The following is a 54,712-nucleotide window of genomic DNA, read 5'->3' as shown; positions in this document are numbered from 1 at the left end:
CGAAGAAGCTGCTGCTGTCCGGCGCATTCAGGCGGCTTTGCTGACGCAGGCGTTGTGGCAGATCCGGATTGGCAATGAACAACCGGCCGAAGGCGATCAGATCGGCGCGACCTTCCGCCAGCGCGCGACGTGCGCTGTGCAGGTCGTAGCCGCCAGCCAGTATCAGCACGCCGTTCCAGCTGCGTCGCAGCTGACGGATGATGCGATCCCAGGCTGGATCGCTGTCTTCATCGAGCTGGGTGCCGACAATCGCCGGTTCCACCAGATGCAGATAGGCCAGGCGCCAGCGGTTCAGTTCGCTGACGATGTAGCCGAAGGTGGCTGCCGGGGTGTCGTCGCCCATGCCCATGAAGCGGCCCATGGGCGTCAGCCTTACGGCCACTTTCTGCTCGCCGATTTCCTCGCACACCGCTTTGACCACCTCGAGCAGGAAGCGCGCGCGGTTGCCGATACTCTGGCCGTAGCCGTCGCGGCGCTGGTTGCTGTTGGAATTGATGAACTGATCGAGCAGGTAGCCGTTGCCGGCATGTATTTCCACCCCGTCCATTCCCGCTTCCAGGGCGTTGCGCGCGGCCTGGCGGTAGTCGGCGACTATGTTGCAGATCTCATCGACGCTCAGCTCGTGTGGAACGGGAATGTCGCTCCACACACCCTGGCCGCTATCGTCTTCGATAAAGGTCTGGCCGGGCACCGGCATGGCGCTTGGGGCTACTGGCAGACGACCGCCGGGTTGCAGGCTCGGGTGGGAAACGCGGCCGACATGCCACAGCTGCAGAAACATGCGTCCGCCGGCCTGATGCACGGCGTCGCTGACCAGGCGCCAGCCTTCGATCTGCTCACGGCTGTGGATGCCTGGCGTCCAGGCATAGCCCTGGCCTTGGCGGGATATCTGCGTGGCTTCGCTGATGATCAGCGAGGCGCTGGCGCGTTGGCGGTAATACTCGGCATTCAGCGCGCCCGGTACGTTGCCGGGTTGCTCGGCACGTGAGCGGGTCAGCGGCGCCATCACCACCCGGTGGGGTAGTTGCAGGTCGCCGAGGCTGACGGGATCGAACAAGGAAGGGGCCATCTGAAGTCTCCGTGGTGGTTTGGCCTGGAGACTCAAGGTTAGGGACAGAGCGGAGTAAGGATAATCCAGCGCGCCGGCAACGCTGTATTGCGCGTTGCGCAATGAGTCACTCCAGTACCGTTTGCAGAAACGCCGTGAACGCGGCGATGCGTATAGAGCCGCGATGGTTGGGCAGGTACAGCAGGTGGATGGCACCGTCGTGTGGGCCTGTGGCGACCTCGTGCTCGGGCAGCAGACGCAGCAGCTGGCCGCTGGCGACGTCTTCGCGCACCAGCCAGTCGGCCAGCAGGGCCACGCCCTGACCGGCCAGCGCCGCCTGGCGCAAGATGTCGGCGTTGTTGCTCAGCAGGCGGCCGGTTACCGGAACCTGAAGCAGTTCGCCGTCCTGCTCGAAGCGCCAGTAGCGGGTCGGTTGGCCGTAATCGAACTGCAGGCAGGCATGGGTCTGCAGCGCCTCGGGATGCTCGATGGCAGGCGTGCGCGCGAGGTATTGCGGGCTCGCCACCAGCCAGCGGCGAAAGCTGCCGACCCGCTGGCTGACCACATCGTCGCTGGTGATCGACGAGCCCAGGCGTACGGCAACGTCAATGCGCTGGCTGAGCAGGTCGACCACCTCGTCGGTCACGCGCAGGGTCAGTTCCAGTTGCGGGTGTCGTTCGAGCAATTCGCCCAGGCGCGGTGCGATCAGTCGACGGGCGAACTCTACCGGCACGCTTACGGCCAGCCGACCGCGCACATCGCCGCCGCTATCGGCCACGGCAGCGTCGGCTTCGTCCAGCGCATCGAGGATGGCCAGGGCGCGCTCGAAGTAGTCTCGCCCGGCCTCGCTGACGCTGATCTGCCGCGTGTTGCGGTTGAGCAGCACGCAGCCCAGCTCCTGTTCCAAGGCGTTGACTGCGCGGGTCACCGACGAGGTGGCCAGCCCCAGTTGCCGCGCCGCGGCGGAAAAACCGCCGCAGCGAACGGTGGCAACGAAGGTGCGCAGAGCCAGCAGTTTGTCCATGGGAATGCCCGAAGTACCGATCAGCCTGAAGCTTGCGCGATTGGCCGGCTCGCTGCCAAGCACTGCGTGGCGCCCTGGGCCTTGCGCGTGTACCACAGCACCCGGCTTACGCCGCGGGTGATGGCCACGTAGGCCAGACGCCGGGTTTCGTCCTGCATGGCCTGGTCGTAGCTGCCGGCGAAGAAACCGCTCTGGGCGTACAGGGCGTTGCGCAGCGGGTGTTTGTCCACCGGCAGGCAGTCGTCGAGGATGATCGCCACCTCGGCCTGCAGGCCCTTGGCGCGGTGGATAGTCAGGGCCTTGACCGGCAGCGCCTTGTCCAGTTGCGCGCGCACCTGCTGCAGCGGCTCGTTGCGCCGGCTGAGCAGCAGCACGGCGGTGCGATCGGCGCCGGAGCGGCTGGCGACATGGGCGCATTGCGCGCGGATTTCTTCGAGCAGGCGCGGCAGGCCGTTGGCCAGGTCGAAGCGCTGGATCAGCTTGACGCCGTGGTCGCCCGGCTGCATTGCCCTGGCCGCGACGCAGGTCTTGGCCTGCTTGTTGTGCACTTCGGCCAGCACTTTTTCGCCATCGCGGATCACCGGCTCAATGCTGCGGTAGTTGGTGCCCAGCAGCAGAGTAGTGCTCTTGCCGCGTCCGCGGCTGGGGAAGTGCCGGTCGAAATCGATGAACAGCTCCGGCGAGCTGCCGCGCCAGCCGTAGATCGATTGCCAGTCGTCGCCGATGGCCATCAGGCTGATACGCTCGCCCGCGGCGTGCAGGCGACGATGCACGGCCTGCAACCACAGCACGATCTGCGGCGAGATGTCCTGGAATTCGTCGATCAGCAGGTGGCTCAGGGCGAGCAGGGCGGGGCCGGATTTGCCGCCGTCGCTGCTCAGGCGCTCGCTCAACTGCGCGAACGCGCCGTTGAAGCTGATCAGCCCCTGGCTGTGCAGCAGGGCGCTGAAGTGCTGGTGGAAACACTGCATGGCCTCGATGAAATCGCGCTCGCGCGTGGCGCAGCCCAGCGCTTTCACGTCCAGGCGGTCGAGGCGAATGCCCAGGCTCTCGGCGAAATCGATCTGCCCGTGCAGCAGCTCGAACAGCGGCAAGGCGGCGAATTCACCGGGCAGCTTGCAGGCATCCAGCGGTGCCTTGGCCTTGCCCTGTGGCGGCTCCTCGGGCGCTGGCAGCTTGAGCAGGCGGTGGGTCAGGGTGCGAAAGCGCGCGTCGTCCGCATAGGCGTTCTGGTAGGCCTGCTTGAGCAGGCGCTGCTGCGCGGGGCGCAGGCGTGTGCCTGCGAGCGGGTTGTCCGGTTCGTCGCCGGGCTCGTCCAGTTGCTCGAACCAGCGCGGGTTGCCCAGGCTTTCCTTGGCCAGCGTCGCCATGGCGGCGTGGAAGGAGCGTACGCACTGGCGCGCATCGTGTGGGTAGTGCCAGAAGTCGAGCAGGCGTTGCAGGCGCTCGCGCAGCTCGTGGCAGGAGGCGTTGGTGAAGGAGATTACCGTCAGGCGTTTCGGCTCGATGTCCAGATGGCAGAGCAGAAACACCACGCGCAGCACCAGGGTGCTCGACTTGCCCGAGCCGGCGCCAGCGAAGATGCGCGCCAGCGGTGCGCGGCAGAGGATCATCGCCCACTGCTCCTCCGACGGTGCGCCGATCAGCCCGGCGCTTACCGCCTCGGCCACGCGCTCGCGCATCGCCTGCACCTGCGCATCTTCGATCTTCAGCCGGGTGGCGGGGTAGATACCGGCGGGGCCCGGCTTGCCGCTGGCGGCCTTGCGAGCGCCGGCTTTCTTGTTGGTGGTGGACTTCTTCTTGCTCTGTTTGCGTACGGGCTTGCGCGGCTGCGCAGCTTCGCGCTCGGCGCGCAGGTAGGCGGTGGTGCGGGGGAAGTAGCGGGCGAGGGCGCTGGACAGCAGTTGTTTGTAGCGCGCGACGGCGGAAAGCATGCGGCGGTGATGACCTGGCTGGCAAAAGCGGAATGATAAGCCCTGGGGCGCGATGGCAGACAAGGGTGGCGCTTCGATAAATGCGCAACTTTGTGCAAGCGCTCGGTGCGTACGGGTTTCAGACTGGCCTCAGTTTTCGGAGGATGCCATGAACCTGTCGCTTTACCTGCTTACCGTACTGATCTGGGGCACCACCTGGATCGCCATCAAACTGCAGATGGGCGAGGTGGCCGTAGCCGCCTCCATCGCCTATCGCTTCGCATTGGCTTCGGCCGTGCTGTTCGCCATGCTCTGGTTCAGCGGCCGCCTGCAGCCTTTGGATCGCCGTGGCCAGGGCATCTGCCTGCTGCAGGGGCTGTGTCTGTTCTGCCTCAACTTTCTGTGCTTCTACACCGCCAGCCAATGGATACCCAGCGGCCTGATTGCGGTGATCTTCTCCACCGCTACCTTGTGGAATGCGATCAATGCGCGGCTGTTCTTCAAGCAGCGCATCGCTGCCAATGTGCTGCTCGGTGGCGGGCTGGGGCTGGCCGGTCTTGGCTTGCTGTTCTGGCCAGAGCTGGCCGGGCATGAAACCAGCCGCGAAAGCCTGCTGGGCATCGGCCTGGCGCTGTGCGGCACGCTGTTCTTCTCGGCCGGCAACATGCTCTCCAGCCTGCAGCAGAAGGCCGGGCTCAAGCCGCTGACCACCAATGCCTGGGGCATGCTCTATGGCGCGCTGATGCTGGTGGGCATCTGCCTGGTCAGCGGCACGCCGTTCGCCTTCGAATGGAACGCGCGCTATGTCGGCTCGCTGCTGTACCTGGCAATTCCAGGCTCGGTGATCGGCTTTACCGCCTACCTGACCCTAGTCGGGCGCATGGGCCCTGAGCGCGCCGCCTACTGCACTGTATTGTTCCCGGTGGTGGCACTGAACATCTCGGTATTTGCCGAGGGTTACCAGTGGACGGCTCCTGCGCTGCTTGGCCTGGGTCTGGTGATGCTGGGTAACGTGCTGGTGTTTCGCAAGCCCAAACCAGTGCTTACCGAGGCCAGGGCCTAAGCGCGGTCAACCCGGAAGAGTGCGTCGCGCGCACCGTCGATCAGCTTCCGCGAATCAGCTTGCGCAGCATAAAGCGATTGGGGTGGCTGGCCTCGGCAACGTCGCGTGGCGCCGGCAGCGGCTCGTCCTCCAGCCAGGCGGCGATCAGCTCGCCCGACAGCGGCGCGGTGATCAAACCGCGCGAGCCATGGCCGCTGTTGATGTACAGGCCATCCAGCCAGGGGCAGGGTGTTTCCGGCACCTGGCGGGCGTCCTTGGCTAGTACGGCGTAGGCCTCGTTGAAGGCCTGCTGCTCGGCCAGCGGGCCTACCAGCGGCAGGTAGTCCGGACTGGTGCAGCGAAACGCCGCGCGGCCTTGCAGCATTGTTGGGTCGAGCGATTGCGTATCGAGCCGCTCGGCCAGATCGAGAGAAATCTCCCGCAGCAGCTCGAGGTTGCCGGCGTGCTCGGCCACGCTGGGCTCCAGATCATCGCTATGGAAGTCGAAGCTCGCGCCTAGGGTGTGTTCGCCGCCGCGCGGTGGTGCAACGTAACCTTCGGCGCAGACCACCGTGCGTAGCTTGCTACTAGCTTCGCTGGCCGGGAGGCGGCTGATCTGCCCGCGAATACGCTTCAGCGGCAGGTTAGCCTCCGGCAGCAAGCGGCCAATCTCGGCGGCGCAGGCCAATACCAGCACGGGCGCCTCGGCCAGTACGCCGTTCTGCCCGTCGACGCACCAGCGATCATCCTGCCGACTCAGGCTCAGTGCCTCCTGATAGGGACGCAGCTCGATCAACGGATGTTGCACCAGTTGCCGGCACAGCGCGGGCGGGTGCACCCAGCCGGCATCCGGGTAGAACAGACCACCGGCTGGCAGGCCGATGCCGGCGTGTTGCTCGGCTTCATCCTTCGTCAGTGCATGCAGCAGGTCATTCGGGAAGGCCGCGGCCAGTTTGGCTTGGCGCTCGGCTTCCTTGGCGTCGAAGGCCAGCTGCAGCACGCCGCAGGCATCCCAATCGACGCCGCGCTGCAGGCGTTCGAGCACGCGGCGGGTATGGCCAAAACCGGCGACGATCAGCCGCGACAGCGCGGTGCCGTGGGCCGACAGTTTCAGGTAGAGCACGCCCTGGGGGTTGCCTGAAGCCTCGCGGGCGACATCGTCATGGCGCTCCAGCAGGCTGACGCGCCAGCCGCGTGCGGCCAGGCTAGCGGCGGTGGCGCAACCGGCCAGGCCGGCGCCGATCACCACCGCGTGGCGTGCGTCGGCTGTCTGCGTCGGGCGCGAGAACCAGGGCGCCGTGTGCTGCATCTGCTGCGGCTGGAAGGGGCCGGCCAGCATCTCGCGCTTGTGGCCGAAGCCCTTGACCCGCAGTACGGCAAAACCTGCAGCGATCAGCCCGCGTCGGACGAAACCGGCACTGGTGAAGGTGGCCAGCGTGGCACCGGGTGCCGACAGTCTTGCCAGTTCCGTGAACAGGGCGTCCGTCCACATCTCCGGGTTCTTCGCCGGGGCGAAACCGTCGAGGAACCAGGCATCGACCTTGGCATCGAGTTGCGGCAGGCATTCGAGCACATCGCCGATCATCAGCGTCAGCACCACGCGGCCGCCATCGAGCACCAGGCGCTGGAAACCAGGGTGGATGGCGCGGTACTGCGCCAGCAGTTGCTCGGCGTAGGGCGCAAGCTCCGGCCACAGAGCCAGGGCGCGTTGCAGATCCGCCAGGGCCAGCGGGAATTTCTCCACGCTGACGAAATGCAGCCGCGCGTCACTCGGGGCATGCTCGGCAAAGGCCTGCAAGGCGCACAGGAAGTTGAGCCCGGTACCGAAGCCGGTTTCGCCGATCACCAAACGCCCGCCGGCCGGCAGCGCCTGGCAGCGTTCGATGATCTGGTTGTGAGCGAGGAAAACGTGACGGGTTTCCTCCAGGCCGTTGGCGCGGGAGAAGTACACGTCGCCATAGCTGCGCGACAGTGGCTGGCCGTGTTCGTCCCAGTCGAGTTGGGCGTTGTGGACGTCGGACATGATTGCATCCCGATAAAACAGGCGGCGATTCTAACCGCTGTGCACGCGGTTTACCCGGCGCAGGTCAAACCGTGGCGAGCTGCCGCCAGGCAAAGTCGCGGCCGATCCATTACGCTTTAACGATCATTCCAGGGAGGTTTTCTGCATGTTCGAATCCGCCGAAATCGGCCGCAGTATCGACAAGGCCACGTTCGACGCCGAAGAGCCGGCGCTGCGCGAGGCGTTGCTGGAGGCGCAGTACGAGCTCAAGCAACAGGCGCGCTTCCCGGTGATCGTACTGATCAACGGGGTCGAGGGTGCCGGCAAGGGCGAGACGGTGAAGCTGCTCAACGAGTGGATGGACCCGCGGCTGATCCAGGTCAGCACCTTCGATCTGCAGACCGACGAGGAACTGGCGCGGCCACCGGCCTGGCGCTACTGGCGACAGCTGCCGCCGAAAGGGCGCATGGGCGTATTCTTCGGCAACTGGTACAGCCAGATGCTGCAGGGGCGGGTACACGGCAAATTCAAGGACGCCGTGCTGGATCAGGCCATCGACGGCGCCGAGCGCTTGGAGCGCATGCTTTGCGACGAGGGCGCGCTGATCTTCAAGTTCTGGTTCCATCTGTCCAAGCAGCAGATGAAGGCGCGCCTCGAAGCGCTCAAGGACGACCCGCTGCACAGCTGGCGCATCAGCCCGCTGGACTGGCAGCAATCGAAGACCTATGACAAGTTCGTGCGCCACGGCGAGCGCGTGCTGCGCCGTACCAGCCGCGACTACGCGCCCTGGTACGTGGTCGAGGGCGTCGATCACTACTACCGCAGCCTGACCGTCGGGCGCATTCTGCTCGAAGGCCTGCAGGCGGCCCTGGCCAATCCGCAGCGCTCGAAGCTGCAGCCGCATGCGGCGCCGCTGGCCTCCAGCCTGGACAACCGCGGGCTGCTGACCAGCCTGGACATGACCCAGGCCCTGAGCAAGGAGGAGTACAAGGAGCAGTTGGCCACCGAGCAGGCGCGACTATCCGGCCTGATGCGCGACAAGCTCATGCGCAAGCACGCGCTGATCGCCGTGTTCGAAGGCAACGATGCCGCCGGCAAGGGCGGCGCCATCCGCCGTGTGACCGGCGCGCTTGACCCGCGCCAGTACCGCATCGTGCCGGTGGCGGCGCCGACCGAAGAAGAGCGCGCCCAGCCCTACCTCTGGCGCTTCTGGCGGCACATTCCGGCGCGCGGGCATTTCACCATCTTCGACCGCAGCTGGTACGGCCGCGTGCTGGTGGAGCGGATCGAGAGCTTCTGCAGTCAGGCCGACTGGCTGCGCGCCTATGGCGAGATCAACGATTTCGAGGAGCAGTTGACCAACGCGGGGGTGATTCTGGTGAAGTTCTGGCTGGCCATCGACCAGCAGACGCAGCTGGAGCGCTTCAAGGAGCGCGAGCAGATCCCGTTCAAGCGCTTCAAGATCACCGAAGAAGACTGGCGCAACCGCGACAAGTGGGACGACTACGCCGATGCAGTGGGCGATATGGTCGACCGCACCAGCTCCGAGATCGCGCCCTGGACGATGATCGAAGCCAATGACAAGCGCTTCGCCCGGGTCAAGGTGTTGCGCACCATCAATGAGGCCATCGAGGCGGCGTTCGCCAGGGATTGAAGCGTTAATCGCGGCTTCAGCCGCGACCCCGATCTGTAGGAGCGAATTCATTCGCGAAAGCGTGGGTGACATGCACAACCGAGATCGCGAATGAATTCGCTCCTACACGGGCAGGGTGTTCGGTAAGGACGGGATAGCGCTCCGGATCGCTTCGTATACGCCAGATCAATGATGGTCGCGCCAAGCTATGAGCTGGATTTATCTTCACGCCATTCGCCATCCAATAACAACGAGGTACGTCATGCGTGAAGTGGTGATCGTCGATAGCGTGCGGACTGGCCTGGCCAAGTCCTTCCGTGGCAAGTTCAATATGACCCGGCCGGACGACATGGCCGCTCACTGCGTCGATGCGCTGCTGGCGCGCAACGGCATCGACCCGAAGCTGGTCGATGACTGCATCGTCGGCGCCGGCTCCAACGAGGGCGCGCAGGGCATGAACATCGGCCGCAACGTCGCCGTGCTCTCACGCCTGGGCAATCCGGTGGCGGGCATGACGCTGAACCGCTTCTGCTCCTCGGGCCTGCAGGCCATCGCCATCGCTGCCAACCAGGTGGCATCCGGCTGCAGCGACATCATCGTCGCCGGCGGCGTCGAGTCCATCACCATGACCCTGAAAAGCATGAACATGGACAACCTGTTCAACCCGCTGCTGCAGCAGGACAACCCCGGCATCTACTATCCCATGGGCAAGACCGCCGAGATCGTCGCCAACCGCTACGGCATCAGCCGCAAGGCCCAGGATGCCTATGCCCTGCAGAGCCAACAGCGCACCGCTCGGGCTCAGGCCGAGGGCCTGTTCGCCGACGAAATCGTACCGATGGCGGTGAAGTATCAGGTGGAAGACAAGGCCACCGGCGAGAAGAAGATCGTCGACGGCGTGGTCGAGGCGGATGACTGCAACCGCCTGGACAGCACCCTCGAATCCCTGGCCAAGCTGCAGCCTGCGTTCGACCCGGCTGGCAGCGTGACGGCCGGCAACGCCTCGCAGCTGTCCGACGGCGCCTCCATGACCCTGGTGATGAGCCTGGATAAGGCGCTGGAGCTGGGCCTCAAGCCCAAGGCCTATTTCCGCGGCTTCACCGTGGCCGGTTGCGAGCCGGACGAAATGGGCATCGGCCCGGTGTTCTCGGTGCCCAAGCTGCTCAAGGCCAAGGGCCTGAACGTGGCCGACATCGACCTGTGGGAACTCAACGAAGCCTTCGCCTCGCAGTGCCTGTACTGCCGCGACAAGCTCGAGATCGACAACGAAAAATACAACGTCAATGGCGGCTCCATCTCTATCGGCCACCCGTTCGGCATGACCGGCTCGCGTCAAGTCGGCCATCTGGTGCGCGAACTGCAGCGCCGCGAGCTGCGCTACGGCATCGTCACCATGTGCGTCGGTGGCGGCATGGGCGCCACGGGGCTGTTCGAGGCCTATCGCGGCTAAACCTGGGCTGCGCCGCGCACCACTGGCAACACGCATCGCACGAACGCACCGCGGTGCGCATGGTGCACCCTACGGGATCGCTGGCCCCACGACGGCCAGCGATGCGCTGTTTATACTCGCGCTCTGCCCTTCGACCGGAGCGCCCGACGATGCCCTTTGCCGAAAACCTGATCGCCTTCACCCTTGCCGCCACGCTGCTGACCCTGACACCGGGGATCGACACTGCGCTGGTGTTGCGTACCGCAGCGGTCGAGGGCCGGCAGCAGGCGTTTCGCGCAGCGCTGGGCATCAATGCCGGCTGCCTGATCTGGGGCGCGGCGGTAGCCTTCGGCCTGGGCGCGCTGCTGGCAGTTTCCGAGTTCGGTTACAACCTGCTCAAGTACTGCGGCGCGGCCTATCTGGCCTGGCTCGGGCTGAACATGCTGCTGCGCCCGCGTACCTCGCTCGCGCCGCAACAGGCCAGCGGCAAACCTGGCGCCAACTGGTTCGTGCGTGGCCTGCTGGGCAATGTGCTCAACCCCAAGGTGGGGATCTTCTACGTTTCATTCCTGCCGCAGTTCATTCCGCAGGCGCAGCCCCTGATCGCCTGGACCTTCGGTTTGGTGGGCATTCACGTGGTGCTCAGCCTGGCCTGGGCGCTGCTGCTGATCGGTGCTACCCAGCCACTCGGTCACTGGCTGCGGCGCGAAGCGGTGATCAAGTGGATGGATCGCAGCACCGGTCTGATCTTCATGCTGTTTGCCGCGCGCCTGGCATTGAGCCGGCGCTGAGTGTGCTTCGGCGTTATCGGCTTCTCGTGTTCAGGCGGTGACGATGGATCGGTTTCAGGAAATGAAGGTGCTGCTGGCGGTCACCGAAGCCGAGAGCTTCGCCGGCGGCGCCAAGCTGCTGGGTATTTCACCGCCCAGCGTGACCCGCGCCGTTGCTGCGCTGGAGGCACGCCTGGGCACGCTGTTGCTGGCGCGCAGCACGCGTAGCCTGCGCCTGACCGAGGCCGGCCAGCGCTATGTCGAGGATTGCCGACGCATCCTGCTGGAGCTGGAGGAGGCTGAGGAACTGGCCGCCGGTGGCAGCGTGCGGCCGCGTGGGCGGCTCACCGTGACGGCGCCAGTGATGTTCGGCGAACTGTTCCTGATCCCGCGTATCGCCCAGTACCTCGATACCTACCCGGATGTGGAAATCAACGCGCTGCTTGTCGATCGCGTGGTGAACATGATGGAGGAGGGCATCGACGTTGCCGTGCGCATCGGCTCGCTGCCCGAGGGCGATCACCCGGCATTGCAGGTCGGGCAGATTCGCCCGGTGGTGTGTGCATCGCCCGCCTTTCTCGACCGGGTAGGTCGGCCGCAGCATCCGGATGAGTTGCGCGATGCGCCCATCGTCATGTCCAGTGCCAGCGGTCTGCTGACGCACTGGAACTTCGTTGGCGCCGATGGCGGGTTCGGTTTCACCCCTGCGCCACGTTTCACCGTCAGCTCCAACCAGGCGGCAATCGGCGCCGCGCGCCTGGGCTGGGGCTATACACGCGTGCTGTCCTACCAGGTCGCCGATGCGGTAGCACGCGGTGAGATCGAACTGGTGCTTGAAACCTTCGAACCGCCGGCCTTGCCGGTGCACATCATTCACCAGGGCGGCCGGCAGGTGTCGGCCAAGGTGCGCACCTTCATCGACCAGTGCGCCGCGAGCTTTCGTGCCGACCCGGCGCTGCGTGCTGCCGGTGCTCCACCGGCAGCATGAATCATCATCGCGAGATGCAGGTGTTCCTCGCCGTGGCGCAGGCGGGCAGCCTGGCGGCAGCGGCCAGGGCGCTGCAGCTGTCGCAGGCCACGGTGATGCGCACCGTGACGGCGCTGGAAAGCCGCCTGGACGCTAGCCTGCTGCTGCGAGGGCCTCGCGGCGTGAGCCTGAGCCCGGCAGGTGCGGCGTTTGCCGACAGTTGCCAGCGCATTCTGCAACGGCTGGACGAGGCCGAGCGCTCCGTGACCGGCCTGCACGCCAACCCTGCCGGACAGTTGACCCTGGCCCTGCCACTGTTGATGACGCACCAGGTGCTGATGCCCATCGCCGTCGAGTATCTGGCGGCATTTCCCGAGGTGAGCCTGGCGACCCTGGCGCGCGAAGAACTGCCGAGGTTGCTGGAGGAGGGCATCGACCTATCCGTGGTAGTCGGGCACCTGCCCAATTCGTCCGGTTTCGCCGTACCGCTGGGACAGGTGCGCCCGCTGATCTGCGCGGCACCGGTCTATCTGCAGCGCTGGGGCCGACCGGCCAGCCCGGACGCTCTCGCGGCGCACCGCACCATCGCCACCTCCTCGACCGGCCACGTGGGTGAGTGGCGCTTTGCGCAGGAAACCGTGAAGGTCGCGCCACGGCTGACCTGCAGCACGCCGCAGGCCGCCATTCGTGCGGCGCTCGCGGGTTTCGGGCTGACTCGCTGCCTAAGTTACGAAGCCCATCATGAGTTACAGGCGGGGCAACTGCTGGCCGTGCTTGAGGATTTTGCCGCGCCGCCCTTGCCGGTGCAGCTGTATTACCGCGAGGGGCGCCGTGCTGCCGCGCGGGTGCGCAGTTTCCTCGACTTCGCTGTGCCGCGGCTGCGCACCCACCCAGCCTTTCAGGTTTGAGGTCATTGCAGAAAGTGAAATAGTGGATTGCCTTGAGTGGGGATTCTTCTCCAGGTTGGATGGGGCGAACATGACCCCATCGTCGCGAAGCCCGGTTATCTCGCGGAGACCAACCCCCTCTCAAGGAGTCATCGCCATGTCCCGTCCCGCCATCAAACTGTACAACTTTCCCCGCTCCGGTCACGCCCACCGTGCCGAGCTGATGCTGTTGCTGTTGCAGCTGCCCACCGAGCTGATCTTCGTCGACCTGGCCAAGGGCGAGCACAAGACCCCGGAGTTCCTCGCCCTCAACCCCTTCGGCCAGGTGCCGGTGATCGATGACGGCGGCACCGTCGTCGCCGACTCCAACGCCATCCTCCTCTACCTGGCCAAGCGCTACGGCAATGATGATTGGCTGCCGCAGGAGCCGGCCGCTGCGGCCCGTGTGCAGCGCTGGCTGTCCGTCGCCGCCGGTCCGGTGGCCTTCGGCCCCGCTGCAGCGCGCCTGGTCACCGTGTTCGGCTACTCGTTCAACGCCGAAGAAGTGATCAACCGCGCTCATGCGCTGTTCACCGTGATGGAAGGCGAGCTGAGCGAAACCCCATTTCTGACCGGCGATAAACCGAGCATTGCCGACGTCGCCAACTACTCGTATATCGCCCATGCGCCGGAGGGCAATGTGTCGCTGGAGCCCTACCCGAACATTCGCGCCTGGCTGGCACGCATCGAGGCGCTGCCGGGTTTCGTGCCGATGCCGCGTACCGCTGCCGGCCTGCAAGCCTGAGTCACTGACCGTCGCCGGGATCGCCCGGCGGCCGCTTTCGTGGAGGGCAGAACATGCAACAGCTTCCCAGCCATCGGCAGTCGCCCTGGCACGCCGGTGAAAGACAACTGCAGGAAAAGGTCGGCGTTGCCGAGCGCATGGAGGTGCTCGGGCAGAAGGTGATCCGCGACCATATGCCGGATCAGCATCGCGAGTTCTTCCACCAGTTGCCGTTCATGATCGCCGCTGCCGTCGATGGTTCGGGACAACCCTGGGCCACCCTGATCGAAGGCGAGGAGGGCTTCGTCACCTCGCCCGACTCGCGTCAGCTGTCGTTCGATCTGGCCGCCATGGCGCTCGATCCGCTCGACCCGGCCAGCAGTGGCCTGCATGCGGGCGAGGCCATTGGCCTGCTCGGCATCGAGCTGCACACACGGCGGCGCAATCGCATCAACGGGCAGATTCGCCAGGCTTCGGCACAACGCCTGGAGATCGCCGTGGAGCATTCCTACGGCAATTGCCCGCAGTACATCCAGCTGCGCCAGTACCGCCGTGTGTCCGAGCGGGGCGGCGAGCGCTTGGATTCAACGGAGCTGGATGCACGCACTCGTGCGCTGATCGAAGGCGCCGACACCTTCTTCGTCGCCAGTTACGTCGAACACGACGATGGTCGTCGTTCGGTGGATGTTTCCCACCGGGGCGGCCGAGCGGGTTTCGTACGAGTGGAGGGCAATCGCCTGACCATTCCCGATTACGCCGGCAACCTGTTCTTCAATACCCTGGGCAACCTCCGCGTTAACCCGCGCGCCGGCCTGTTGTTCGTCGATTTCGCCACGGGCGATGTGCTGCAGTTGGGTGGCCGCGCCGAGATCATCCTCGACAGCCCGTTGATCAAAGTCTTCGAGGGCGCCGAGCGGCTGTGGACGTTCGACGTCGAGCAGGTGGTGCTACGCCCCGCGGCGACCTCGTTGCGATGGGCCTTCGAGGAATATGCACCGACCAGCCTGATGACCGGCACTTGGGCGGAAACCGCCGCGCGCCTGCGCGAGCGTGAGCAGCGCAATCAGTGGCAGCGCTGGCGTGTGCAGAGCCTGCAGCAGGAGAGTGCCGATATTCGCTCGTTCGTGCTGGCGCCGGAAACGGGCGCCGCCCCGAATTTCGCTGCCGGTCAGCACCTGCCCATTCGCATCACCACCGCTGCGGGCGAAACCCTGCTGCGCACCTACAGCCTGTCCAGTGCGCCGTCGGACGGTCAGCTGCGCATCAGCGTCAAGGCGCAGGGCGTGGTGTCGCGGCATCTGCACGAACAGGTTCAGGTGGGTGATGTGCTGGACGTGCGCCCGCCATTGGGGAGCTTCATCCTGAACAGCGAAAGCCGCCGGCCGCTGGTGCTGATCGGCGCCGGTGTCGGTATCACGCCGCTATTGTCGATGCTGCGTGAACAGGTGGCGCTGGGGCAGGGCAGGCGCATTCATTTCTTTCAGGGTGCGCGCACGCTGCGTGATCTGCCCTTCCAGGCCGAGCTGCACGAGCTGGTGCAGCGCGCGGGCGGCCTGTTGCAGGTGCACCGCGCCCTCAGCGCGCCGGAGGCTGACGCTGTAGTGGGCCGCGACTACGAGCAGCAGGGACGTATCGGCCTGGCGCAGATCAAGGCGGCACTGTCGTTCGACGATTACGACTTCTACCTGTGCGGCCCCGCCGCCTTTACCCAGGCGATTTACGATGGCCTGCGCGATCTCAATGTCGCCGATGAGCGCATCCATGCCGAGGCGTTCGGCCCCTCGACGCTCACGCGCCGTACCGATGGCCAGGTGACGGCCCTCGAGCAGCCGCCCGCCGCGAGCGAACCGGTGCCGGTGCATTTCAGCGCTTCGAGCAAGGAGGCGCGCTGGACGCCGGACAGCGGCAGCCTGCTGGAGCTGGCTGAAAGCCGTGGTCTGACGCCCGAGTTCAGTTGCCGCGGCGGTTCCTGCGGCACCTGCAAGACGCGCCTGGTCAGCGGGCAGGTGCACTATCCCAACCCTCCGTCCGAATTGCCACAGGACGGCGGTGTGTTGATCTGCTGCGCGGTGCCGGCACAGGGCGAGGATGGTGTGCAACCTCTGGTGCTTGATCTGTAAGAGGGCTGGGAAATGAGCATTCGACCCTACGCCCGTTACGCCTGGCCTGATGCCGAATCGAGTGATTCGCGCATCGCCCTCAGGGCGCATGACTACGTGGAAATCGAGCCGGGCTATCTGACGTCGAAGCTGTTGCACGGATGTGAGGTGCCGGTGGGCAGTTCAGGCGGCGCCGGGCTCTGGCGGAGGCTTAGCGTTATTGCGGGGGAGGTTGGCGTGCTGGCGATATCGGTGTTCGGGCGCAGTGAGCAATGCGGTGAAGCTGTTGCCGTTTCGCGCGAAACGGCAACAGCCTCTGCTTACCCTTGCGCTTGCGCGTCTTCCAGCGCTTTGCGGTAGGCGTTGGCTTCGTCCTGCGACGGGAAGATGCCTACCAGCTCTCCATTCTGAAGCACATCCCAGACCACCGTCCCCATGGCGCGGGCCTCACGGGAAAGATGTTCGCTGTCACGTTCATGCACGATCACGTTCATGCTGTCTCCTCGAAATGCGGATGCGGCGTTATGTCGCACTTCGTTTATACGCCTCGTTAGCAAGCTAATTAAACCGCTGGTTTGGCAAAGGACTGTTCCTTTTATGCAACGAACAACGTGATTTTTGTTGTGTCGTTTCCTGTTCGGGACGTTTTGAATTATCTTGAAATATTTGGCGGTGATTAGGCACCGAAAACACCGTTTCCGGTCCCCCCGGATTACTGACGCCCATGCTGCTGGCGATATTGCGCAGGTGTCAGCCCGGTCAGTGCCTTGAACATGCGCCGCAGATTGGCCGGGCTGCTGAAACCCAGATCAGCGCTCAGCGTACCGAGAGGCGTCGAGGTCATGGCCAGGCGTTCACTGAGCTGATAGAGCTTGATGCGCCTGGCGTAGCTCGCCACGGCCTCGCCGGTTTCCGCCCGCACCTTGCGCGCCAGGGTGCGCTCGGACATCGCCAGCCTGTCGGCCAGGCTCTGCACGGTCAGCTGTTCGGCAGGCGTCTGCTCGATCAAGGTATGCAGGCGCCGCAACAGCCCCGCCGGTTGCTGCATCAGGCTGGCGCCCTGAAATGCACTGTGGGGCACAGCCGGGCGGGGTAGCACCATCAACTGGCTGAGGTCCTTGAACACGTCCTCGCTGACATGACGCTCGATGACTCCCTGAGCGATGGGCAGGTAACCGTTCACCCCGGAGGCGGTGGCCACGCGCTGGGCGAACACGCAACTGCTCTCGCTTTGCCAGCGAACCCGGGGGAAGCGCTCACGCATCACGTCCGCCAGCCACCAGGTTACCGTCGCTGCCTGACCGTTGAGTCGACCGCTGGCCGCGAGCAGGCCGACACCCGTGCAGTAACTCCATAGCTGGATGCGCTTGCCGGCGGCCGAAAGCGCCTTGATCAGCGTGGCATTGCGCGTCAGCAGCGTATCGACCTGCTCTGCCGACTCAGCCCAGAAACCGGGGACCAGCACGGCATCCAGCGTGCGTGGGTCGAGGCCAGTGTGCGCCTGCAGTACAGGGCCATGGGCGCACTGCACCGGCCCGGCCTGCTCGGCGATATAACGAACCTCGAACAGTGCTGTTGCGCTCCGGCGATTGGCGGCATGCAGCAAATCGGCAAAAGCCAGCAGCCCGGCAGGCATGCACTCGGGAAACAGCAGCAAACCAATGCGCATTGGATGGCCTGAAATGAATCAAAGATGTCCAATACTGCCATTATTGTTCCTGGGGCGGATAGGCAGCATGGAGCTCTCAGAACTCGAGGGCTTTTCATGAAAATCCGGCAACTGCGCAACGCCACCATCATCGTCGAATTCGGTCAGCATCGAGTGCTGGTCGACCCCATGCTGGCCCGGCGGGACGCGTTGCCGCCGCTGCGTCTGTTCGGCGCCCGCCAGCGCAACCCGCTGGTGGAGCTGCCAAACGGCGCCTGGGCCGAGCTTGAGTCGGTCACCCATTGCCTGATCACGCATTGCCAGAAAGGGCATTTCGACCATCTGGATCGTACCGGTACCCGCTGGCTACGCGAGCGACAGATTCCGGTGATCTGCACCCCGCATGATGCCGACCATCTGCGCCAGCGTGGCCTGAATGTCCAGCCATTGTTGCCGGAGCATGATCTCCCCGGTCCCTTTCTTGGCGGACGCATCCGTACCGTCCGCTGCACTCACGGTCGGGGAGTCGTCGGGCGCCTGATGGAGCACGGTGTCGGTTTTCTGATCGAGATTCCGGGTGAGCCGAGCCTCTACTTGGCCGGCGACACCCTGCTTACCGACGAGGTGCGCGCTTGTGTGCGCGAGCACCGGCCAGCCGTGTCTGTGGTGCCGGCAGGTGGCGCGCGTTTCGACCTGGGCGGCGACATCATCATGGGCATCGACGAGGTGATCGAGTTCACCCGGTTGAGCGGCGCGGCTGTGGTGGCCAATCATCTGGAAGCCATCAGTCACTGTCCGGTCAGCCGCGTGGCGCTGGCCGAAGCCGCTGCCCGCGCACAGGTCGAGCTGCTGATTCCGCAGGATGGTGAGGTGCTGGCTTTCTGAGTATCAGTGGCGTCGCTGCATCCAGCGCCGATATCGGCGAGCGCTGAATATGTCCTGCACTTGCTGGGTCAACAGTGCCCATGAGGGGGCTACGCCGGGCTGGGTGCCTTGGCCCTGGCTCAACTTGCGCAACTGATATTTGACCAGTGCCATGTTGGCCAGAGAGGCCAGCACCTTATTGTTCCAGGTGATCGGCGGCAGCTGGGGAGCGCTGCCGAGGCCGAGCTGCCAGTCACGCGGCAGGTTCGGGTCGATGGCCAGGGCCGTGCCGATGCCGACCATCTCGATGCCGCTGGTCAGCACTTCCTGCGCCACCGCTGCACGGCGGATGCCGCCGGTGACCATGATCGGCATGCTCGCCACGGCACGAATCTCGCGGGCGAACTCCAGGAAGTAGGCTTCGCGCGCCAGGGTACGGCCGTCGCGGGCCTGCCCCTGCATGGCTGGCGCTTCGTAGCTGCCACCGGACAACTCGACCAGGTCCACGCCCTGGCCGTCGAGCAGGCGCACCACCTGCTGTGCGTCGTCGGCGCTGAAGCCGCCACGCTGGAAGTCGGCCGAGTTGAGTTTGACCGCCACGGCGAAACCGGGCACCACCGCAGCACGCACCGCCTTGACGATTTCCAGCAGCAGGCGCGCGCGGTTCTCCAGCGAGCCGCCCCACTGGTCACTGCGCAGGTTGCTCAAGGGGGAGAGGAACTGGCTGAGCAGGTAGCCATGCGCGGCGTGGATTTGCACACCGTTGAAACCTGCGCGTTCGGCGAGCTGTGCCGTGTGGGCGAAGCGCTGGATCACTTCAGCGATCATTGTTTCGTTCATCGCCAGCGGCGTGGCGAAACGCTTGGACAGGTTGCCCAGCTCCAACGGCACCGCAGAGGGTGCCCAGGTCGGCTGGCCCAGGTTGGCTTGCATCTGCCGGCCGGGATGGTTGATCTGCAGCCAGAACTGCGCGCCTTTGGCACGGCCGACAGAAGCCCAGCGCTCGAACCTGGCCAGCTGCGCTTCGTCTTCCAGCACCACGCCACCGGGGCCGGTCATGGCGCGGCTGTCGACCATCACGTTGCCGGAAATCAGCAGGCCGGCGCCGCCCTCGGCCCAGCCTTGGTAAAGGCGCATCAGGTGCTCGGATGGCGCGTGCTCGCTATCCGCCATGTTCTCTTCCATCGCCGCCTTGGCGAGGCGGTTGGGGATGATCGAGCCATTGGGCAGGACAAGGGGATCGAACAGGGTCATGGGTGCTTCCTCGGCTGAAGACGCGCTGACCTTAACTTTAAAGTTCACTTTAATGTCAACGGGCGTTTGTTCTCGCTTCGGCATGTTACCGCTTTGAAACAATCTACTTGATTCGACTGCTTGACCTTGAAGTTCTATTTAACCTTAGGGTTGCCGCGTCTGCCCTTCGGAGACCTTCCGAGGAGCAGGGAGCCTATGAATTCCTCAACGCGGATAAGAACGATGAAGCAGATTGCCGAGCTTACTAAACGTCTAAGACGCCAGCGCACTGCGGTGCTGGCCGGGATGATCTTCAACCTCGTGGCCATGCCCGCTTGGGCACAGGAGGCCGATGCGCACGCTGCCACGGTCGATATCGCCGGCCATTCGGTGCCGGTGGAAGCGGGCGGGCTTTACCACCGTTTCCACTCCAATCCCCCGCTGTCTGTGATCGCGGACGAGGCGCCGGATATCGATCTCAGCTGGTTCCGCGGCCTGAAGAAAACCAAGGTGGACATGGGCTTTGAGTCTTACTCGCCGAACTTCTATTACCGCAACACACGCGTCACCGCGGTATTCACCGCCGACCTCGACAGGCTTCGCGAGCTGATGCCGGCGCAGGTGCTGGAGCAGGTGCAGCCGCTGCAGATCTGGCCTGGCCGCGGGCTGGTCGCCTTTACCGCCTACGCCTATCACTACTGCGACAATGACAGCTACAACGAAATTGCCCTGTCCATCGTGACCAACAGGCCCGGCAATGCCAACCTGGGCCCCATCAGTCTGGTCGGGCAGTCGCTGTCCAAGGACTTCTGGGGGTACGTGCTCAAGCTGCCGGTCAACACCGAGCTGGCGCGCGTGCGTGGTGTGGTCGGTTACAACCTGCCGAAGTGGCTGACGCCCATCGATTATCGCGAGACCGACAAGAGTCTCGTCTTCGAGATCGCCGACGGCGACACCGGCAAGCTTGACGTTACCTTCGAGGTGGAGAAACTCGCTGATGCATCTACCGAACCTGAGTTGGTGACCAACAGCTTCACCAATATCGGACACGATGGTGAGCTTGCTTTCGGCTACGCCGTTTCCCGGCAGATGCGCCATGCAGCGAGCTCGGACGGGCAGAAGGTGAGCCTGGCGCTCGGCGCGGGCAGCCTGTCGACCTACATCGAGTCGCTGAAGCTGGGCAAGATGATCAGGTATGAATACGTGCCGGACTTTCAGAGCGCGCTCTACGCGCCCAAGCCGTTGGCACAGATGTCGCGCTGAACCGGTGAGCAGCGGCCATTCGCTGGCTGAACAGGCCGCTCCTGCAAACGGCGGCCTTATCTGCGCTTGCTGCCCGTGCGCCTGGTTGGCTTGTTCGGCTCGCCCAGGTTCATCTTGGCCAGCACTCGCCTGGCGTTGGCCGCGCAATCGAGGTCGTCCGGTTTGCTCTCGATCTCGTCGATCAGCGCCAGCAGGTGGCCCTTGCTCTGCGCCAAGCGCTCCTCCAGCGCCTCGATGTCGTTCACCTTGGCGTGCAGGGTGTCGAGCAGCTTGCCATGCTGCCACTGCGCCAGATCCTGCGGCAGCAGTGTGCGCAGCTCGTCCAGGCTAAAGCCGGCCTGCTGCGCGGTAGTGATCAGGTTGAGCACCAGCACTGCCTGTTCTGGATAGCTGCGGTAACCGTTGGCCTGGCGCTCCGCCAGCCTGAGCAGGCCGATGCTTTCGTAGAAACGAATACGTGAGGCTGCCAGCCCGGTACGCTTTGCCAATTCACCAATTTTCATCGCTGTTGTCTTCGCCAAAGGCTGTAAACCTGTAGCTTAACTTTAAGCTTTGGGCCCGAGCCAGGCATGGTCGGCGCCGACGACAATTTATGGCGAATGCCTCCGGCAGCCCGTGCTTGTTGGCGTCTATGCTTGTCTGACTCATGGCCAGGCTCCACCGGCCAGCAATGACCCGTTCATCAGGCAGACCCTTTGAAGCGTTCGAGATTTACCGCGGCCCTGTTTTGCCTGCTACTCAGCCCTCTGGCTAGCGCTGAACGCTATCGAGTGATCACCGAAGAGTGGGCGCCTTACAACTATGCGGAAGGCGGCCAGCTCACCGGCATGTCCACGGAAATCGTGCGGGCGATCATGGCCTTGACCGGCGACGAGTTCGAAATCGTCTTGCAGCCAAGCATGCGCACTACCCGCACGCTGCGGACCCAACCTCGGACCATCATGTATTCGCTGTTTCGCACGCAGGAGCGCGAGCCGTTGTACAAGTGGGTGGGACCGATCGTGGAGGAGTCCATTCATCCCTATCAGTTGGCCAATGCGCCGCGGCCGATAACGTCTCTGGAACAGCTGCTGCGTGCTCCGCGCATCACCACGCGGCACGCAGGCCTGGTGCCGAGCATGCTGGAGTCGATGGGCTTCAACAACCTCGACAAGAGCGCAGTGGAAAGCCAGCAGCTCTACAGCATGCTGCTGGCCGGTCGTACCGAGGTGATAGTGGGCGATACCGATGCCGGCGTGGCCTACTACAGCCGCCAGCTCGGCATCGCGCCCGGTATGCTGCGTCCAATCCCCATCGAGCTGTATCGGTCCTCGCTGTACATCGCCTTCAGCCGTGACAGTGACGATGCGCTGGTTGCCGCCTGGAGCGAGGCGCTCGAACAACTGCGGCGCTCCGGCGAGTTGGCACGTATCCAGCAGCATTACGAGAGGCGATAGGCCCTGAGCGGCTCATTTGGCTCTGCTCGCAAAAGGCGATAAGAGCGTTATCGGCCAGAGCCACGCCGCTTCGCATCAACGCGCGATCGTCGCTCTGGCCCTGCACGTACAGACTCTTGCCGACAGGTCCTGCGTGACTGCATACAATGTGCACCTGATCATTTCCAGCCATGCACATGGCCACCCCTACGAGGAACCGCCCCATGGCCTCCGCAGACAAACAGAAGAAGCGTGCCCAGCGGGCCAAGACCAAGGCCAGGCAGAACCGCATGGGCAAGCCCAGGCCGGAGGCCAATGTCGTCCATCCGATCCTGGCCAACCCGCTGATCGACGAGCCGTTCGATGATGTCGAGATCGACCTCAGCACCTTCGATTTCAAGGACATCGAAGAGAACGGCTTCGACCCGGCGCATTTCGATGATCTGTTCCAGACGATGAAGGCTGCGGAGGGCATCAGCCTGCTCGCCCTGTGCCTGGTGTTCTTGCAATATCCGGTGCTGGAACTGGTGGTCGCCGAGGAATCCGAGGACGCCGCGACCGATTTCATGATGGGCCTGCTGATCGTCTATCGCGCCATCTTCCACGAGGACGACGAAGACGCGGCAGTGGCCTGGATCAGCAGCGAAGCCTTCCAGAGCGCCTACAACGAGGCCTCGGTGATCCTTCAGAAGAAGAACGCCCGCGCCTGAACGGTCGATCAGCCCTTCAGCGCTGCCTCGATCCTGGCGATGTCGATCTTGCCCATGGTCATCATTGCCTCGAAGGCGCGCCTGGCCGCTGCACGGTCCGGGCTCGCAATGGCAGCGCTGAGAATACGCGGCGTGATCTGCCATGAGATGCCCCATTTGTCCCTGCACCAGCCGCATTCACTGGCCTGGCCGCCGTTGTCGATGATCGCGTGCCAGAGGCGGTCCGTCTCGGCCTGATCGTCGGTGGCGACCTGGAAGGAGAACGCCTCGCTGTGCCGGAACGCCGGGCCGCCGTTGAGGCCGAGGCAGGGGATGCCCATCACCTTGAACTCGACCGTCAGCACATCGCCGCGCTGGCCGGATGGGTAGTCGCCGGGCGCATGATGCACGGCCAGCACGGCACTGTCGGGGAAGGTTTCGGCGTAGAAGGTTGCAGCCTCCAGCGCGTCGCGGTCGTACCAGAGGCATATGGTGTTCTTGCTGGTCATCCTCAATCTCCTCGCCGGGGTGATTCAGCAGTCTAGACCGGAGTCGCGGGGCAGGCCGCGTCAGCGACAGGTTCAGGCCCTGTCGCCGACTGGGCCTGGCATCTCAGCGAGAAGGGCGCTCGCCGATCACTGTGGTACGGAACATTTCACGTCGCATGCCGTGATAGTCCGATACGGGCATGTGCCATGTGCTGCGGTTGTCCCAGATCGCCAATGTGCCCTGGCGCCATTGCATGCGGCAGGTGAAGGCAGGGGACACCGCCAGGTTGAACAGATACTCGAGCAACGGTTGCGCCTCCGCTGCCCGCAGTCCTTCGATGCCGCAGGTATAGGCCGGGTTGATGAACAGGATCTTCTTGCCGGTTTCCGGATGGCGGATCACCAGCGGATGGTTGCGGGCCTCGCCGGAGGTGTCCTGGCCATAACGTATCTGCATGTTCTCCAGCAGTGCGTTGTGATTGGCGTTGGCACCATAGGCGCGTTCCGGGCTGTGCTGTGCGTCGAGCCTTTCGAGCAAGGCCTGCATGCCGGGGGAGAGCCACTCGTAGGCGAGTGCCATGTTCGCAAAGCAGGTATCGCCGCCATACTTTGGAACATCGTGTCCATAGAGCAGGGTGAAGGCCGGCGGCCGTTCCTGAAAGGTCCAGTCGGTATGCCAGGCCCCACCGAACACGAAGGGTGCCTTCTCACTCGCTTCCTTGACGACGTGTACCACATGCGGATGTTCCTGCATGCAGGTGACGTAAGGCTCGCGGCCAAACTCGCCGAACTGCGTGGTCACTCGCTCCAGATCGCTTACGCCCAGAGATTGCCCCTGAATGAACAGCACCTTGTGTCGCAGCAAGGCCTGGCGCAACTCGGCGTAGCCTTCCGCGCTCAGGGCGCGCAGATCGATGCCTTCGACATATGCGCCCAATGCGCCAGTGGCAGGTATGGCGCAAAAATGCTGGTAGTGAGTGTGCGGGTTGGCGCTGGGCAACGTGTAGATAAATTCGCTCATTTTGTTGTTGTCTCCGCGATCGAGGTGATAACAGCATGGGTTGAGCGATTGGCAGGCTCCATGATAATTACTGCCATTTCATGATCTCTGCTGCCACGATTCGCGCGGCGCCAGCGAGCTGAGGGCCTGCAAAATGGACTGGCGACAGAAACGTTCGGTGACTGGCGTTCGCTACTTGCTGGAGACGGCACAGGCAGAAGGCGTGGCGAAGGACGTCTGCTTGAAAGGCAGCGCCATCGCCTCGCTCGATCTGCAGGCCAGCGCCGCGCAGATCGAGGCCTGGCAGGAGCTTGCAGTCATTCGCAACCTGCTCGAGCACAGTCGCCGCCCTGGCTTGGGCTTCATCACCGGCAGCCGTTACCACCTGACATCCCTTGGCGTGCTCGGTTTCACCATGCTGGCGAGCCGAACGCTGATCGAGGCGTTCAACTCGTTCAGCCGATTCCAGTTGATGGCGTTGACCCTTTGCCCCACCCGCCTGGAACACGAACGGCGTGGTACCTGGCTGCTGTTCGACGCCAGCGTTCTGCCCAGAGACGCCTGCGCTTTCGTCGTCGAACGTGGTATTGCCGCTTGCCTGAGCATCAGTTCGGAGTTGCTGAAACGCCAGGTGATCCCGCTGGCCGTGGAAATGACCGCGCCTGAGGCATTTGGCGCTTGGCACCCATCGTTCCCCTGCGTGCCGACTCGTTCAGCCAGACGTGATGGCGTCCTGTTCTCCAGCGAGGACTTGCACAGCCCATTGCCGCAGGCGCATATCGATGCGCGGCTCGAAGGCGAGCAGTTGTGTGAATTGCAATGTCAGGAAATATCCCACCAGTTACATAAGTCGCCCACCGCGCGGCAGGTGCAACGGGTGTTGATCGGGCAGTCCGGCCAGTTGCTTCCATGCCGCATCGTGGCCGAACGCCTGGGCATTTCCGAGCGCACCCTGCACCGTCGGCTGGCAATCGAGGGACATGCGTTCCAGCAGTTGAACGAACAGATCAAGAAACAGCTCGCCAAGCGTTTGCTGGCTGATTCGCGCCTTGATCTGCACACCATCGCGCAGCGCCTGGGCTATGCCGAGGCGGCCAGCTTTTCCAGGGCGTTCAGCCGCTGGACCGGCTACCCGCCGAGTCGCTGGCAGCGCCACAGCGAGGAGCCATGAGCGCTTCACGAGCGATCAGCCGGGCCCTCCACGTCCAGGCGATTGGCATGATCCAACAGGCTTTTCAGATCACGCAGCTCGATGGTTCTGTAGCCCTGCACCACTAGCCCCAGGCCCTCCAGCCTGGCGAGCGCGGCATTGATGCTCTGGCGGGTAGTGCCCATCATCTGCGCGAGATGCTCCTGGGAAACATTGAGCTGCAAGGACGGGGTTTGCGTGCGCGATCCGAAACCCTGCGCCATCAGCCACAGCCGCCTGGCGAGCCGATGATGCAGTGCCCCGGGCTCGCCGATCACCTGATAGGCCACCCGAAGCTTGTTGATGCTCAGGCGGGCGATGTCTCGCCAATGCCTGGGATTGTGGTCCAGCCATTGGGTGAAGGGCTGCATGGGAACACAAAGAATCCGCGTATCCACGTCAGCGATTGCATCCCGAATGTAGGGCCGGCCATCGATCAGGGAAATGTCGCCGAACCAGTGGCAGGGCTCCAGATAGACCAACAGCGAAGGGGTGCCGTCATGCAGCGAGCTGCTGAGCCGCACAGCCCCTTCGATCACGCAGAAAAGGGCGTGTCGAGCGAATTCGCCTTCCCGGTAAAGGGCTTCTCCAGCGGCATAATCGTGCATCTTCGCATCGCGAATCAGTGCGCGCTTTAGCTCAATCGCGCAGGACGAAAACCACTCATCCTTCTCCAGTACAGCCAGCAGTGAATCGGTATCTGATGGTGTGTCCATGCTCGGATTCAAAATTCAAGTTTTTGACAGACTGCCATCTTCGCTGCTCCTAGCCTAGTGCTCGCCAATAACAAAAAGCGCCTCGCAGACGGGAGTGGCATCTATGTTGAATCACAGCGAGTTCACTGGAAAAACCGTATTCGTCGCCGGCGGTACCAGCGGTATCAACCTGGGAATAGCCAAGGCCTTCGCCGCGTCGGGTGCGCGTGTGGCGGTCTTCAGCCGCTCGCCCGAGCGAGTCGACAGCGCGCTTGCCAGCTTGCGTGCCCTGGGCGCCGAGGCGCTGGGCTTTAGCGGTGATGTCCGCGATAGCGGCAGCGTTCAGGAAGCGCTATCCGGAACCTGCGAAACCTGGGGCAGCATCGATGTGCTTTGCTCCGGCGCAGCCGGCAACTTCGTGGCGCCAGCGGCGGCCATGTCGGTGAACGGCTTCAAGAGCGTGATGGATATCGACCTGCTCGGCAGCTTTCACGTACTGCGCGCGGCTTATCCGTTCCTGACCCGTCCCGGCGCCTCGGTCATCAATATCTCTGCCCCTCAGGCCTCCATCGCCACGCCTTTGCAAGCGCACGTCTGTGCAGCGAAAGCCGGCCTCGACATGCTCACGCGCGTGCTGGCCATGGAGTGGGGGCCTGAGGGTATCCGCGTCAATTCCATCGTCCCCGGTCCTATCGACGGCACGGAAGGGATGGCGCGACTGACGCCGACGTCCGAGGCGCGGGATGCAGTCATTCGCAACCTTCCGCTGCGCCGCTACGGCGACATCGAATCGGTGGCCAAGGTCGCGGTCATGCTCAGTTCCTCGGTGTGCGACTACGTGACAGGCGTCGTGTTGCCTGTCGATGGCGGCGCATCGCTCGCTGGCCCTGGGTTGTTTGGCTCTCCTGCCTGAGCCTGCAGTCCGACTTCTGCTCCACCCAACCAGGAAAACAATAATGAAAACTGCAGCCGATTCCAGCTACAAACGCGCGCTCGCGCGCGGCGATCTCGCAGCGAAAATGGATGCCATCGTCATGGGTTCCGGCGCCGGAGGCCTGACGGCTGCCGCGCTGCTGGCTCTCGAGGGCAAGAAGGTGCTGGTGCTGGAGCGCCATGCGGTCATCGGCGGTTGCCTGCAGGTCTTCAGGCGCCCCGGATTCGAGTGGGATGTGGGGTTGCACTACGTCGGCGAAGTTCATCGCGCCGGCACCCTGCGCAACCTGTTCGACAAGGTCACCCGCGGTGAGCTCAAGTGGCAGAAGATGCCCGACCTCTATAACAAGATCGCGATAGGCGACGAAATATTCGAGTACTACGCAGGCAGCGCTGCCTTCAAGGAGCGGCTGAAGGAATACTTCCCCGAAGAAGCGCACGCCATCGATCGTTACATCGAGCTGGTCAACGAGGCCAGTCGCCCCGCAGGTGAGTTCCTGGCCGTACGGGCGATGCCAGGCTCCTTTGCGGACAAGGCGTTCGAGCAGGTCGCCCCGCGCTTCATGCCGCTGGCTGAGCAAACCACGCTGGAGGTCCTGCGTTCGATCACCCGCAACGAGAAGCTGATCGCCGTGCTTTGCGGCCATTTCGGTGACTACGCCAGTTTGCCGAGTGTCGCCTCGTTCTCGGTACATGCCGCCGTCATTCGCCACTACCTCGATGGAGCGAGTTATCCCATCGGCGGCTCGCAAGTCATCGCTGACCTGATATCGGAAACCATCCGCAGTGCCGGCGGCATGGTGCTGGCTGGGGCCGATGTGGTCGGTGTCGTCGAGCATGATGGCAAGGTGGTCGGTGTGCGCATGGCGGGTGGTGAAATACTCGAGGCGCCGCAGGTCATCAGCGGCATCGGTATCCGCCAGACGCTGAACATGCTCACCAGCGCGAACCCGGAGATCGAGCAGCTCAACGCCAGGGCGCAGGCCATGCCCAGCACGCTGCCAGCGATCGTGCTCAACGTGGGCCTCGATGCCAGCAATGCCGACCTGGATGTCGGCCCCGCCAACATCTGGATTCACCAGAGCGCGAGGCAGAGCGAGGACTGGCAGCACTACATTCAGGACACGGCTCGGCGTCCGATGCCGCTGCATTTCATCTCGCAGCCGTCAGCTAAAGATCCAAGCTGGCCGCTGCGCTATCCCGGCCGCAGCACGATGGATATCTGCAGCTTTACCGACTGGAACCTGTGGCAGCCGTTTACCGGTACGCAATGGAAGCACCGGGGTGACGAGTACGAGGACCTCAAGGCCCGCCTCTCCGAGGAAATGCTCCAGCAGGTCTATCGTTTCTACCCGAAGGCGCAGGGGCACGTCGTCCATGCGGAGCTGGCCACGCCGGTGAGTTTCAATGACTTTCTGGGCCGCACGCGTGGCGATTTCATGTCCTTCGCGCCGACGCCCGAGCGCTATCAACAGCGTTGGACCCGTGCCTTCAGCCCGGTCAAAGGTTTGCTTTTCACCGGGCAGGATGTCGCCATGGGCGGCGTCAGCGGTGCCATGGTCGGCGGCTTGCTGGCCGCATCGGCGGCACTTGGCCGTGACCTGTTCCGTGAGCTGCGAGAGCTCGCCTGATTCCTTCAACCGACTATCGCCATTTGGAGAATAACCATGATCAGAATGACCGTTTCCTACCCGCCCCACGAAGGCTTCCAGTTCGATCATCACTACTACCAGTCAACGCACGCGCAGTTGATCAGGGACCGGCTCGGCGCTCACGGCCTGGTAAAGCTGGAGATCGATCAAACCTTACCTGAGCCAGGCGGCAAGCTGCCTGCGAGCGTTGCGGCAGCGCACATGTTCTTCGCCGACGTCGACAGCTTCAAGGCGGCAATGGCCGCTGAAGGCAAGGTGCTCGGTGCCGACCGCACCAACTACACCGATATCGTCCCGGTTGTGGTCATCAGCCAAGTCATCCAGTGATTCGGGAGGCCGTGCCTTGAACGGATTGATGCAGGACAAGCCGCTGCTCATTTCATCGCTGCTGGAGCACGCGGAGCGTTACAGTGCAGGGGTCGAAGTGGTATCGCGCCGTGTCGAGGGCGACATTCATCGATACACCTGGGCGGATGTTGCCCAGCGTTCTCGGCAGCTGGCCATGGTGCTCGATGACTGGGATCTGCCTGCGGGCAGCCGGGTCGCGAGCATCGCCTGGAATGGCTATCGCCATCTGGAGCTGTACTACGGCATCAGCGGCTCGCAGCGTGTGCTGCATACCATCAATCCACGTCTGCATGCCTCGCAGGTGGCCTGGATGCTGGAGCATGCCGAAGACGAAGTGGTGTTCTTCGATGCCAGCTTCATTGACCTGGTCCGTACCCTGCAGCCGCTGGTCCGCCGTGTTCGTCACTGGGTGCTGTTGGGTGATCAGGCTGCGCTCGAACGCCTCGAAGACATGCCGGAGGTCGTCAGTTACGAGTCGTTGCTGGCGAAGCACAGTGGTCAATACGCTTGGCCGCAGTTCGATGAGTTGGCGGCTTCGAGCCTGTGTTACACCAGCGGCACTACCGGCAACCCGAAAGGCGCGCTCTATTCTCATCGCTCGACCGTGCTGCACAGCATGATTCTCAGCACGCCCAGTGCATTGGGTATCGGTCCTCAGGATGTGGTGATGCCGGTAGTGCCGATGTTCCATGTCAATGGCTGGGGCACGCCCTACTGTACGGCGATGGCCGGTTGCAAACTGGTGTTGCCCGGCCCGGCGCTGGACGGGCAATCGGTGTACGAGCTGATCGAGCAGGAGTCGGTGACGCTGGCGCTGGGCGTGCCAACGGTCTGGCAGATGCTGCTCGATCACGTCGATGCCCGGCAGGGGAGCTTTTCCTCATTGAGAAAAACCACCATCGGTGGAGCGGCCTGTTCTCCGAGCATGCAGAAGCACTTCGAGGACCGCTACGGCGTCGAAGTGATTCACGCCTGGGGCATGACCGAAATGTCGCCTCTGGGCACGGCCTCCGCGCTGATGGCGGAGCACTCGAGTCTGAGCCGTGAGGAGCAGCAACGGCTTCGTCTGAAGCAAGGTCGTCCGGTGTTCGGGATCGACCTGCGCATCGTCGATGACCAGGGCGTCGTACAGCCGTGGAACGGAACGAATTGCGGCCACCTGCAAGTCAAGGGGCACTGGGTTATCAGCGCCTATTTCAAGGACGACTGCGAGCAGCGTCTGGACGATGGCTGGTTCGCCACCGGCGACGTTGCCACGCTCGACGCCAACGCCTACCTGCAGCTCACCGACCGCAGCAAGGATGTGGTCAAGTCAGGCGGAGAATGGCTCTCGACCATCGATATCGAAAATATCGCCATGAACCACCCGGCGGTCGCGATGGCCGCGGCGTTGGGCTGCCGCACCCGAAATGGGGAGAGCGCCCCATCGTGCTCGTCGTCAGGCGCAAGGACGCAGTCGTCAGCAGAGAGGAGGTGCTTGGTCTTTATGAAGGAAAACTGGCGAAGTGGCAGACCCCGGATGACGTCGTGTTCGTCGATAACATCCCGCTTGGCGCGACCGGGAAAATGCTGAAAACCGAGCTGCGCAAGGTGCTGGAGGACTACGCGCTTCCCGACACCGCCAGTGACAACCGCTAGGCGCTCGCCTGGCTCCCCCTCAGTGGCGCTTCAGTACGCCAGCATTACTGGGCATTCCGAGAATAATTCATGCTTGATTTTTCGTACTCCAACCCAACGCGCATCCACTTCGGCAAGAGCAAGCTGTCGAAGCTGAATCAGGAAATACCCGCCGACGCCAGAGTCATGCTGCTCTACGGCGGCGGCAGCGTGATCAGGAATGGCACGCTGGCAGAGGTGCGGCAGACGTTGGGAGAGCGCTACCTCAGCGATTTTGGCGGTATCGAACCCAACCCGAGCTATGAGCGACTCAGCCTGGCCGTTGAACAGGCCAAGGCCGAGGATATTTCCTATGTCCTGGCCGTGGGCGGCGGGTCGGTGATCGACGCTGCCAAGTACATTGCGGCAGCCGCCTGCATGGCGGCGGACGGCTGGGCCATTCTCGAAAGCGGCGGCCGCTGCATCACCCGCACGCTCCCCGTAGGCGTGGTGCTGACCCTGGCGGCAACGGGCTCGGAAATGAACAACAGCGCCGTTGTCACGCGCTTGTCGACCCACGACAAGATTCCCTTTGCCAGTCGCCACTGTTTCCCGGCGTTCGCGATTCTCGACCCGACCCGGACCATCAGCGTACCTGCTCGTCAGGTCGGCAACGGCGTGGTCGATGCGTTCGTCCATGTCATCGAGCAGTACCTGACATACCCCGTCAATGCCCATGTCCAGGATCGTTTCGCCGAAGGCTTGCTGCTGACTCTGGTCGAGCTGGGACCGCTGGCCCTGAGCGAGCCGGAGAACTACGAGGTACGGGCCAACCTCATGTGGGCCGCCAGCCTCGCGCTGAACGGCCTGATCGGTGCAGGTGTACCGCAGGACTGGTCAACGCACATGATCGGCCATGAGCTCACCGCTGTGCATGGCCTCGACCATGCGCAGACCCTGGCCGTGGTCTTGCCCGCCATGCTCAGTGTGCGCCGCCAGGAAAAGTCGCAGAAACTGCTGCAGTACGCCGAGCGAGTTTGGGACCTTCGCGGAGGCTCGCGGGAGTAGCGAATCGAGCAGGCCATCGCCCTCACGCGCGATTTCTTCGAGCAGATGGGCGTTGCGACACGCCTGAGCAGTTATGGTATTGATGCCGGCGGTATACCCAAGCTGCTCGAACAGCTGGAACGCCACGGCATGGTCGCGTTGGGTGAGCGTCGGGAAATAACCTTGCCGATAAGTGCCAAAGTGCTGGAACAGTGCTTGTAGCACCTGGTGAGATCACCGCTCCTGGGGCGATCGACTGGTTGCAGCAACAGCCCCTGAGTCGACTTTCGGAGAGACAGACGCGTGCATACTGAATCAATCGTCTCCGGCATTCCGGTGTACATCGACGGTGAAAGCCCCGACATCATCGTGATGCTGCACGGCTGGCCGGATAGCCATGAAATATGGGCACGACAGGTTCAGCATTTCAAGCGCACGCATCGATGCGTGAGATTTACCTTGCCCGGCTTCGATGACCCGAAGACGCGGGGTTTTTCTATCAGCGAGATAACCGGGCTGATCCTGCGTGTCGTGAATCAGGTCAGTCCCAACGGCAGGGTCACGCTCATGCTGCATGACTGGGGGTGCCTGTTCGGGTTTCACTTCGCTGCCACTCACCCGCACAAAGTGGCGCGAATCGTTGCCGTCGATGTGGGGGATGCCAGCTCACCGGCATTCAAACGCGGGCTGAGCCTGCGAGCCAAATGGATGATTTTTGCCTATCAGATGCCCCTGGCGCTGACGTGGTACCTGCAGGGTCCGGTAGGCGATTACCTGGCACGTGCGACCGCGAAATATCTGCGTTGCAAGACCGACCCGGCCAGCATCCATGCGGGTATGAGCTATCCCTATGCCATGCGCTGGATGGGCGCGCGCGGAGGATTGAAAAACCTTATGGGTCCGACCCAATTGGCGTGTCCCATCTTTTACGCGTACGGAAGCTACAAGCCATTTCAGTTTCAATCCGAACAATGGCTGCAGACATTGAGCACGAGCCCAGGCTGCAAGGTCGTGCTCTTCAAATCCTCCCACTGGGTGATGGTGGATTGTGCGGAGGGCTTCAATCGGGCCGTATCCGATTGGCTTGCACCGCAGGAGTGCGAGGGGCCTAGCTCACCCAGCGCTGCCTGGCCCAGCCACTGAACGCATCGACTGCCAGCACCAGCAGGAGCATGGCCAGGATCACGGTGGCGGCCTGGGCTTCCTGGAACAGGCTGAGCGACATGTAGAGCATCTGCCCGAGGCCGCCGGCGCCGACGAAGCCGAGCACGCTGGCCATGCGGATGTTGTTCTCCCAGCGATACAGGGTGTAGGCCACCAGTTGCGGCCAGACGCCGGGCAGGGTGCCGTAGCAGAAAGCGAGCATGCGCCCGCCCCCGCTTTCGCGGATTGCGTCGGCTGGCTCGCGCGGAGTGTTCTCCAGGGCCTCGGCGAATAGCCGGCCAAGCACGCCGGCTGTGTGCAGGGCCAGTGCCAGGGTGCCGGCGTTGGGGCCGAGGCCGGCGGCCAGCACCATCAGCGCCGCCCAGACCAGTTCAGGAATGGCGCGCAGGGCATTGAGCAGCAGGCGTGTGAGGTGCAGGGCGACACCGCCGAAGCGCCCGGCGGCCGGTAGCGCCAGGGCCAGGCCTAGCAGGGCGGCGAGCAATGTGCCGATGGCGGACATGGCCAGGGTTTCCAGCGCGCCGCGGCCGATGGCGTGCAGGTGCATGGCGGAGAAATCCGGGTGCAGGAAACCGCTGGCGTACTGGCTCATCTGCGCCAGGCTGTCGCCAGCGACCAGGGCACCGAGGTCGATGCCCAGGTAGAGGAACGAGGCGATCACCGCGCCGAGGAGGGCGGCGAACAGGATCAGATTGCCGGCTCTCATGTCAGCCTCGCGCGCAGCAGGCGGCTGAACTGGTCGGCCAGCAGTACCAGCAGCAGGAAGGTGAGCAGCATGCTCGCCACTTCCCCGCCGGCGAACATGCGCAGTGACAGGTCGATCTGTTGGCCCAGCCCGCCGGCACCGACGAAGCCCATCACCACCGAGGCGCGGATGGCACATTCCCAGCGGTATACGGTGTAGGAGAGCATTTCCCCGGCGGCATTGGGCAGCACGCCGTAGGTGAAGGCCGCCAACCGGCTGCTACCGGCACCCAGTAGCGCGCGGGTGGGGCGAGCATCCACCGACTCGAAGATTTCCGCATACACCTTGCCGAGCATGCCGGCGTAGGTGATGGCGATGGCCAGCACGCCGGCAGTGGGGCCGAGGCCGACGGCGCGGACGAATAGCAGCGCCCAGACGATTTCCGGCACGCTGCGCAGGAAGATCAGTAGGCCACGTACCGGCCAACGCGCCAGTTGCGCCCACCAGGCCGGGCGGCCGCCACGGTGCACGGCCGACAACGACAGCGCGCGCGTCGCCAGCAGTGCGGCTGGAATGGCGATCAGCAGGGCCAGACTCATGCCGGCGGTGGCGATGGCCAGGGTTTCCAGGGTGGCGCGGCCGAGCAGGGCGAGGAATTCGCCATCATGCGCAGGCGGCCAGAAACCGGCGAGGAAGTTGCCCATGGCGCGGGTGTTGTCGCCATCGACCAGCACGGCCAGGTCCAGCTCGCTCAAGCTGATGCCCGGCCACAAAAACAGCAGCGCCAGCGCGGTGATCAGCAGGCGTGGCAGGGCGGCGGGGTCGCGTGGGGCGGTGGTCAGCATCGCGGGATGTGCGTCGGTTGCGGCTGTACGGGCGAGCTGGGCGTGGCCTGCAGCTGCTCGTTGGCGTACAGCGCGTGCAACTGCTCGGGCTGTACCTCAATGGCCGGCAGGTCGAAGGCGATACGCCCATCGCGAATGCCAACGATGCGGGGAAAGTGCGCTAGGGCCAGGTCGACGGCATGCAGGCTGGCCAGCAGGGTCATACCGCGTTCGGCAGCCTCGTTGTTGAGCACGGCCAGGGTATGGCCGGCCAGCACCGGGTCCATGGCCGAGACCGGTTCGTCGGCGAGGATCAGCTCCGGCGCCTGGTACAGCACTCGGGCGATGCCGACTCGCTGCAACTGACCGCCAGAGAGCTGGTCGCAGCGCTGGTAGAGCTTGTCGGCGATATCCAGGCGCGCCAGGGCTGCCTGGGCGCCGCCGGCATCCAGCGGGTGCAGCAGGTTGATCAGGCCCTTGGCCAATGACCACTGGCCGAGCTTGCCGGCCAGCACGGCGGTGACCACGCGCTGACGTGGTGGCAGCGGTGGCGCCTGGTGAATCAGGCCGATGCGTGCGCGCAGACGCTGGCGCTGGCGGGCAGGCAGGCGCCAGGGGTTGTGCTGCAGCAGGTCGATCTCGCCGCGGGTGGGTTGCAGGCTGGTAGCGAGCAGACGCAGCAGGGTCGTCTTGCCGGCGCCGGAGGGGCCGATAATGGCCACCCGTTCGCCGGGACTTACCTGCAGATCGATGTTTTCCAGCGCGACCTTGCCGTTGGCGTGGGCCAGGCCCACGCCACGCAGGGCGATGCTCACTTCAAGAGGCCAGCGGCGCGCGCGGCTTCTTCGATGCCTTCGTAGTTTTCAGGCTTGGTCTCGATGAAGCGGCTGGCGGCCTGCAGGTCGAGAATTGCCTTCTGCTCGGGCTTGGCCGGGTCGAGGGCGAGGAAGGCGGCCTTGATCTTCGCCTGCAGGTCGGCATCGAGGTTGCCGCGCACGGTCCAGTTGTAGTCGTAGTAAGTCGGGGTGGTGGCGAAGACCTTGACCTTGTCGGTATCGACTTTGCCGCCATCGACCAGCTTCTGCCATACGGATGCATTGAGCACGCCGGCGTCGGCCTTGCCGGCTTGCACCCAGGCTGCGGTGGCGTCGTGAGCGCCGGAATAGGCCACGCGGCTGAAGAAGTCTTCCGGCTTGATGCCGTCCTGCAGCATGAAGTAGCGCGGCATCAGGCTGCCGGAGGTGGAGGACACTGAGCCGAAGGCGAAGGTCTTGCCTTTCAGATCCTGCAGCGATTTCACTGCCGGGTCGGAGGTGATGAATTTGCTGGTGAACTCGGCGTCCTGTTCACGCTGTACCAGAGGCACGGCGTTGCCGGTCTTCAGGTGCGCCTGGACGAAGGTGAAGCCGCCCAGCCAGGCCATGTCGATACGGTCGGCCGCCAGCGCCTCGACCACGGCGGCGTAGTCGGCCACCGGCACGAACTCGACCTTCATGCCCAGTTCCTGCTCCAGGTAGGCACCCAGCGGCTTGAACTTGCGCAGCAGTTCGGTGGGGGCTTCGTCGGGGATGGCCGAGACCTTGAGGACGTCGGCGGCTTGCGCAAATACAGCGGATACGGACAGGGCGATGCCGGCGGCGAGCGCCAGGGTGTTCTTGAACATGTCGGATTCTCCGGTTCAATAGCGGGGAAGGCGCGCGGAGTATAGTGGCCGGACGCTGCGCTTGCAGCACGTACGCGCAGATGCCAGAGTTAATATGCGCGCTGGATACCAACTGCCTGGATTTGATCGATGACTGCAACGCTGCCCGCCCTGGCCTTCGCCGGGATCGGCCTGATGGGCCTGCCGATGACCCGCCGCCTGCTGGCCGCAGGCTATCCACTGACCCTCTGGAACCGCACGCCGGACAAGTGCGCGCCGCTGTTGGAGCAGGGGGCGCGTCGCGTGGAGAGCCCCGCCGAGCTGTGTCGCGATGCCGGCTTGGTGATGCTGTGCCTGGCCAATACCGAGGTGGTGCGTGAGGTGGTGTTCGGCCCTGGCGGGATCGTCGAAGGTGCTCGGCCCGGGCAGTTGTTGGTGGATTTTTCCAGTCTTGAACCGGCCGCCACACGTGAGATGGCCGCGGAGCTGGAAGCTCGCACCGGCATGCGCTGGATCGATGCACCGGTTTCCGGTGGCACGCCGGGCGCCGAGGCCGGCACGCTGGCGATCATGGCGGGTGGCCGCGAAGAGGACGTGGAGCGCGTGCGCCCGGTACTGGCGCACCTGGGCCAGCGTCTGACGCGCATGGGCGAGGTGGGCGCCGGGCAGGTGACCAAGGTGTGTAACCAGATGATCGTTGCCTGCAACGCGCTGGTGATTGCCGAGGTGGTGGCGTTGGCCGAGCGCGCGGGCGTCGATGCCAGCCTGATCGCCCCGGCGCTGGCCGGTGGTTTCGCCGATTCCAAACCGCTGCAGATCCTCGCGCCGCAAATGGCCGCCAGCCAGTTCGAGCCGGTCAAGTGGCATGTGCGCACCCTGCTCAAGGATCTCGACACAGCGGTGAAACTGTCGCGTGAGCAGGGCAGCGCCACACCCATGAGCGGCCTGGCCGCACAGCTGATGCGCCTGCACGGCAGCCAGGGAAACCTGGAGCGCGACCCGGCCACGCTGGTGGAACTGCTGCGGGAGCCGTGCCGATGAAGATCGCTGCCAACCTGTCCATGCTGTTCACCGAACTGCCGCTGCGCGAGCGTGTGCTGGCGGCGATGCGTGCGGGGTTCGATGGCGTGGAGATCCAGTTTCCCTACGAGCTGCCGGCCATCGCCCTGAAGGAGGTGCTGGAGCTCAGCGGCATGCCATTGGTGCTGATCAACGTGTCGGCGGGCGACCTGATGACGGGCGGCCCCGGTCTGGCCAGCGTGCCGGCGCGCCAGGCCGAGTTCGATGCCGCGCTGCAGGAGGCGCTGACCTACGCCGCCATGGTGCGCCCGACCTGCGTCAACGTGTTGCCGGGGCGCCTGGCCGAAGGCGTCAGCCGCGAGCAGGCGCTGGCGTGTCTGGTCGCCAACCTGCGCAAGAGCGCCGAGGCGTTCGCCACACTGGGCATTCGTGTGCTGGTCGAGGCGATCAATCCGATCGACATGCCGGGCTTTGTGATCAACACGCCGGAGCATCTCGATGAGCTGCTGCGCTCGGTGGACCATCCGAATCTGGCCGCGCAGTACGACCTCTACCATATGGCGCGCCAGGAGCTGGACGTGGTCGCCGGCATGCGCCTGCTGGCCGGGCACATCGGTCATGTGCAGTTCGCCGATATGCCGGGGCGCGGCGCGCCAGGCAGCGGTGAGCTGGATTTTGCGCCGATGCTCGAAACCCTGCATGAGACCGGATATCGCGGTTGGCTTGGGGCCGAATACAAGCCGGGTGAGACGGGTACGCAGGCGAGTCTGGGCTGGTTGCAGGCATTCAGGACTTGAGGGGCGGGCGTGCCTATGGCGCGGCTGAAGCCCCTCCCACAGGGGCTGCACAACTGCTTTTAGGAGGCGCTTTAGCGGCCAGCCTTCGTTCTGGGCGAAGGCTCAAGACCTTGCCGCCACGCGTTCCAGCGGCCGGTAATGTGGAGGGAAGCGGGCCAGGATGTCTTCCAGCGGTACCGGTTTGCTGAACAGATAGCCCTGAACCTGATCGCAGCCGCGCTCCTGCAGAAACTCCAGCTGCGCGGTGCTTTCCACACCTTCGGCGACGACCTTCAGGTGCAGGGCATGGGCCATGGCGATGATGGCGTGGACGATCTCGCGGTCCTGATTGGAGTTGGCCACGTCCTGAATGAAGGAACGGTCCACCTTCAGCGTATCCAGCGGCAAGCGCCGCAGATAGGCGAGGGATGAATAGCCGGTGCCGAAGTCGTCGATGGACAGGCTCACGCCCAGCGCGCGGATGTTTTCCAGCAGGCCGATGGCGCGGTTGATATTGCTCAGCAGCGCACTTTCGGTCACCTCCAGCTCCAGGCAGTGGGCGGGGCAGTGGGTCGCGTTCAGCAGTTGTTCGATGCGGCCCGGCAACTGATCGTTGGCCAGATTGAGCGCCGAGCAGTTGACCGCGATCTTCAAGCCCGGATAGCCCATGTGCTCCAGGCTGTTGAGATCGAGGCAGGCCCGGCGCAGCACCCAGTTGTCGAGCTGATCGATAAAGCCGTTGGCCTCGGCGATGGCGATGAAGCGTTCCGGGGTGAGCAGGCCGTGCTGTGGATGATTCCAACGCACCAGGGCTTCCAGCTTGCTCAGGCCACCGCTGCGCAGATCGATGATCGGCTGGTAGTAGAGGACCAGGCCATTGTCCTGCAGCAGGGTCTGGCGCAGGTCCTCTTCCAGTTGCAGTTCGTACGAGGCCTTCTGTTTCAGGTGCGGGTTGAAGAAGTGCACCACGTTGCGCCCGCTGCCCTTGGATTGATAGAGCGCCAGGTCGGCGTGCTTGAGCAGCTCGTCGGCGCTGCTGCCGTCCTGTGGAAACAGACTGATGCCGACGCTGGTGGTCATCACGATCTTGCGCCCGGCCAGGCTGATCGGCTCCTTCATCTGCTCCAGCATGCGCGCGGCCAGCGCACGCGGGTCGGCATTGCTGTCGAGGCTGGCGACCACGCAGAACTCGTCGCCGCCGAAGCGCGCGATGATGTCGCGCTCGCGTAGTGCTGCACGGATACGCTGCGCCACCACGCGCAGCAGTTCGTCGCCGGCGTCGTGGCCAAGGCTGTCGTTGATGCGCTTGAAGTGATCGACATCGAGAAACATCACCGCCAGGCTGCGGCCGGTCACCGCATGCTCTTCCAGGGTGGCAGTGAAGACCCGGTTGAAGCCGCGGCGATTGAGCAGTTCGGTCAGTGGGTCGAAATGCGCCACCTGTTCCAGCGAAGCCTTGGCCTGATCGAGCTGCACCAGCAGGGTATTGACCCGCTGCAGGTCGCGCTCCTTGTCGTCGAGCTTGCGTCCGATCCAGGCCGCGGCCAGGCCCAGGCCGAGAATCAGCAGGGTGATGGACGCGACGATCACCACCAGCTGCGCGCTGTTGTCGGCACTGCGCAACTCCAGCGGCGTGCCATCGGGCACCACCAGGTTGAGCGCGGCCATGCCGGTGTAATGCATCGAGGCGATGGCGGCGCCCATCACCAGCGCTGCCGAATACTTCATCCAGCGCTGGCGGCTGGGCGAGCCATTACGCACGTAGCGGTTGAGCAGCAGCGCAGCGAAGCTGGCGCTGATGGCAATGATGATGGACAGGGTGAACAGGCCGCCGTGGTAGTAAGCCTGGGCGTTCGAGCGGATCGCGGCCATGCCGCTGTAGTGCATGGCGCTGATGCCCAGGCCGATGATCACGGCCGCCAGTAACTGCCGGCTGAGGCCGGGACGCGGCATGGCCATGCAGTAAAGAGCCAGAAGGGCGGCAGCCAGCGCCACCAACAAGGAAAGCGCGGTGGTGGCGAGGTCGTAGCGAATAGCGACAGGTGCGTGGAATGCCAGCATGCCGATGAAATGCATGGACCAGATGGCGCCGGCCAGGCACAGCCCGCCGAGCAGCCCCCAGACCAGGCGCATGCTGCGCATCGGCACCTGATCGAGATGCCTGGCGATGGTCAGTGTGCTGAGACTACCGATGCTAGCGATGACGTAGGACAGCACCACCAGCTTTGGGGCGTGTACGCAGTCGAGCAGAACTTGGCCCTGCTTGGGCAGGTCTGCGAGAAAATGAATCGACCATCCTTCCATAGGCATCCCCCTGGCAGGGCGGTGTGCATGTCCATTCAGTGAAGCACAGGCACGTTCGTACTTGCGTGCGAGTCGACGGGCTATAGGCCACAAAATGACCAGCCCTCAAGGTTTTTAGCACTAAAAATGGCACTTTGCCTTATATGTGCCAGAAATTGGGCAGATTGGTTTAACTTAGCGCGTTGGGCCTGTATCAGGCGCATCGTTATGACGAAGGTTGAGGCGAAGGGCGTGAGACGCCTATCGCCCCATATTCGGCCGGTGCCGGCAGGGAGGGAGGCCCATGGCCGAGGCTCGCGTGAGGCACGAGCGGAAGGTGAAGCAGAATGTTGGCGCGCCCATAGGGCAGGGCGCGCTATCCATCGGGCGCGGTTTACGTTAAGGCACCAGCAGGATCTTGCCGTCACGCTCGCCGCTGGCAGCTGCCGCCACAGCGTCCTTGATGTGTGCCAGGTCGTAGGTGGCGGCGACGCGGGTCTTCAGCTTGCCGCTGGCGATCAATTGCACCAGCTCGCCGAACACCTTCATCTGCTGCGCCGGGCTGGCCTGCTGGAACCACTTGGCCAGCCAGAAGCCGCGCAGGGTGACGTCGCGAAATACGAACGAGGCCGGCGAAACCTGGCAGGCCTCGCCGCTCATCATGCCGTAGTTCACCAGCACGCCGCCGTTGGCCAGCGCCGCGGCGATATGATCGGTGCTGGCGCCACCCACCGCGTCGATGCCCAGGCGTACGTCGGCGCCGCCGGTAGCAGCACGAACCCGCTTGGCCAGGTCAGGACCGTCCACCAGTACCAGATCACCGCCTTCGGCCTCGACAGCGGCGACAGCCGATTCCCGGCGCACCACGTTGATGGTCTTGAAGCCGCGCAGCTTGGCCAACTGGATCAGGTAACTGCCGACGCCCGAGTTGGCGGCGTTCTGGATCACCCAGTCGCCCGGCTTGAGGTCGACGAACTCGCTGAGCAGCAACGAAGCCGTCGGCGGGTTGACGGTGAGCATGGCCAACTGCAGCGGATCGGCCTCCGGTAGCGGGATGAGCTTGTCTGCCTGCGCGTTCAAGGCGCTGACCCAAGTGCCGCAGCCCACCGGCAGCAGCACGGTCTGGCCGACCTTGAAGTTGCCGACGCCTTCACCGAGCGCCTCGACCTTGCCGACGCCTTCATTGCCACCCACTGCGGGCAGCGGCGGCAGCATGCCGTAGGCGCCGGTCAGGGTCAGCACGTCCGATGGATTGATCGGTGCAGCCAATACCTTGACCCGCACTTGCCCGGCGGTGGGTTCCGGCAGCTCCAGAGGCACAGCGCTGATCACGTCTTGCGGCACCGGGCCGCGTTGCTGGTATTCGGCTTTGAGCATGTCTGATCTCCTGAAGACTGGCGCAAAAATGCGTGCAGCCAGTCTAGCTGCGATAGGGCAAAGCGGAATGAATCGGCCGGCATCCACTCTGGTTATGAAGACGACCAGCCGTCTATGCTCTGGCTTATCCGATAGTGGGGTAGACGATGGGCAGATGGTGGCTGGGCTTGATCTTGGCATGTCTGAGTCCGACGGTCGCGGCAGAGGTGCTGCATGTCGGTTTCGGCACGCACAAGCCGCCTTACGTGTTCGAAGGGGAGCCGCGCGGCCTGGAGTACGAGATCGTCGACCGTGCCGCCCACAACGCCGGCTTCGAGCTGACCGCCTACTACGCGCCAATGGAGCGCCTGCACCTGATGCTGCGCCGCGGCGAGATCGACGCCATTGCCACCACACACGAGCGCAGCGGGGTTGTGGCGTTCTATTCCGATATCTATATCCACTACCACAACGTTGCAGTGTCGCTGGCCAGTCGGGATTATCACATCGAGCGTATCGCCGACCTGAGCAACTATGCGGTCAGCGCCTTTCAGCGTGCGCGCCTGCTGCTCGGGCCGGAGTTCGAGCGTATGGCGATGAACAACCCGCGCTATCGCGAGGAGGCGCTGCAGATCAACCGCAACCGCCTGCTCTACAGCGGCCGCACCGATGTAGTGGTGGGTGACAAGCGGATCATTCTCCATCTCGATCGCGAAGTGAACGATCAGGTCGACGTAACCCAGTCGCTCGACTGGTTCGAGATATTCCCACCGACGCCGTACCGCGTCGGCTTTCGTCAGGACTCGCATCGGCTGCGTTTCGATGCGGGGTTGCGCATGCTGCGCGAATCCGGCGACTACCTGCGCGTCGAACGACGCTACCTGACGGACTGAAATCTGAGGAAACTTTTGCAGGGCTGCCTCGGTTGGCAGGCTGTAGCACTATGCCGGCTTGTCTGACGACTGGAGACGCCTCGATGCCGCGCCTGAAACCCCTTGCAGCCCTCGGTCTGATCGCTCTTTTCGGTGCCCAGCATAGCCTTGCCGAAGACCGGCAGGTTGCTTCGGAACTGGGCCCGCTGAACGTCCATACCGTCGCCGAAGGACTGGCCAATCCCTGGGCCGTGGCCTTTCTGCCGGACGGCCAGGGATATCTGGTCAGCGAGCGGCCGGGCGCGTTGCGCCGGGTAAGTGCCGAGGGGGCGGTGTCCGAGCCATTGCGTGGGCTGCCTGAAGTCTTCGCTGTCGGCCAGGGTGGTTTGCTCGACGTGGTGCTGTCGCCTGATTTTGCCGAAGACCGTCTGGTTTACCTGTCCTACGCCGAAGAGGGTGATGGCGCTGCCGGTACGGCGGTGGGGCGCGGCAAGCTGTCGGCCGATGCTGCGGCGCTGGAGGGCTTCGAGGTGATCTTCCGTCAGCAGCCGAAGTTATCCAGCGGCACGCACTTCGGCTCGCGGCTGGTGTTCGACCGTGACGGTCATCTGTTCATCGCCCTGGGTGACAACAACAATCGCCCCACCGCACAGGATCTCGACAAGTTGCAGGGCAAGCTGGTGCGTATCTTTCCCGATGGCCGCATCCCCGAGGACAACCCTTTCGTTTCCCGTGATGGCGCGCGTAAGGAAATCTGGTCCTACGGTCATCGCAACCAGCAGGGCGCGGCACTCAACCCCTGGAGCGGCCGCCTGTGGACCCACGAGCACGGCCCGCGCGGCGGTGACGAAATCAACATTCCCGAAGCCGGCAAGAACTACGGCTGGCCGTTGGCGACGCACGGGGTGAATTACTCGATGCTGGCGATTCCCGAGGCCAAGGGCAAAACGGTCGAGGGCACCGAGGCGCCGCATCATGTCTGGGAAAAATCACCGGCCATCAGCGGCATGGCCTTCTACGACGCGGAGCGTTTCCCAGCCTGGCAGCAGAATCTGTTCATCGGAGCACTGGCCAGCCAGGCACTGATTCGCCTGCAACTCGACGGCGACAGGATCGTGCATGAAGAACGCTTGCTGGAGTCGCTGAAGGTACGGGTACGCGATGTGCGACAAGGGCCGGACGGCTATATCTACGTGCTGACGGATGCGCCGAAAGGGCAGTTGCTGCGCCTGGGACTGGCGAGCGAGTAAGCTTGGTGGGAGGCTAAGGCGGGAGGGAGGCTGGGTGCGCAACGCGCACCCGAGGCGATCACTTCTTGCTGATAGTGATCTGACGAGTGCCGCCGTAAGTCTGGCCGCTGACGCCCTTGGCGATCTGCTGAATCTCGCCACCACCCTGCAGGAAGGCAGCGATCTGCGCCTCGATGGACTCGCGGGTTTCCACTGCAGGGGCGGGTTTGCTGACTTTGCCGGCGGACGACTTGACGCGAAGGGTGGCCATGACCTTGATCTCTTTCAGATGGGCGGCCGGCCATTATGCCTCATCCCGCCTGTTTCTGCTTGGGTAATCGCCCCGTTACCGGCTACAACGCCGCGCATGAGCGGGTTTTTCGCGACACTTTATGGCTTGTTTTCCAGTCACTTATACGGCCAGGTGACCGGCTGTCGATTCATCATGCAGCCAGCCCGGATGTCCCTGATCTCGGGTAGAATGGCCGGCTGTTTTGGCGAGGTGGAACACGATGGCCGTTATCGGGCGGATGAATTCTTTACAGGTGGTCAAGCACACCGACTTCGGTCTGTATCTGGACGGTGGCGCGGACGGTGAAATTCTCCTGCCCAAGCGCTACATCCCCAAGGACACGCCGAGCGAAGTCGAGGACTGGCTCAACGTGTTCATCTACCTGGACAGCGAAGACAAGCTGATCGCCACCACGCTCAAGCCGAAGATCCAGCTCGGCGAGTTCGCCAGCCTCAAGGTGGTGGATATCAACCGCGTCGGCCTGTTCTTCGACTGGGGCCTGCCCAAGGACCTGTTGCTGCCACACTCCGAAGAGAAGCGCCCGCTGCAGATCGGCGATTACTGCGTGATCTACCTCTACCTGGACAAGCGCACCCGCCGCCTCACCGCCACCGCGCGCCTGGATCGTCATCTGGACCAGGTGCCGGCCAACTACCAGGTCGGTCAGGAAGTCGATCTGCTGGTGGTCGAGCGTACCGACCTCGGTTTCAAGGCCATCATCGACGGCAAGCATTGGGGTCTGATCCACAAGAACGAGCTGTTCAAGTTCATCCGCAGCGGCATGCGCGAGAAGGGCTATATCAAGGAGCTGCGTGCCGACGGCAAGATCAGCCTGAGCCTGCAGCCCATCGGTCACCAAGCTGCCAGCGGCCTGGCCGAGCAGATCATCGAGCGCCTGCGTGATCAGGGCGGTGTGCTGGCATTGGGTGACAAAAGCCCGCCAGAGCTGATCGCCGAACAGTTTCGGGTCAGCAAGGGCAATTTCAAGAAGGCCATCGGCGGTCTCTACAAGCAGGGGCTGATCCGCATCCACGACGACCGTATCGAACTGCTCGACAGCTGATACAACCGTGACTTGAGCGCCGGCGCGGCAACTCGCATAATGCCGCGTTTCCCGCCGGTGTAGCTCAGTCGGTAGAGCAGCGCACTCGTAACGCGAAGGTCGCAGGTTCGATTCCTGTCCCCGGCACCATAAAAATCAAAGGGTCAGCCTCGGCTGACCCTTTGTCGTTTCAGTGCTGCCACAGAATTGCTTGATATGGGGCGGCAAGCTTGGCCATGCGATCCAGCCGTCATTATCAGCACCGTTCCGAGGCTGTTGATGGATGCTAAATGATCCGGCGAGACGTTCAGTTCATGACGCAACCAACAACGCTTTTGCCTATAGACGTTTGGCTGCGTGCTCGTACGCCTTGCTCCGTTCCCGTTTGCCAACCGCAATCACGGTTACGACCAGGCGGCTGTCGATCACCTCATAGACCAGCTGGTAGCCGATGGAGCGCAGCTTGATCTTGTAGCAGTCGGGCATGTCACGGAGCTTGTCGGCCTCGACTCGGGGATTCTCAAGGCGTTCCTTGAGCTTTTTGGCGAACTGCAGCTGGAAGGTTTTGCCCAGCTTGCCCCACTCCTTGAGCGTCTGGGCGTTAAACTCGAGAGCGTACTTAGTCGGCTCCGCCGGCTTGCTCGATGAGGTCATCGATATCTACTCGTACAGTGGGTTCGCCACGTCGCTCGCGCACCATTTCGGCCAGGCGCGCATCGTCGATCATTTCCAGCATGGCTTCGTACAGCGCCGGAGGCACGGCGTAGAAGGCTGGTTCGTTGCGATTGAGGATCACGACAGTTTCACCGCCACCTTCGCGGATGGTACCCATCGGATCTTTCTTGAGGTCTGTCACCGATGCTGCAACATCGGCCAATACTGCGTAGGTCATGGATATCTCCTGCTTTCTTGGAAAGCACGTCAAAGCATAGCTCTGTTAAGAGTGCTTTTAAAGGTGCTTTCTGTGGTCGGCCGCTAGGCGGACTTGGTGGCCATAGATGGAGCGGCCGTCAGCTTCGCCCAGCCCTTTGTCGTATATGACGTCAGGCGTTGCAACGTTCTCTCTCCGTGCTGTCGAAGCTAATGTCACATCATGGCCTGGCTGCAGGTCTGGCCTTTTGGGAGTCGCTTATGTTGATTCGTTCGATTCTGATGATTCTGGCTGCGTCCGTCGCCACTGCCGCTTTCGCTGATCAGCCGCAGACCATCCGGGTCATTCCCAAGAGTTACGTCAGCCCCGGTGCCAGCGGCAGCGTTTCGGGCTCGTCGAGTTATCAGCAACACAATCTCTACGGCGGCCAGCGTCTACCGCACGCCAGTGTGCGCCAGGAGAATAGCTACGGCAGTCAGTCCATCGAGACGCGCGGCGGGATTCGGCAGAGCACCGAGTATCCCGGCGGGCTGATCATCGAGCGTCAACCTGGCAGCGGCAGTTACCAGCAGCAACGCAGCCGCTGATCTCAATGACGGGCGGCCGTTCTGTGTGCGTTGTCCGGCGCGTCGGCGATCACTGCGCGGTTGCGCCCCTCGCTCTTGGCCCGGTACAGGCATTCGTCGCCGCGCTGCAGCCAGCTTTCCCAATGCTCGCCACCATGCAGGATCGCGCCGCCTATAGAGACGGTCACCGCGCCGCCCGGGCTTTGCAGCTCACTGGCGACCTTGCTCAGCAGGTTCTGCGCCGCGACGCGCAGGCCTTCCGCGTCGGTGCTGGGCAGCAATAGCAGGAACTCCTCGCCACCGAAGCGGAACAGGCGATCTTCCTTGCGGCAGTAGCGCTTGATCAGCCCGACGAAAGCCACCAGCACCTGGTCGCCGACCTGGTGGCCGAAGCGGTCGTTGATCTGCTTGAAGTGGTCAAGGTCTATCACCAGTAACCCATAGCTGTCGCTGTGACGGCGATGGCTGGCCACGGCGATTTTCAATTCTTCGTTCATCGCCCGACGGTTGCGCGCGCCAGTGAGCGGATCATGGATCGCCAGCATTTGCAGTTGGTCGCGCTGGGTACGCGTGCGGAAGGCGAAGATGAAACTGAGTACGCTGGCCATCACGCACGTGACCAGGAACGACACCATCTGGTAATGACTTTCGAACACGCTACCGGGCGCGAGCAGGGCGTGGCTGACCAGACTGATCAGCACCAGAGCTGTCGCTAGCAGGGCCTTGCCGGGCGTCACCATGAAAAAGTTGAACAGGATCAGCGGATAGATCCAGAACAGGCCGTTGACGCCCAGGTTGATGGCGATCAGCGTGGCGCCGACCGAGAACACGGCAGCCAGGTAGATGCCGGGCTTGACCGTATCGCGAGTGACCCAGGCATAAAGCACGGCGAATACGGTGGACAGGACAATGATGGTGTCGGCGAGGCCCACCAGGTAGTTGCCCTGAAGCAAACGGTACACGGCATAGGGCGTAATGCCGATGACGCCGAACAACCCCATCAGGGTGATGATCGACAGCTGGAAATCGTTGCGCAGGCGTTTCAGCAAACGTGCGGTCTGGGTAGCCATAGCGTTTCTTTTCGTTGTTATGGAATAAGCATGCAAAGCTTTGACCGCCGATGGCAAGGGGCATTCCGGAGCAAAGTGCCAGTATTTTTGCCCAGGCGACTGCCTTTAATGCGCGCGCAGCGATACCAGTGACTTGCTGTGTTGGTAGCGGGCCAGTCGTTCGGCTAGTTCGGCGGGAAGAGGCTGGCCGGGTACGAAACCTCGGCACTGATAAAAACCCTGCAGGTCGGGATGGCAGAACAGCCAGACCGCTTCCGGATGCTCTGCCAGGGCGTGATCGAGCAAGGCCGCGGCCACGCCCTGGCGACGCAGTGCAGGGGCGACGAACAGCCCGGTGAGCCACTGCCCACCTGTCAAGGCTCGCAAGCTGAGGGCTGCGACGATGTCACCTGCGTACTCGGCGACCCAGATCTGGTCGTCCGCCTGACTGCGCATCGGCGAGCGATGGCCGCGGTAGAACTTGTCGACCAGGGGGCGCAGCTGGGGCGGCAATTGGCGGTAGCGGAATGGGCTCATCGGCACAGGGGAAGCGGGTGATGGGCCATTTAAGCAGAATCAGGCGCGTAAGGGTGCACCGCGGTTCTCGGCGCTAATCGCTGTACACGACGCTCCCTGTCGACGATTCAGGCTGGCGCCAGGCGGCGGCGTTCGGCGCGGATTTCCGGCAGGTCGTTGCGGCGCAGGTATAAGCGCAGCGGTTCGCTGAGATTGACCCGGTCGTCGATGCGCTGGTCCTGCAACCAGGCCAGGCGCTGGCGATCCAGGCGCATCAGCTCGCCTTGGTCGGCGTGCCAGACGTACTCGCAGGTCGGAGTGATGGTCTCGGCGGGCACGTCGAGGCCGAAGCTGTCTTCGGAAAAACGCAGCAGGTACTGGCCGGTCTTGGCATTAAAGCCAACGAAACCCTGCAGCTGGTCGGCGGCCTGGCAGATCTGGGCGGACGTGATACTCATGGCAAACCTCGTTTCCTATGGGGTTTGCAGGCAAGGCGAATGGTTCTGTTTATCGGCGCAGCCTAACGCCTGAACCGCTGGCTGTGCGTTGCCGTGGATCAAGGAAGCCGTTGCAGGGCCGGCAATACCTGCTCGCGAAGCAGCGGCGCCAAGTCATCGGGCAGGGGCAGGGCAGTATCGAGCCAGCGCAGTTCTTCCAGCTCGGCGGCGGCTTGTACCGCATGGGGCAAGGCGGCGCGATAGATGTCGGCCTGCACCCAGGTATCGGCTTCGTTGGCGGCGGGGGCGTGGAACTGGCCGAGTGGTTGCAACGCTGCGCTGTCCAGTTGCAGTTCCAGCTCCTCGAGCAATTCACGCTTGAGCGCAGCCAGTGCATCTTCGCCCGGCTCGCGCTTGCCGCCAGGCAGCATGAAGAAACCGGTATTGCGCTTGCGCACGAGCAGCAGGCGGCCTCGTTCGTCGAACAGGCAGGCCGCCGCAATCTCTAGGGTGTTTTTCATGGGATAAGCAGCGGGCGCCCGATCAGGGCGCCCGGCAGGCCTCAGCCAGCAAGGCCGACGTAGACATTCTGCACGTCGTCATGGCCGTCGATGGCCTCGAGGAAGGCCTCGACCTCTTCCATCTGTTCCGGCGTCAGGCTGGTTACCGGGTTCTTCGGGCGGTAGCCGAGCTTGGCCGAGTTGACGGTGAAGCCCTGCTCCGGCAGCGCCTTGCATACGGCGTCGAGGTCGGTCGGGTCGGTGATGAACAGCGTCGAGCCTTCGTCATCGGGCACGAAGTCCTGAGCGCCGGCTTCGATGGCGGCCAGTTCCGGGTCCGCACTTTCTTCGGTGCTGGCTTCGATCAGACCAACGTGGTCGAAGTCCCAGCTCACCGAGCCGGAGGCACCGAGCTGGCCCTTGCGGAACAGCACGCGAATCTCGGCGACGGTGCGGTTGACGTTATCTGTCAGGCACTCGACGATCACCGGCACCTGGTGCGGGGCGAAGCCTTCGTACTGGGTCCGCTCGTAGTTGACCACCTCACCGGACAGGCCGGCGCCTTTCTTGATGGCGCGATCCAGCGTGTCCTTGGGCATCGAGGCTTTCTTGGCCTGGTGCACGGCCAGGCGCAGCTTGGGGTTCATGTCCGGATCGGCGCCGTTACGCGCGGCGAGCATGATTTCCTTCACCAGCTTGCCGAAGATCTTGCCTCGGGCATTGGCGGCGGCTTCTTTGGGTTTGGCTTTCCACTGGGCGCCCATCTGGGGTCTCCTGGCCGATAGGTGAGACGGCGTCGCGCGAATCTGCGCGTGACGATCGGATAGGCTGCGGATTCTAGTGCCTTGCGCGGTTATCGGCACCTGCAATTTCCTGATGGGGCGAGCGCCCTTGCCGGCAACCGGCGAATCACACCAACGGCCGGGCTGCGACGTCGCTTGCCTGGCTCGCTCGGGCGAAGGAACATGACGCCCCTGCGCAATTGTCAAAAGGAGTTGTTCATGTCGCGTTGGGTCTTGCTTACCGCTCTGCTGCTGGCTGCGGGAATCGCCCAAGCCGCTCCCGAGCAGGTGCCGCTGTACCGGGAAATCAAGGATTGGGTCGTCGCCTGCGACAACCTGCGCAGATGCCAGGCGTTGAGTGCGCCGGAGAGTTTCGATTACCAGCCCTTGAGCCTCCAGCTCGAGCGCTCTGCAGGCGCCCAGGCGCAGCTACGACTGTCGTTGCACGANNCGAGCAAGGCGGCTATGCACCGCTGCGGCTCGACGGTCGGGCCTTGTCCACTGCAGGTCGCCTGCAGCCGATAGAAAATCAGGGTGAAACCACGTTGGTGGCCGAAGGCGCCGATGCTCAGGCAGTGCTGGCCGAGCTGCGCAATGGTGTGCAATTGCGCATGGAAGGTGAGCGCGAGTACGAGGCGGTGGTTTCGCTCAGTGGTCTTTCCGCTGCCTTGCTGCTGATGGATGCCGTGCAGGGGCGGGTGGACAGCCGCAGTGCCCTGTATCGTCCCGGCTCACGGCCCGACAGCGAGGTGCCCGCTGCGCCACCGGCGCCGCGTCTGCGCGCCTACCCCGGTGTCACGCCGATGAGCGAAGTGGAGCAGCGTGATATCGCTGAGCACGTAATGGCCGCGACCCGCAGCCAGTGGTTCGAAGAGGATATGAGCAGCGAGCCGGAGGCCGAGGCTTTTGCGCTCAACGACCAGGAGGCGCTGGTCATCATCCGAACCTGGTGCGCCGCCTACAACTGCGATTTTGCGGTGTATCGCGTCGGTCGTCAGGCGCCTTATGCCGAGCTCGATCTGCAGCTCGAGACGCCGCCGCTGGACCTTGGCGCGTTGTCCGGTTGGGTGAGTTACAACCCCGATAGCGGCGAGCTGGGCTACCTGTACAAGGGGCGAGGGATTGCCGATTGTGGTGAATCGGGCAGCTGGCGCTTCGATGGCGAGCGTTTTCAGCTGGCCTCGTTCAGTTATCTTGGCCGCTGTGCGGCGCGTAATCCGGGCGAGTGGCCCGAGTTGTGGCGCGTGGTCGAACCCTGATCCTGTACGGTTCCCGGCAGGGCCCGCTACAGGTAGCGCCAGATCAGTTGCACGCCAGCCAGCAGGATGCCCAGCCGCGCAATGCGGTAGAACCACAAGTGGTTGACCCGCGACTGCAGCCACAGCCCGCTCCATACCCCCAGCGGCACGATGGGCGCGAGCATCAGGCTGAGTAGCAGGTTCTCCTGGGTGAACTGGCCCAGCGCGGCGTAAGGGAACAGTTTGGCGGCGTTGGTCAGCAGAAAGAACAGGTTGATGGTAGCGACGAAGCGCACCTTGTCCAGCTGCTGCGGCAACAGGTGCATCATCACCGGCGGCCCGCCGGCATGGGCAACGAAACTGGTGAAGCCGGCCAGGCTCGACAACAAGGTGCCACGGCCGGCGCGTAGCGGCCGTGGCGCCTGGTTGCTCGCCAGCAGACCAAGGCCGACGAAGACGATGGCGATGGTGCCGATCAGTAGGCCGATGGCACGTTCGTCGAAGAAGCCAAAGGTCAGCGAGCCGATGCCGATACCGATCACCGCGCCCGGCAGCATGACCTTGAGGTTGGCCGTATCCCACTTGCCCCAGTAAGCCTTCAGCCCGACCACGTCGGCCAGGCAGAGAATCGGCAGCATCACCGCCACGGCCTGTTTCGGGGAGGTTGCCAATGCCAGCAGCGGCACGGCGATGCCGCCCAGGGCGCCGCCGAAACCGCCCTTGGACAGACCGGTGAGAAACACCGCCGGCAGGGCGAACAGAAGAAAATCGTGCAGGGTCATGGGCGTGACGTAACGGCGCTGAAGCGCGCAGGTTAGCAGCCGCGCGCGGCTGTGTGGCTTTTTTCCGTGGCCTCTGTGTCTGTCTGGCTCGGGGCGAGGCTGCTCTAATGCCTGCTCAATCAAGGCGAGGCTCATGCTCATGACACCCAAGGATCTGCTGCTGGCGCTGCTGGTAATCGTCGTCTGGGGGCTGAACTTCGTGGTGATCAAGGTCGGTCTGCACGGCATGCCGCCGATGCTGATGGGCGCCCTGCGTTTTCTGCTCGCGGCCTTCCCGGCGATCCTCTTCGTGCGCCGGCCGCAGGTGCCACTGCGCTGGATGCTGGTCTACGGCATGACCATCTCGCTGGGACAGTTCGCCTTCCTGTTCTATGCCATGTACGTCGGCATGCCGGCGGGCCTGGCGTCGCTGGTGCTGCAGTCGCAGGCGTTCTTTACCCTGTTCTTCGCCGCGCTGTTTCTCGGCGAGCGGCTGCGCGGCAGCAATCTGTTCGGCTTGCTGGTGGCGGCCAGCGGCCTGGTGTTGATCGGTTTGCAGGGTGGGCAGGCGATGACCCTTGCCGGTTTTGCCCTGACCATCGCGGCGGCGTCGATGTGGGCGCTGGGCAACGTAGTGACGCGCAAGTTGGGCAAGGTCAATCTGGTCGGCCTGGTGGTCTGGGGCAGTTTGGTTCCGCCGCTACCGTTCCTGGCGCTGTCGCTGTGGCTGGAGGGGCCGGAGTTGATCAGCCAGTCGCTGCGCAACCTCAACCTCGATTCCATGCTGGTGTTGGCCTACCTGGCGTTCGGCGCGACCATTCTCGGCTATGGTCTCTGGAGCCGCCTGCTGTCGCGCTACCCGGCCAGCCAGGTGGCGCCGTTCTCGCTACTGGTGCCGGTGGTGGGCATCAGCTCTTCGGCACTGCTGCTGGGCGAACGCCTTGGCGGTTTGCAGATGGTCGGCGCGGCGCTGGTGATGGCCGGGCTGCTGATCAATGTCTGGGGTGGACGCTTGCTCGACAACTGGCGCCAGCGCGCGCCGGGCGCTGTTTGACGCAGGTAGGGAAGCGTTCGAGGTCTGATCCAGACGCTGCCGGATCTTACGTGCAGGCGCTTGAGGCGTAACGATGTGCGCTGTTGTCAGCAGAGGTGCCCGAAGATTGGCGGCAGCCAGTCTTCGGGTCGGGGACGCGATCAGTCCTGGCGGCTGGTGACTTCCAGCAGGTGATAGCCGAACTGGGTCTTGACCGGGCCTTGCACCACGCCGACCGGCGCGCTGAAGACCACAGTGTCGAATTCCTTGACCATCTGGCCCGGGCCGAACGAGCCCAGGTCGCCGCCGCTGCGGCCGGACGGGCAGGTGGAGTTGTCGCGGGCCAGTTGGGCGAAGTCGGCACCGCCCTCGATGGCGGCTTTCAGTTCGTTGCACTTGTCTTCGCTGGCAACCAGGATGTGGCGTGCAGTGGCGCGGGCCATGGGGAGTACCTCCTATCGATAGAGGTGCAGAGCCTAGCGCAATCGCCTCGCTAAGCAAACGGAAAGCCGTTCGCTCGACGTTCAGCCTTTCATTGGCCGCCGGCTGCGCCGCTGGCGGCATGAGGGCTCCGTGCACCGGAAAAACCTTGCCTTGCGGTGGCAAGTCGCTGCCGCTAAGGCATGCGCCGAGCCCGTGATCAAAGGCCGGCAGCGGCTGGCCCGAAACCTGCTTTGCCTGTAGCGAATGCTTTTGGCGGGAGGCCATATGACCAGCATCAACAACAGCATACCTGCCATGCTCAGCTATTACGGCAGCCAGGCAAACAATCGTTCCAGCACCGCCAGTGGCGAAACCGACAGCCAGGCCAGCCAGGACCCGCTGGCCGATCTGCGGCGTTTCGCCAAGCAGGTGGTCGCGCGCAGTGAGGGTGGGCTGTTGCGTGTGATGAATGGCGGCGCGGCGACGCCGGCCAATGCCGTGCAGAACAGTGCCGACAATCAGGCGGCGGCGCCCTCGGTGATTCAGTTGCCGGATGTGACGCAACTCGATCGCGACGATGCCGCCAAGCTGCTGCAGCAGGTGCAGAAGATGGTCGACGCCGGCCTGGACGGCAGCGTGCGCATCGCCGGGCACAATGGCGACAAGCAGACCGACTCGCTGGAAACCTACCGCCAGTGGCTGCAGGAAAAGGGCGGGCTCAGCGTCTACGCCTGATCAGCCTGGTACCGGTTCGCTGTCGCCCATGTCTTCGCCGGTGATGACCCGGTTACGTCCGGCACGTTTGGCGGCGTAGGTACGCCTGTCAGCCGCCAGCATCAGCTCGTCGAGGGACTGCCCGTCCACCTTGAAGCTCGCCACGCCGGCGCTCAACGTCATGGCCAGGGCGATGCCGTCGTTCATCAACGGCTCGGCTGCCAGGCGCTCGCGCAGGTTCTCGGCGATATCGCGAGCCTGGCCCGCCGTGCTGCCGGGCAGCAGCACGGCAAATTCCTCACCTCCCAGGCGACAGAACAGATCGTTGATGCGCAGCCGTTGCGCCAGCGCCGTGGCGAAGTGGGCCAGGGCACGGTCGCCGACCTCGTGACCGAAGCGGTCATTGATCTGCTTGAAGTGATCGATATCGAGAAACACCAGCGAAAGCGGCGTGCTATTACGCAACGCATGGGCGCGTTCGCGTTCGAACACCTCGGCCAGTTTCAGCCGATTCGGCAGGCCGGTCAGGGCGTCGGTGGTGGCCTGCTCGGTCAGACGCCTTTCGTTGAGAATGCGGCTGCGCTCGTAGATGTGGGCGAAAATCATCACCGCCAGGCTGGCCAGGCCGAGGTTGGCGATGATCTCCACGTTCTGCAGCAGACCTTCGGAAGAGAATCGCCGAGTGAAGACGAACAGGCCGACGCCGACGAACAGGACCGAGCCGTACATGCCCAGGCGCAACCCCAGAAGCAGGTAGCAGATGATCGGAATCGACTGAATCCAGGCGAACACCGCGAAGGTGGTGTGGGTCTGAGCCAGCGCCAGGATCATGATGCTGAAGAACGGCAGCAGGTAAACCGCGGTCAATAGCTGCAGGTTGCGGGTTCGGTCGAGGATGGTCAGCAGATACAGTGATACAGCGGCGTAGCCGATCTCCAGTCCCGCCAGCAGCCAGTTATCGTGCAGCAGATTGACCACGGAGAAGAACAACCGCCGCTCA

57 protein-coding genes, 1 tRNA gene and 1 pseudogene (2 of these 59 cut by a window edge) are annotated in these 54,712 nt (G+C 63.8%); 31 read left to right on the top strand and 28 right to left on the bottom strand.

The window, feature by feature from the left end; translation table 11 throughout:
- The 3 genes from B3P22_RS10035 to B3P22_RS10025 all read right to left on the bottom strand — a co-directional run.
- Positions 1-1,069 carry the 5' portion of an alkene reductase gene (locus B3P22_RS10035; RefSeq protein WP_275545825.1) on the bottom strand. The gene continues 47 nt to the left of window position 1, outside the view, so only the first 1,069 of its 1,116 coding nucleotides appear in the window; it begins with the start codon at positions 1,067-1,069; its stop codon lies beyond the left edge, outside the window.
- 106 nt (positions 1,070-1,175) lie between these two features.
- Positions 1,176-2,072 carry a LysR family transcriptional regulator gene (locus tag B3P22_RS10030; protein ID WP_296270868.1) on the bottom strand — a complete coding sequence of 299 codons (897 nt, stop codon included), beginning with the start codon at positions 2,070-2,072 and terminating at the stop codon, positions 1,176-1,178.
- Positions 2,073-2,092: 20 nt separating this feature from the next.
- On the bottom strand, positions 2,093-4,006 hold the full coding sequence (locus B3P22_RS10025) for a DEAD/DEAH box helicase (protein ID WP_296270867.1): 1,914 nt from the start codon (positions 4,004-4,006) through the stop codon (positions 2,093-2,095).
- Between the two features lie 148 nt (positions 4,007-4,154).
- Between B3P22_RS10025 and B3P22_RS10020 the strand changes: the two genes are divergently transcribed.
- Complete coding sequence (locus B3P22_RS10020) at positions 4,155-5,048, top strand: DMT family transporter (protein WP_275545822.1); 894 nt, start codon at positions 4,155-4,157, stop codon at positions 5,046-5,048.
- A gap of 40 nt (positions 5,049-5,088) precedes the next feature.
- Here B3P22_RS10020 and mnmC read toward each other — a convergent pair whose 3' ends face one another.
- Positions 5,089-7,050, bottom strand: coding sequence for a bifunctional tRNA (5-methylaminomethyl-2-thiouridine)(34)-methyltransferase MnmD/FAD-dependent 5-carboxymethylaminomethyl-2-thiouridine(34) oxidoreductase MnmC (mnmC, locus tag B3P22_RS10015; protein ID WP_296270866.1), 1,962 nt, complete (start codon positions 7,048-7,050; stop codon positions 5,089-5,091).
- A gap of 145 nt (positions 7,051-7,195) precedes the next feature.
- Between mnmC and pap the strand changes: the two genes are divergently transcribed.
- From pap to B3P22_RS09980, 7 genes are all read left to right on the top strand, one after another.
- Entirely contained in the window at positions 7,196-8,683 is a 1,488-nt protein-coding gene (gene pap, locus B3P22_RS10010) for a polyphosphate:AMP phosphotransferase (protein ID WP_296270865.1), read from the top strand.
- Between the two features lie 241 nt (positions 8,684-8,924).
- A complete protein-coding gene (locus B3P22_RS10005) occupies positions 8,925-10,112 on the top strand; it encodes a thiolase family protein (RefSeq protein ID WP_296270864.1) in 1,188 nt (395 codons plus the stop codon).
- Between the two features lie 149 nt (positions 10,113-10,261).
- Entirely contained in the window at positions 10,262-10,882 is a 621-nt protein-coding gene (locus B3P22_RS10000; RefSeq protein ID WP_296270863.1) for a LysE family translocator, read from the top strand.
- Between the two features lie 43 nt (positions 10,883-10,925).
- Positions 10,926-11,849: a LysR family transcriptional regulator gene (locus tag B3P22_RS09995; protein ID WP_296270862.1), complete on the top strand. Its 924-nt coding sequence runs from the start codon at positions 10,926-10,928 to the stop codon at positions 11,847-11,849.
- Complete coding sequence (locus B3P22_RS09990) at positions 11,846-12,736, top strand: LysR substrate-binding domain-containing protein (RefSeq protein WP_296270861.1); 891 nt, start codon at positions 11,846-11,848, stop codon at positions 12,734-12,736. The genes B3P22_RS09995 and B3P22_RS09990 overlap by 4 nt, the downstream gene beginning before the upstream one ends.
- A gap of 136 nt (positions 12,737-12,872) precedes the next feature.
- On the top strand, positions 12,873-13,499 hold the full coding sequence (locus tag B3P22_RS09985) for a glutathione S-transferase family protein (RefSeq protein ID WP_296270860.1): 627 nt from the start codon (positions 12,873-12,875) through the stop codon (positions 13,497-13,499).
- Positions 13,500-13,552: 53 nt separating this feature from the next.
- On the top strand, positions 13,553-15,598 hold the full coding sequence (locus tag B3P22_RS09980) for a pyridoxamine 5'-phosphate oxidase family protein (protein ID WP_296270859.1): 2,046 nt from the start codon (positions 13,553-13,555) through the stop codon (positions 15,596-15,598).
- Positions 15,599-15,897: 299 nt separating this feature from the next.
- On the opposite strand, the gene B3P22_RS09975 is transcribed toward B3P22_RS09980, so the two are convergent.
- A complete protein-coding gene (locus tag B3P22_RS09975; protein ID WP_197856145.1) occupies positions 15,898-16,071 on the bottom strand; it encodes a hypothetical protein in 174 nt (57 codons plus the stop codon).
- A gap of 218 nt (positions 16,072-16,289) precedes the next feature.
- Complete coding sequence (locus tag B3P22_RS09970) at positions 16,290-17,246, bottom strand: GlxA family transcriptional regulator (protein WP_296270858.1); 957 nt, start codon at positions 17,244-17,246, stop codon at positions 16,290-16,292.
- A 96-nt stretch (positions 17,247-17,342) separates the two neighbouring features.
- Here B3P22_RS09970 and B3P22_RS09965 point away from each other — a divergent pair, with 96 nt between their 5' ends.
- Positions 17,343-18,110: an MBL fold metallo-hydrolase gene (locus B3P22_RS09965; RefSeq protein ID WP_296270857.1), complete on the top strand. Its 768-nt coding sequence runs from the start codon at positions 17,343-17,345 to the stop codon at positions 18,108-18,110.
- 3 nt (positions 18,111-18,113) lie between these two features.
- Here the strand turns inward: B3P22_RS09965 and B3P22_RS09960 are convergent, their stop codons facing one another.
- Positions 18,114-19,343, bottom strand: a complete 1,230-nt coding sequence (locus B3P22_RS09960) for an NADH:flavin oxidoreductase/NADH oxidase family protein (RefSeq protein WP_296270856.1) — start codon at positions 19,341-19,343, stop codon at positions 18,114-18,116.
- A 222-nt stretch (positions 19,344-19,565) separates the two neighbouring features.
- Here B3P22_RS09960 and B3P22_RS09955 point away from each other — a divergent pair, with 222 nt between their 5' ends.
- Positions 19,566-20,585 (top strand): acetoacetate decarboxylase (ADC), encoded by a 1,020-nt coding sequence (locus B3P22_RS09955; RefSeq protein WP_275545813.1) that lies wholly within the window; start codon positions 19,566-19,568, stop codon positions 20,583-20,585.
- Positions 20,586-20,641: 56 nt separating this feature from the next.
- On the opposite strand, the gene B3P22_RS09950 is transcribed toward B3P22_RS09955, so the two are convergent.
- Complete coding sequence (locus tag B3P22_RS09950) at positions 20,642-21,088, bottom strand: MerR family transcriptional regulator (protein ID WP_275545812.1); 447 nt, start codon at positions 21,086-21,088, stop codon at positions 20,642-20,644.
- Positions 21,089-21,280: 192 nt separating this feature from the next.
- Here B3P22_RS09950 and B3P22_RS09945 point away from each other — a divergent pair, with 192 nt between their 5' ends.
- Both B3P22_RS09945 and B3P22_RS09940 read left to right on the top strand, forming a co-directional pair.
- Positions 21,281-22,021, top strand: a complete 741-nt coding sequence (locus B3P22_RS09945) for a substrate-binding periplasmic protein (RefSeq protein WP_296270855.1) — start codon at positions 21,281-21,283, stop codon at positions 22,019-22,021.
- A gap of 203 nt (positions 22,022-22,224) precedes the next feature.
- Complete coding sequence (locus B3P22_RS09940) at positions 22,225-22,710, top strand: hypothetical protein (RefSeq protein ID WP_296270854.1); 486 nt, start codon at positions 22,225-22,227, stop codon at positions 22,708-22,710.
- Positions 22,711-22,718: 8 nt separating this feature from the next.
- On the opposite strand, the gene B3P22_RS09935 is transcribed toward B3P22_RS09940, so the two are convergent.
- Positions 22,719-23,198, bottom strand: a complete 480-nt coding sequence (locus B3P22_RS09935) for a VOC family protein (RefSeq protein WP_197856139.1) — start codon at positions 23,196-23,198, stop codon at positions 22,719-22,721.
- A gap of 103 nt (positions 23,199-23,301) precedes the next feature.
- Positions 23,302-24,198 carry a TauD/TfdA dioxygenase family protein gene (locus B3P22_RS09930; RefSeq protein WP_275545809.1) on the bottom strand — a complete coding sequence of 299 codons (897 nt, stop codon included), beginning with the start codon at positions 24,196-24,198 and terminating at the stop codon, positions 23,302-23,304.
- Positions 24,199-24,355: 157 nt separating this feature from the next.
- Here B3P22_RS09930 and B3P22_RS09925 point away from each other — a divergent pair, with 157 nt between their 5' ends.
- The gene (locus B3P22_RS09925) at positions 24,356-25,348 is read left to right on the top strand and encodes an AraC family transcriptional regulator (RefSeq protein WP_296270853.1); all 993 of its coding nucleotides are present in this window, start codon (positions 24,356-24,358) and stop codon (positions 25,346-25,348) included.
- 5 nt (positions 25,349-25,353) lie between these two features.
- On the opposite strand, the gene B3P22_RS09920 is transcribed toward B3P22_RS09925, so the two are convergent.
- Positions 25,354-26,094, bottom strand: a complete 741-nt coding sequence (locus B3P22_RS09920) for a Crp/Fnr family transcriptional regulator (protein WP_296270852.1) — start codon at positions 26,092-26,094, stop codon at positions 25,354-25,356.
- Between the two features lie 91 nt (positions 26,095-26,185).
- On the opposite strand from B3P22_RS09920, the gene B3P22_RS09915 reads away from it, so the two are divergent.
- The 7 genes and pseudogenes from B3P22_RS09915 to B3P22_RS09885 all read left to right on the top strand — a co-directional run bounded on the left by B3P22_RS09915 (position 26,186) and on the right by B3P22_RS09885 (position 32,780).
- Positions 26,186-26,974: an SDR family oxidoreductase gene (locus B3P22_RS09915; protein WP_296270851.1), complete on the top strand. Its 789-nt coding sequence runs from the start codon at positions 26,186-26,188 to the stop codon at positions 26,972-26,974.
- Between the two features lie 43 nt (positions 26,975-27,017).
- Complete coding sequence (locus B3P22_RS09910; protein WP_296270850.1) at positions 27,018-28,625, top strand: phytoene desaturase family protein; 1,608 nt, start codon at positions 27,018-27,020, stop codon at positions 28,623-28,625.
- A 36-nt stretch (positions 28,626-28,661) separates the two neighbouring features.
- Positions 28,662-28,973 carry an EthD family reductase gene (locus tag B3P22_RS09905; protein ID WP_296270849.1) on the top strand — a complete coding sequence of 104 codons (312 nt, stop codon included), beginning with the start codon at positions 28,662-28,664 and terminating at the stop codon, positions 28,971-28,973.
- A 28-nt stretch (positions 28,974-29,001) separates the two neighbouring features.
- Positions 29,002-30,132: pseudogene (locus B3P22_RS09900) on the top strand (AMP-binding protein); the annotation flags it as partial.
- Between the two features lie 185 nt (positions 30,133-30,317).
- Positions 30,318-30,632, top strand: a complete 315-nt coding sequence (locus B3P22_RS09895; RefSeq protein ID WP_296270848.1) for an AMP-binding enzyme — start codon at positions 30,318-30,320, stop codon at positions 30,630-30,632.
- Positions 30,633-30,701: 69 nt separating this feature from the next.
- Positions 30,702-31,658: an iron-containing alcohol dehydrogenase gene (locus tag B3P22_RS09890; protein ID WP_349681632.1), complete on the top strand. Its 957-nt coding sequence runs from the start codon at positions 30,702-30,704 to the stop codon at positions 31,656-31,658.
- 282 nt (positions 31,659-31,940) lie between these two features.
- Positions 31,941-32,780, top strand: coding sequence for an alpha/beta fold hydrolase (locus B3P22_RS09885; RefSeq protein ID WP_296270847.1), 840 nt, complete (start codon positions 31,941-31,943; stop codon positions 32,778-32,780).
- On the opposite strand, the gene phnE is transcribed toward B3P22_RS09885, so the two are convergent.
- The 4 genes from phnE to B3P22_RS09865 are packed head-to-tail and all read right to left on the bottom strand — an operon-like array spanning position 32,746 to position 35,973.
- Positions 32,746-33,507 (bottom strand): phosphonate ABC transporter, permease protein PhnE, encoded by a 762-nt coding sequence (gene phnE / locus B3P22_RS09880; protein ID WP_296270846.1) that lies wholly within the window; start codon positions 33,505-33,507, stop codon positions 32,746-32,748. The two genes, B3P22_RS09885 and phnE, sit on opposite strands and share 35 nt — an antisense overlap.
- Positions 33,504-34,331, bottom strand: coding sequence for a PhnE/PtxC family ABC transporter permease (locus B3P22_RS09875; RefSeq protein ID WP_296270845.1), 828 nt, complete (start codon positions 34,329-34,331; stop codon positions 33,504-33,506). The genes phnE and B3P22_RS09875 overlap by 4 nt, the downstream gene beginning before the upstream one ends.
- The gene (locus tag B3P22_RS09870; protein WP_296270844.1) at positions 34,325-35,125 is read right to left on the bottom strand and encodes a phosphonate ABC transporter ATP-binding protein; all 801 of its coding nucleotides are present in this window, start codon (positions 35,123-35,125) and stop codon (positions 34,325-34,327) included. Before B3P22_RS09870 ends, B3P22_RS09875 begins: the two co-directional genes overlap by 7 nt.
- Positions 35,122-35,973 carry a putative selenate ABC transporter substrate-binding protein gene (locus tag B3P22_RS09865; protein WP_197856127.1) on the bottom strand — a complete coding sequence of 284 codons (852 nt, stop codon included), beginning with the start codon at positions 35,971-35,973 and terminating at the stop codon, positions 35,122-35,124. The genes B3P22_RS09870 and B3P22_RS09865 overlap by 4 nt, the downstream gene beginning before the upstream one ends.
- A 129-nt stretch (positions 35,974-36,102) precedes the next feature.
- On the opposite strand from B3P22_RS09865, the gene B3P22_RS09860 reads away from it, so the two are divergent.
- Together B3P22_RS09860 and B3P22_RS09855 are read left to right on the top strand one after the other, a co-directional pair.
- A complete protein-coding gene (locus tag B3P22_RS09860) occupies positions 36,103-36,993 on the top strand; it encodes an NAD(P)-dependent oxidoreductase (protein WP_296270843.1) in 891 nt (296 codons plus the stop codon).
- Positions 36,990-37,769, top strand: a complete 780-nt coding sequence (locus B3P22_RS09855) for a hydroxypyruvate isomerase family protein (RefSeq protein ID WP_296270842.1) — start codon at positions 36,990-36,992, stop codon at positions 37,767-37,769. The genes B3P22_RS09860 and B3P22_RS09855 overlap by 4 nt, the downstream gene beginning before the upstream one ends.
- 102 nt (positions 37,770-37,871) lie before the next feature.
- Here the strand turns inward: B3P22_RS09855 and B3P22_RS09850 are convergent, their stop codons facing one another.
- Entirely contained in the window at positions 37,872-40,052 is a 2,181-nt protein-coding gene (locus B3P22_RS09850) for a putative bifunctional diguanylate cyclase/phosphodiesterase (protein ID WP_296270841.1), read from the bottom strand.
- A 378-nt stretch (positions 40,053-40,430) separates the two neighbouring features.
- Complete coding sequence (locus tag B3P22_RS09845; protein ID WP_296270840.1) at positions 40,431-41,408, bottom strand: zinc-dependent alcohol dehydrogenase family protein; 978 nt, start codon at positions 41,406-41,408, stop codon at positions 40,431-40,433.
- 170 nt (positions 41,409-41,578) lie between these two features.
- Between B3P22_RS09845 and B3P22_RS09840 the strand changes: the two genes are divergently transcribed.
- Positions 41,579-42,280 (top strand): transporter substrate-binding domain-containing protein, encoded by a 702-nt coding sequence (locus B3P22_RS09840; protein WP_349681633.1) that lies wholly within the window; start codon positions 41,579-41,581, stop codon positions 42,278-42,280.
- A gap of 83 nt (positions 42,281-42,363) precedes the next feature.
- A complete protein-coding gene (locus tag B3P22_RS09835; protein WP_296270838.1) occupies positions 42,364-43,509 on the top strand; it encodes a PQQ-dependent sugar dehydrogenase in 1,146 nt (381 codons plus the stop codon).
- A gap of 58 nt (positions 43,510-43,567) precedes the next feature.
- Here the strand turns inward: B3P22_RS09835 and B3P22_RS09830 are convergent, their stop codons facing one another.
- Positions 43,568-43,759, bottom strand: coding sequence for a hypothetical protein (locus B3P22_RS09830; RefSeq protein ID WP_296270837.1), 192 nt, complete (start codon positions 43,757-43,759; stop codon positions 43,568-43,570).
- A gap of 241 nt (positions 43,760-44,000) precedes the next feature.
- On the opposite strand from B3P22_RS09830, the gene B3P22_RS09825 reads away from it, so the two are divergent.
- Positions 44,001-44,843 carry a CvfB family protein gene (locus tag B3P22_RS09825; RefSeq protein WP_296270836.1) on the top strand — a complete coding sequence of 281 codons (843 nt, stop codon included), beginning with the start codon at positions 44,001-44,003 and terminating at the stop codon, positions 44,841-44,843.
- 53 nt (positions 44,844-44,896) lie between these two features.
- A tRNA-Thr gene (locus B3P22_RS09820) sits at positions 44,897-44,972 on the top strand.
- Positions 44,973-45,161: 189 nt separating this feature from the next.
- On the opposite strand, the gene B3P22_RS09815 is transcribed toward B3P22_RS09820, so the two are convergent.
- Together B3P22_RS09815 and B3P22_RS09810 are read right to left on the bottom strand one after the other, a co-directional pair.
- Positions 45,162-45,476, bottom strand: coding sequence for a type II toxin-antitoxin system RelE family toxin (locus B3P22_RS09815; protein WP_296270835.1), 315 nt, complete (start codon positions 45,474-45,476; stop codon positions 45,162-45,164).
- Positions 45,442-45,714 (bottom strand): type II toxin-antitoxin system Phd/YefM family antitoxin, encoded by a 273-nt coding sequence (locus B3P22_RS09810; protein WP_296270834.1) that lies wholly within the window; start codon positions 45,712-45,714, stop codon positions 45,442-45,444. Before B3P22_RS09810 ends, B3P22_RS09815 begins: the two co-directional genes overlap by 35 nt.
- Before the next feature lie 239 nt (positions 45,715-45,953).
- Between B3P22_RS09810 and B3P22_RS09805 the strand changes: the two genes are divergently transcribed.
- Positions 45,954-46,280: a hypothetical protein gene (locus B3P22_RS09805; RefSeq protein WP_296270833.1), complete on the top strand. Its 327-nt coding sequence runs from the start codon at positions 45,954-45,956 to the stop codon at positions 46,278-46,280.
- A 2-nt stretch (positions 46,281-46,282) separates the two neighbouring features.
- Here the strand turns inward: B3P22_RS09805 and B3P22_RS09800 are convergent, their stop codons facing one another.
- The 5 genes from B3P22_RS09800 to B3P22_RS09780 form a co-directional block, all read right to left on the bottom strand.
- Positions 46,283-47,329 carry a GGDEF domain-containing protein gene (locus B3P22_RS09800; protein WP_296270832.1) on the bottom strand — a complete coding sequence of 349 codons (1,047 nt, stop codon included), beginning with the start codon at positions 47,327-47,329 and terminating at the stop codon, positions 46,283-46,285.
- A gap of 105 nt (positions 47,330-47,434) precedes the next feature.
- Positions 47,435-47,845 carry a GNAT family N-acetyltransferase gene (locus tag B3P22_RS09795; protein WP_296270831.1) on the bottom strand — a complete coding sequence of 137 codons (411 nt, stop codon included), beginning with the start codon at positions 47,843-47,845 and terminating at the stop codon, positions 47,435-47,437.
- Between the two features lie 107 nt (positions 47,846-47,952).
- The gene (locus tag B3P22_RS09790; RefSeq protein ID WP_296270830.1) at positions 47,953-48,282 is read right to left on the bottom strand and encodes a DUF2025 family protein; all 330 of its coding nucleotides are present in this window, start codon (positions 48,280-48,282) and stop codon (positions 47,953-47,955) included.
- 98 nt (positions 48,283-48,380) lie between these two features.
- Positions 48,381-48,782: an NUDIX hydrolase gene (locus tag B3P22_RS09785; RefSeq protein WP_296270829.1), complete on the bottom strand. Its 402-nt coding sequence runs from the start codon at positions 48,780-48,782 to the stop codon at positions 48,381-48,383.
- A 41-nt stretch (positions 48,783-48,823) separates the two neighbouring features.
- Positions 48,824-49,525 (bottom strand): YebC/PmpR family DNA-binding transcriptional regulator, encoded by a 702-nt coding sequence (locus B3P22_RS09780; protein WP_296270828.1) that lies wholly within the window; start codon positions 49,523-49,525, stop codon positions 48,824-48,826.
- Between the two features lie 201 nt (positions 49,526-49,726).
- Here B3P22_RS09780 and B3P22_RS23730 point away from each other — a divergent pair, with 201 nt between their 5' ends.
- Both B3P22_RS23730 and B3P22_RS09775 read left to right on the top strand, forming a co-directional pair.
- Entirely contained in the window at positions 49,727-50,068 is a 342-nt protein-coding gene (locus B3P22_RS23730) for a DUF1176 domain-containing protein (RefSeq protein WP_422662678.1), read from the top strand.
- On the top strand, positions 50,038-50,802 hold the full coding sequence (locus B3P22_RS09775) for a DUF1176 domain-containing protein (protein WP_349681630.1): 765 nt from the start codon (positions 50,038-50,040) through the stop codon (positions 50,800-50,802). Before B3P22_RS23730 ends, B3P22_RS09775 begins: the two co-directional genes overlap by 31 nt.
- Before the next feature lie 26 nt (positions 50,803-50,828).
- Here the strand turns inward: B3P22_RS09775 and B3P22_RS09770 are convergent, their stop codons facing one another.
- Positions 50,829-51,563 (bottom strand): sulfite exporter TauE/SafE family protein, encoded by a 735-nt coding sequence (locus B3P22_RS09770; RefSeq protein ID WP_275545784.1) that lies wholly within the window; start codon positions 51,561-51,563, stop codon positions 50,829-50,831.
- A gap of 139 nt (positions 51,564-51,702) precedes the next feature.
- Between B3P22_RS09770 and B3P22_RS09765 the strand changes: the two genes are divergently transcribed.
- Positions 51,703-52,596 (top strand): EamA family transporter, encoded by an 894-nt coding sequence (locus B3P22_RS09765; protein WP_296270887.1) that lies wholly within the window; start codon positions 51,703-51,705, stop codon positions 52,594-52,596.
- A gap of 140 nt (positions 52,597-52,736) precedes the next feature.
- Here B3P22_RS09765 and B3P22_RS09760 read toward each other — a convergent pair whose 3' ends face one another.
- The gene (locus B3P22_RS09760) at positions 52,737-53,018 is read right to left on the bottom strand and encodes a peptidylprolyl isomerase (protein ID WP_090430990.1); all 282 of its coding nucleotides are present in this window, start codon (positions 53,016-53,018) and stop codon (positions 52,737-52,739) included.
- A gap of 265 nt (positions 53,019-53,283) precedes the next feature.
- Here B3P22_RS09760 and B3P22_RS09755 point away from each other — a divergent pair, with 265 nt between their 5' ends.
- Positions 53,284-53,733: a hypothetical protein gene (locus B3P22_RS09755; protein WP_296270827.1), complete on the top strand. Its 450-nt coding sequence runs from the start codon at positions 53,284-53,286 to the stop codon at positions 53,731-53,733.
- Here B3P22_RS09755 and B3P22_RS09750 read toward each other — a convergent pair whose 3' ends face one another.
- Positions 53,734-54,712, bottom strand: partial view of a GGDEF domain-containing protein gene (locus B3P22_RS09750; protein ID WP_296270826.1) — the 3' portion only. The gene runs 11 nt beyond the window's last position; the window shows 979 of its 990 coding nt (coding positions 12-990); its start codon lies off the right edge, out of view; it ends in the stop codon at positions 53,734-53,736.

It is taken from the genome of Pseudomonas sp. UBA6323 (assembly GCF_002439135.1).
GTDB lineage: Bacteria > Pseudomonadota > Gammaproteobacteria > Pseudomonadales > Pseudomonadaceae > Aquipseudomonas.
This window is presented reverse-complemented; position numbering and strand designations above follow the sequence as displayed.

Bases quoted from the DNA above. Each gene is read 5' to 3' on its own strand.
- B3P22_RS09980 (WP_296270859.1), top strand. From the start codon at position 13,553: ATGCAACAGCTTCCCAGCCATCGGCAGTCGCCCTGGCACGCCGGTGAA.
- B3P22_RS09995 (WP_296270862.1), top strand. From the start codon at position 10,926: ATGGATCGGTTTCAGGAAATGAAGGTGCTGCTGGCGGTCACCGAAGCC.
- B3P22_RS09760 (WP_090430990.1), bottom strand. From the start codon at position 53,018: ATGGCCCGCGCCACTGCACGCCACATCCTGGTTGCCAGCGAAGACAAG.
- B3P22_RS09785 (WP_296270829.1), bottom strand. From the start codon at position 48,782: ATGAAAAACACCCTAGAGATTGCGGCGGCCTGCCTGTTCGACGAACGA.
- B3P22_RS09815 (WP_296270835.1), bottom strand. From the start codon at position 45,476: ATGACCTCATCGAGCAAGCCGGCGGAGCCGACTAAGTACGCTCTCGAG.
- mnmC (WP_296270866.1), bottom strand. From the start codon at position 7,050: ATGTCCGACGTCCACAACGCCCAACTCGACTGGGACGAACACGGCCAG.
- B3P22_RS09780 (WP_296270828.1), bottom strand. From the start codon at position 49,525: ATGGGCGCCCAGTGGAAAGCCAAACCCAAAGAAGCCGCCGCCAATGCC.
- B3P22_RS09855 (WP_296270842.1), top strand. From the start codon at position 36,990: ATGAAGATCGCTGCCAACCTGTCCATGCTGTTCACCGAACTGCCGCTG.
- B3P22_RS09890 (WP_349681632.1), top strand. From the start codon at position 30,702: ATGCTTGATTTTTCGTACTCCAACCCAACGCGCATCCACTTCGGCAAG.
- B3P22_RS09985 (WP_296270860.1), top strand. From the start codon at position 12,873: ATGTCCCGTCCCGCCATCAAACTGTACAACTTTCCCCGCTCCGGTCAC.
- B3P22_RS09960 (WP_296270856.1), bottom strand. From the start codon at position 19,343: ATGACCCTGTTCGATCCCCTTGTCCTGCCCAATGGCTCGATCATCCCC.
- B3P22_RS09835 (WP_296270838.1), top strand. From the start codon at position 42,364: ATGCCGCGCCTGAAACCCCTTGCAGCCCTCGGTCTGATCGCTCTTTTC.
- B3P22_RS09875 (WP_296270845.1), bottom strand. From the start codon at position 34,331: ATGCTGACCACCGCCCCACGCGACCCCGCCGCCCTGCCACGCCTGCTG.
- B3P22_RS10005 (WP_296270864.1), top strand. From the start codon at position 8,925: ATGCGTGAAGTGGTGATCGTCGATAGCGTGCGGACTGGCCTGGCCAAG.
- B3P22_RS09805 (WP_296270833.1), top strand. From the start codon at position 45,954: ATGTTGATTCGTTCGATTCTGATGATTCTGGCTGCGTCCGTCGCCACT.
- B3P22_RS09940 (WP_296270854.1), top strand. From the start codon at position 22,225: ATGGCCTCCGCAGACAAACAGAAGAAGCGTGCCCAGCGGGCCAAGACC.
- B3P22_RS09990 (WP_296270861.1), top strand. From the start codon at position 11,846: ATGAATCATCATCGCGAGATGCAGGTGTTCCTCGCCGTGGCGCAGGCG.
- phnE (WP_296270846.1), bottom strand. From the start codon at position 33,507: ATGAGAGCCGGCAATCTGATCCTGTTCGCCGCCCTCCTCGGCGCGGTG.
- B3P22_RS09865 (WP_197856127.1), bottom strand. From the start codon at position 35,973: ATGTTCAAGAACACCCTGGCGCTCGCCGCCGGCATCGCCCTGTCCGTA.
- B3P22_RS09905 (WP_296270849.1), top strand. From the start codon at position 28,662: ATGATCAGAATGACCGTTTCCTACCCGCCCCACGAAGGCTTCCAGTTC.
- B3P22_RS09800 (WP_296270832.1), bottom strand. From the start codon at position 47,329: ATGGCTACCCAGACCGCACGTTTGCTGAAACGCCTGCGCAACGATTTC.
- B3P22_RS09965 (WP_296270857.1), top strand. From the start codon at position 17,343: ATGAAAATCCGGCAACTGCGCAACGCCACCATCATCGTCGAATTCGGT.
- B3P22_RS09915 (WP_296270851.1), top strand. From the start codon at position 26,186: ATGTTGAATCACAGCGAGTTCACTGGAAAAACCGTATTCGTCGCCGGC.
- B3P22_RS09935 (WP_197856139.1), bottom strand. From the start codon at position 23,198: ATGACCAGCAAGAACACCATATGCCTCTGGTACGACCGCGACGCGCTG.
- B3P22_RS09770 (WP_275545784.1), bottom strand. From the start codon at position 51,563: ATGACCCTGCACGATTTTCTTCTGTTCGCCCTGCCGGCGGTGTTTCTC.
- B3P22_RS09850 (WP_296270841.1), bottom strand. From the start codon at position 40,052: ATGGAAGGATGGTCGATTCATTTTCTCGCAGACCTGCCCAAGCAGGGC.
- B3P22_RS09975 (WP_197856145.1), bottom strand. From the start codon at position 16,071: ATGAACGTGATCGTGCATGAACGTGACAGCGAACATCTTTCCCGTGAG.
- B3P22_RS09955 (WP_275545813.1), top strand. From the start codon at position 19,566: ATGAAGCAGATTGCCGAGCTTACTAAACGTCTAAGACGCCAGCGCACT.
- B3P22_RS09795 (WP_296270831.1), bottom strand. From the start codon at position 47,845: ATGAGCCCATTCCGCTACCGCCAATTGCCGCCCCAGCTGCGCCCCCTG.
- B3P22_RS09755 (WP_296270827.1), top strand. From the start codon at position 53,284: ATGACCAGCATCAACAACAGCATACCTGCCATGCTCAGCTATTACGGC.
- B3P22_RS09950 (WP_275545812.1), bottom strand. From the start codon at position 21,088: ATGAAAATTGGTGAATTGGCAAAGCGTACCGGGCTGGCAGCCTCACGT.
- B3P22_RS09860 (WP_296270843.1), top strand. From the start codon at position 36,103: ATGACTGCAACGCTGCCCGCCCTGGCCTTCGCCGGGATCGGCCTGATG.
- B3P22_RS09765 (WP_296270887.1), top strand. From the start codon at position 51,703: ATGACACCCAAGGATCTGCTGCTGGCGCTGCTGGTAATCGTCGTCTGG.
- B3P22_RS09810 (WP_296270834.1), bottom strand. From the start codon at position 45,714: ATGACCTACGCAGTATTGGCCGATGTTGCAGCATCGGTGACAGACCTC.
- B3P22_RS09825 (WP_296270836.1), top strand. From the start codon at position 44,001: ATGGCCGTTATCGGGCGGATGAATTCTTTACAGGTGGTCAAGCACACC.
- B3P22_RS09895 (WP_296270848.1), top strand. From the start codon at position 30,318: ATGGCTCTCGACCATCGATATCGAAAATATCGCCATGAACCACCCGGC.
- B3P22_RS09930 (WP_275545809.1), bottom strand. From the start codon at position 24,198: ATGAGCGAATTTATCTACACGTTGCCCAGCGCCAACCCGCACACTCAC.
- B3P22_RS10000 (WP_296270863.1), top strand. From the start codon at position 10,262: ATGCCCTTTGCCGAAAACCTGATCGCCTTCACCCTTGCCGCCACGCTG.
- B3P22_RS10025 (WP_296270867.1), bottom strand. From the start codon at position 4,006: ATGCTTTCCGCCGTCGCGCGCTACAAACAACTGCTGTCCAGCGCCCTC.
- B3P22_RS10020 (WP_275545822.1), top strand. From the start codon at position 4,155: ATGAACCTGTCGCTTTACCTGCTTACCGTACTGATCTGGGGCACCACC.
- B3P22_RS09845 (WP_296270840.1), bottom strand. From the start codon at position 41,408: ATGCTCAAAGCCGAATACCAGCAACGCGGCCCGGTGCCGCAAGACGTG.
- B3P22_RS09910 (WP_296270850.1), top strand. From the start codon at position 27,018: ATGAAAACTGCAGCCGATTCCAGCTACAAACGCGCGCTCGCGCGCGGC.
- B3P22_RS10030 (WP_296270868.1), bottom strand. From the start codon at position 2,072: ATGGACAAACTGCTGGCTCTGCGCACCTTCGTTGCCACCGTTCGCTGC.
- B3P22_RS09790 (WP_296270830.1), bottom strand. From the start codon at position 48,282: ATGAGTATCACGTCCGCCCAGATCTGCCAGGCCGCCGACCAGCTGCAG.
- pap (WP_296270865.1), top strand. From the start codon at position 7,196: ATGTTCGAATCCGCCGAAATCGGCCGCAGTATCGACAAGGCCACGTTC.
- B3P22_RS09970 (WP_296270858.1), bottom strand. From the start codon at position 17,246: ATGCGCATTGGTTTGCTGCTGTTTCCCGAGTGCATGCCTGCCGGGCTG.
- B3P22_RS09830 (WP_296270837.1), bottom strand. From the start codon at position 43,759: ATGGCCACCCTTCGCGTCAAGTCGTCCGCCGGCAAAGTCAGCAAACCC.